Raw genomic sequence first — 49,265 nt, 5'->3', positions numbered from 1 at the left:
CCAAGACCTGCGACGGCCTGGTCGAGGAGGACCTGGACCGGCTCGCCGACGACGCGCTCGCCGACGCCTGCTACCCCGGCAACCCCCGCGAGGCCGACCACGAGGCGGTCAAGGGGCTCTTCCGCAAGATCATGGCGTAGGCCTCGCCACCATCGTCACCTGCGAGGGGGGCGGTCCATGGGGCCGCCCCCCTTCCCCACGGCGTGCCTACGAGGCCTCGAGGGTCGCGAGCAGGGCGAGGTGGTCGCTGCCCGCGATCTGCAGGGTCTCGAGCTGGCCGACCGCGATGCCCGCCCCCTTGCTGTAGACGATGTGGTCTATCTCGATTAGGGGAGGGATGACCGAGTTGGCGGGAAAGCTCAGGTGGAGTCCCTCGCCCGCGGCCTCTCCCGCGTCCAGGAAGCTGTCCCCCAGAAGCTTTCTGAAGCCGACGTGGTCCCAGGTCGCGTTGAAGTCCCCCATGATCACGTAGGCGTTGTCGTAGCCTGCCAGCTCCGACACGCTCGCCAGTCCCTCGCTCCAGAGGCCCTGCCCTCCCAGATGGGGCGAGTTGGGGTGCGTGCTCACGAAGCGGAGCCGACGCTCGCCCAGGGTCACGGTGCCCGCGGCGAGGGCAGAGGACTCGGTGGGCATGAGGTTCGAGCTCGTGTGCGAGAGGGGCTGCAGCGAGAAGATCGCGTTGATGCCGCCGTTGTCCGTGGCGGAGGCCTCACCCAGGACGTAGTGGGGGAGAAGCTCGTGGATGCCCGACTCGCCCAGCTCGTCCAGGAAGGTCCAGCTCACCTCCTGTAAGGCGAGCACCTCGACGCGCCTCTCCCTGACGGCCCGGACCAGCGCGGCCGCATCCGCCCTGCCGTTCCTCGTGTTGAAGGTCATGAGCCTGAGGTAGTCGTCGTCCGCGACGGGGGCGTCGACGTCAGAGGGGCTCGTGGCCTCGACCGCCGCCTCCGACACGGTCTGCGTGGGGAGGAAGTAGCCCAGGTGCCAGACGACCACCAGGGCCGCAGCCGCGAGGGAGAGCGCGGCGAGGTTCCTGCGCCGCCAGAGGAGGGAGAGCGCGAGGACGAAGGCGAAGGCGGGAAGGGTCCAGATCACGAAGGAGGTCAGCTCGGGGACGGCGCGTCCCTGCGCGTGGCTCAGGGGCAGCATGCGCAGGACCAGGAGCCCCAGGAGGGGCAGCATGAGCATCCAGAGCAGGAAGCTCAGGAAGTTGTGGCGTCCCCTTCGTCCGCGCCTCATGGAAGCCCCTCTCCCCTCGCGCCCATGGTCTGGCCCTCTCCCGTATCCTTGCATTCTAGACGTGCCAGGGCGCCGATCGCCCCTGGGCGCGGCCGTCTCCCGTCTGGGGCCGGCGCGCGGCCACGACGGCGCCCCAGGGGCAAGAGCCAAGACGGGCCGCCTCCGTCTTGGGGGCCACGCGGGCGAAGGCGACACAAGAGGGGGCAGCGCATGTTCCACATGAACGACTATCTTGCCTGGAGGGGCGACCTCCGCTTCGACGAGCGCCCCCTCAACGAGGTCGACGCGCTCGTGCTCTCGTGCCTGAGCTACCTCGACTTCACGGGGTTCGTCCCCGGGCCGGGAGCTGGCGGCGTGAGCCTCTCTGCCGCCTGCCTCGCGCTGGCCGACGAGGCGGGCGAGGACGTGTCCGGCCGCGTGCGCTCGCTTGCCACGTTGGACGCGGAGTACCTCCGCCACCTCGCCTCGTCGAGGCGCTTCGGCGACCTCGTGCTCCACGACTACGTGGACCAGATCGACGAGGGGAGCTCGCTGCAGTTCGCCGCCCTCCGCGCGACGCTTCCGGACGGGGACGAGTTCGTGTCCCTGCGGGGGACCGACTCGACCCTCGTGGGCTGGCGCGAGGACTTCATGCTGAGCTTCACGGTGACCGAGGCCCAGAGGCGCGCGGCAGCCTACTGCGCGGAGGCCCTGCGCGGGCTTGCGGCCCGGGGGAGGGACGCCTACTTCGGTGGGCACTCGAAGGGCGGGAACCTGGTCGCCTTCGCCGCGCTCTCCTGCCCCGAGGGGCTGCGCCCGCGGATCCGCGAGGCGTACAGCTTCGACGGCCCTGGCATGGCGCCCGAAATCATGCCCCAGAGTCCGTCCTCGCTCCTCGGTGACCGCTTCCATCACGTCTGTCCCGAGCACAGCGTCATAGGCATGCTCCTCTCGCGTCCCGAGGACCCCCACGCGTTCGTGCGAAGCGACGGGAGCGGCATGCTGCAGCACGACCCCATGACCTGGGAGTGCCTGCCCGACGGGCTGGCGAGGGCGGAGGGCCTGGACGACGACGCGAGGAGGGTGGACGAGGCGATTGCGGCCTGGGTCTCGCAGATCGACCTGGACCACCGCGCGGAGTTCGTCTCCGAACTCTTCGGCGTGCTCGGCGCAGGGGGTGCCACCACCTTCGACGAGGTGCTCCAGCCGCCGAGCATCCAGGCGGTGCTCGCGGCCGCGGTGTCCGTCAGCGACCAGAGCCGCGAGCTCGTGCGCAGGCTGGTGGGGGCGACCGTGGACGCCTACCGGGCGTCGGCGGGGGAGCGCGTCGCCGAGGCGCGGGAGGCTGCCGCCCGCCAGGCCCGCGAGCTGGTCCGAGACGTCGCCGACCACCTGGCGCTCGCGGGCGAGGAGGGGGAGGCCGAGGCTCCGCGGAGGCAGCCGCCCCTGCCCAGGGCGAGGGGGGCGCGCCCGGACGGCGACGCCTAGCGCAGCCCGGTCACGCCGCCCACCAGGCTGGCGACGACGCTGATCACGATGGCCCCGAAGAACGCCGCGCCGAAGCTCGAGATGAGGATCCCCGCGTGGAAGACGTTGCGCGAGAGGTAGCTCGCGAGCTCGAGCATCAGGGCGTTGATCACCAGCGAGAAGAGGCCGAGCGTCAGGAAGTTGAGGGGAAGCGAGAAGAACGTCGCCACGGGCTTCACGGTCGCGTTGACGAGGGCGAGCATGAGGGCGCACATGGCCGGGCCCATCCAGCTGCCGCCCACGGCCTCGATGCCGGGGACCAGCGCGATCGCTGCCATGGTGGCAATTGCGGTGACGAACCAGGTTCCGAGAAATGACATGGTTTCCTCCTTATGATGGCTTGGTTATACCCAGGTCCGGTTCCTGCCATGCCTCGTGCCAAGGCCCCCTCTCGCTTTAATGGAGTAAAGTAGGCGGCCAGGGGAGGCCACGGATGTCCTGCCCATGGCGAAGGGTGGGGCGCATGGCTCGGAGTGCGAGCGAGAGGATCGGAAGCGCGGACGCGGAGCGGCTGTACCAGGCGGTCGGCCTGGTGTCCGACCCCTCCGAGGCCCGTGCCTTCCTCCAGGACCTCCTGAGCCCGAAGGAGGCGGAGGAGCTGGCCCGCCGCCTGCGGGTCGCCACCATGCTGAGGGACGGGGCGTCCTACCTCGAGGTGTCCCGCCAGACCGGGGCGTCCTCCACCACCGTGAGCCGCGTCTCGAAGTGCCTGAACGGCGAGGCGGGCGGGTACCGCCGCGTGCTCGCCCGGATGGACGGGGAGTAGGGCGCACCGCCATCCGGCACCGCCATGGGCCCGCGGCTCCCTGCCGCGGGCCCATGGCTTGGCGTCCCACCCCCGCGCTACCATGTGCCCGTCGGCACGGGCGACGAGGCGCGGCCGTTCGGTTCGAGGAAGGGGAGGGCACATGCCACTCAAGCTCATACGCACGGACGACCCCCGGCTCCTGGGCGCCCCCGTCATGCGCGAGCTCGGCGCCACTTCCGCCGTCGCCGAGGCGACCCTTCTCGTGCCCTCGGTCGATCAGGCGCTCGCCTGCAGGAGGGCGCTTGCGGACGACCCGCGCGCGCCCCACCTCCTGCAGGTGGCGACCCCCGTCGCCTGGGCGGAGGAGCGCTGGGGGCTGTGGGGTGACGGACGCCGCGTCGTCGACGCCACGGCACGGCTCGCACTTCTGCGCGTCCTGCTCAACCGCGCCCGGTCCCAGGGCGCCCTCGAGGGCCTTGCCGGCACCAGCGGCACGCTGGACCTCCTCGCTCGCCTCTGCTCCGAGCACCTTCCCGAGCTGCCGCCGGACCAGGGCGACCCGCGATGGAGGGCCCTGGGGAGCGCGGAGCGCAAGCTCTGCGGGCTTGTGTGCGAGTACGGGGAGGCGCTCCGCCGCCGTGGCCTCGTGGAGCTCTGCGAGGCCATGTGGCTCCTGCCCGACGCACTCGCCGAGGCTCATGGCAGCCACCCGCGCGTCGTCGCGGCGGGGTTCGACCAGGCGCCCCCCTCGGTCCTGCGCCTCCTCGCGCGCCTCGCGGGCGCGGGGGAGCTCGTACTGGTGGTGCGTTCGGACGGGGGTCCCGCGACGGCCCTCGCGGAATCGTCCGCGCGCGCCGTCGTGGCGCTCTGTCGCGAGCTCGGCGTCGAGGTTGCCGAGGAGGAGTCGGTCGAGGGGCATCGCGCGCCGGCGGCAGGCGAGCTCCTGGGACTGCGTGCGCGGCTCTTTCGCATGGGAGAGCCCTCCATGGGCGCGCTCGAGCCATCGGGCAGGGTCGCGCTCCTCGAGGCGTCGGGCCCCCTCAGCGAGGGGGAGCTCATGTGTGCCGAGCTCCTCGAGCGGGGACGTGCCCTGGCGGCCGATGCCGGGACGGCGAGCCTTGCCGTGGTGGTGCCCGACGTAGGCCGCGCCTGGTCCGAGCTCGCGCCCAAGCTCGCCGCCCGCGGCGCCTGCGTCCGGGCCAGCATCCCCGTGCGCCTGGACCGCATCCCCCAGGTCCGTGCGTTCCTGGGCTTCGCAAGGGAGGTCGCGCGCCTTTCCGAGCTCGACCTCGGCTGGCCCGGGCCCGTCCAGGGTCCCGACGGCAGGCCACTGCCCCAGCTGGGCGACATGTCCTGGTGGCCCCCCCGGCCCATCGTGGACTTCCTGCTGAGCGACGCGAGCGGGATGGGACGGCAGCAGGCGTGGGAGCTCGACCGCCGCTGGCGGGGGAACCGCTCCCTCACCCCGCGCCAGCTGCTCGAGTCCCTCGGCCGCAAGCGCAGCACCAGTCCGGAGGTCCAGCAGGCGACGGCGGCGATACTCCGCGGCCAGGTCGGTCACGCCGCGGGGCTGCTCGCCCATGCCATGGAGGAGGCGGACCAGGCCCAGGCCGACCTCGCACGCTCGCGGGGGGAGGGGCCGGGGACGCCTGGCGAGTCCCGGCTCCGCGGCATCGACGGCCTGCGCTCCCTCCAGGCGGTCTCCGGTAGCGTCAGCGAGCTCGGCCTGGGCCGCGGGAAGGGCAAGGGGCTGGCGCCGGCCGGCATGTCGCTCTCCGAGCTCTGCGACCTCTTCGCCGAGCTCGCGGGGAGGCAGGCGCTGCGCCGCCGCCTCGTCCTGGGGGACGAGGCGGCCCAGGTGGGAGTGAGGCTCCTCTCCCGCCCCGAGGCGGCCCGGCTCGAGCCCGCCTCCCATGACCTCGTCCTGGTCTCGGGGCTCACGGCGGCGGAGTACCCGCTCGCGCCCAGGGACGACGCGTACGAGGCGCTCCTCTCCAAGCTTGGCCTCGGCGGCTCCGACGACCCGCTCGAGCTCGCGCGCTCGCAGTTCGCCTCCGCCGTGGCCGCGGCGCGCAGCTCGCTTCTGCTCGAGCGCGCGACCCATGCCGCGGACGCCTCGGTCGGCTATCCGGCAGTCATGCTCACCGAGGCGCTGGCCTGCTACGGCTTCGAGGGCGAGGGTCCTTGTCCCCTCCGCGTCCGCGGCATGGGGGAGGGCGAGGCGAGCCTCTGCCTCTCGGGGGAGGGCTCGCGTCCCGCCCCGCAGGGCTCGCGCGCGGTCGCGGCCGGCTCGATGCTCTCGCCGGGGTTGCGCGGGATGATCGTCGTCCCCCGTCCGGGCGAGGCCGAGCTGCCGGGGGGCCGTCCGTCCCTCTCCGCCTCCCAGATGGAGTCCTACCTGGAGTGCCCCCACAAGTGGTTCACCCTCAGGAGGCTCGGCCTGGACCGCGTGGACGCCGGCTTCGGCCCGCTCCAGATGGGAAGCTTCGCTCACCGCGTCCTGGAGGTGTCGCACCGCAGGCTCGCGACGGAGGCCGCCCGCGCCGCCGGGCTCCTCGGGGATGGCGGGGAGGCCGACTTCGAGCTGCTGGGGCAGTCGTACGTCCCGGGAACGCGGGTCACGCCGCAGAACCTCGAGCACATGCGCGAGCTCGTCTTGACCGAGGTGGACCACCACCTCGCCCACCAGCTTCGTCGGGCCACCACCGTCGCCGCGCAATCGCTCGTCCCGCATGACAGCGGGGAGCGCCTGCAGCTCGACTTCCTGCGTCGCGACCTCCTGAGCACCGTCGAGTTCGAGCTGGGGGTGCTCGAGGGCTTCGAGCCCCGCCACTTCGAGCTCCGCTTTGGGGGGAGGCGTCCCCAGAGCGTGCACGTGAGCTATGCCGGCGCCGACTTCGTGGGCAGCGTCGACCGGGTGGACGTGAACGAGCACGGCTGCGCCGTGGTGATCGACTACAAGCACAAGGGCGCTGCGGGCTTCGCCGCCGAGTACGACGTGTTCGGGAGGGAGGGCTGTCCCGGGCCGGGGGAGCTCAGGCTCCCGCGCAGGGTGCAGGCCCTCATCTACGCGCAGGTCATCCGCCGCATGATGCCCGACCTCAAGGTGGCGGGGGCGATGTACCTCTCGACCAGGGGGTCGCGCGTGGACCAGCACGAGCTCGCGGGGGTGGTCGACGCCAACTTCGCCGACCAGGTGCTGGGGCCCGCGAGGCAGGCCCGCCTCGACTCCTGCTGCTGCGGGGGGCCTGGCCAGCTGGGCTTCGAGGAGCTGCTGGACGCCACCGAGGAGCAGGTCGCCGCGGCGATAGGGCGCATGCTCGCGGGCGACGTCCGCGCCGACCCCGTCGACGCCAAGGCCTGCCAGTGGTGTCCCGTCACCAACTGCGAGAGGAGGCTGTCCTAGTGGCACGCCGTCTGACACCGGAGCAAGAGCGCATCACGCGGACCCTCGACAGGCCGCTCTTCGTGGCCGCAGGGGCCGGGTCGGGCAAGTCGTCCACCCTGGCCGAGAGGGTCGCGTGGGCCCTCACCCCCGGCTCGGGCGAGGGAGGGGCGCCCTACCTCGACAGCCTCGACGAGGTCCTGGTGATCACCTTCACGCATGCGGCCGCGGACGAGATAAAGGAGAAGATCCGTGCCCGGCTGCGCGAGGGGGGCATGGCAGGCCATGCCCTCGAGGTGGACTCTGCCTGGATCAGCACCATCCACGGCATGTGCTCGCGCATCCTGAGGAGGCACGCTCTCGCCCTCGGCCTGGACCCCGGCTTCAAGGTCGCGGGAGAGGGCGTCTCGGCGGACCTGGTCGAGCGGGCGATCGACGAGGTGTGCGGCATCGTCCAGGACGACCCCGCCTACGCGGAGCTCAGGCGTAGCTTCGAGCTCAGGGGGCGGGCCGGAATCGACGGCGCCGCCACGGTGTTCGGCATGCTCAGGACCCTGCGCGACGCGGCGGGATCGGCCCTGGAGGGCTTCGACTCGGTCGAGTTCCCGGGGACCGCCCCCGACGTCTTCGGGGAGCTCTCGCTCTACCTCGACTGCGTGCAGAGGGCGCTCGTCCTGGGACAGGAGGCAAAGGCCTTCTCGTCCAAGGCCGGCGAGGCGGAGCGCGCGAACCTCCAGAACTCCCTCGAGGTGGTGGGAAGGCTCCTCTCGCTCCCGCCCTCGCAGCGCGACGCGGCGCACGCCGCGGAGGCCTTCGGGCGCATAAGGAAGCCCGGCGACGCCTACAGGTCGAAGAAGATGAGGGAGCTGGGCGCCCAGATCAAGGCCGCCTATGCCGACTGTGCGCTCGCCGTGCAGATGGCTGGCGCGATGCGCTTCCGCACCCAGCTCGTCCAGCTCGCGCGCGAGGTGGACCGTCGCTACGCCGGACTCAAGGCGGGGCTCGGGGTCCTCGACAACGACGACCTGCTCTCGCTCACCCTGCGCGCCTTCCGCGAGCATCCGGAGGTCGCGGCAGAGTACGGTCGGCGCTTCCGCCTGGTCATGGTGGACGAGTTCCAGGACACCAACGCCCAGCAGGTGCGTATGATCGAGCTCCTGAGCGGGCCCGGTGCCTGCCACCTCTGCACGGTGGGGGACGCCCAGCAGTCGATCTACCGCTTCCGTGCCGCCGACGTGCAGGTGTTCCGCGACCGTCAGGCGTCGCTGCCCCCCTCCTCGGTGGTGGAGCTCAAGAACAACTTCCGCAGCCACGACGACGTCCTGCGCTTCGTGGCACACGTCCTCGGACGCGGCCAGGAGGGAGGAGGGGGACTCCTCCCGCGCTTCATGGACCTCGTCGCCTGGGAGGGGCGCGCGAGCGGCTTCGCGGCGCGGGGGCTTCCCCGCGTCAGCGTGGAGCTCGTGTGCTCGAGGCGGCAGGGGAGGGCGCAGGTCTCGTCCCAGGACCGCGCCCGCGTGATGGCGGACAGGGTGGCCGAGCGCCTGGCGTGCTACATCGACGCCGGCCAGAGGCCCTCCGACGTGGCCCTCCTCCTGGGACGCATGAGCAGGCTCGGCAGCTACCTCGAGGCCCTGCGCTCCCGCGGCATCGAGTGCGTGGTGAGCGGCGGGTCGACCTTCTCGCGGAGCGAGGAGGTGCGCCTCGTCTCGGCGCTGCTGCACCTCCTCGCCAACCCCAGGGACACCCAGGACGGGCTCTACCCCGTGCTCACGAGCCAGATGTTCTGCCTCTCGGCAGACGACCTCCTCCTCCTCGCGACCCGCGACCAGGAGGAGGTGGACGCCCTTACGAAGCGGGGGATAGACGCCGGCCTCATGTCGTTCGACCTCCCCGCGGGCCTCGAGCCCTCTCCCGCGCTGCGCTCAGCCCGCGAGCTGGTCGTGCGCGCCTTCCGGAGGCTGGGGAGCTGGCCCGTGCGCGACGTGCTCGCGGCGATGCTCCGCGAGTCCGGCCTCGTCGCCCGCCTCGAGGACGGCGGTCCCGACGGCCAGGCCCGCCTGGCAAACGCCCTCGCGGCCGTGCGGCACGTGGGCGAGCTCGTGGACGAGGGCGGCCTCGGCGTCTGCGAGGCGTCCGTCGAGTTCGACCGCTGGCTCGAGGTCTGCAAGCTCGGTCCCGCCTCGCTCGTGGGCGGGGGTGGCGGCCCGGTGCAGGTCATGACTGTGCATGCCTCCAAGGGCCTGGAGTTCCCCGTCGTCGCGGCGTGCGAGTGCTGGGGCAACGACGCGCCCCCCTCCAAGGGCGTCTGCTGCGAGAACCGCTCCGGCTCCGTGCTGGCCGCCCTGATCCCGCCCGAGGCGGACTCGTCGTGGCTCCGCCGGGACGCCCCCGAGGACGACGCCTCCTGCACCGACTGCGTGGACTGGGCGAGGAGGCTCTTCACGAGCTCGGAGGAGGGCGAGGCGGCGGAGCGCGCCCGGCTGCTCTACGTCGCCCTCACGCGCGCGAGGGAGGCGGTGGTCCTGGGGGTCTCGGCCCAGATGTCGAAGGACGGGAGCCTGAGGCCGCTCCTCGCCTCCGGGGTGTGCCGCGCCCTCTTCGGGGAGGGGCTGCCGGAGCCCGGGGAGCACGACGGGCTCGTCGAATACGGCGGCAGCGAGCCCGCCGCGCTGAGGGTGACCTCCCTCGTGCCGGGACCCGAGGGGGGCTGCCTGCTCGACGACGGGGGGGCCGGGTCCCCCCGCGAGCTGGGTGCCCTGGGGGACGGCCCGAAGGCAGGGGAGGAGCCGTCCCCCTTCGTCAGCTACGACGTCGCCGTCGAGGACGGTCTCGCCGTGCGGGGCGAGTCGGCGCGTGGCTGGAGTCCCCGGGCGGGCGTCTTCAGCTATTCCTCCGCCCGGCGGCAGCTTGACGCGCTGGGGGGAGGGGGGCGGGACGAGGCCACCGCGCTCCTCTCCTGCGACGTCGAGGGGAACTGCGAGGAGCCTGGCCCGTCCGATGGCGCGGAGGCCGATGCCGACCGGGCGACGAGCCTGGGCTCCGCCTTCCACCAGCTTGCTCAGGCCATGGTCGAGTCGGCCTCGTCCCCCTCGCCCGAGCGCGTCGCCCAGACGGAGCGTTACTGGCGGCTCTCGCCCCGGCAGTGCGACAGGCTTGAGGCAGCGCTCGAGCGCTGGGAGGGGTCGGACATCAGGAGCGAGGCCCTCTCGCACGCGTGCCTCAGGGCGGAGCAGCCCTTCTTCAGGAAGGTCGAGTCCAGGTTCGGGAGCTACGTGGAGGGTGCCATCGACCTCCTCTGCTTCGACCCCGGCAGCCCCCGGGCGCTGGTGGTCGACTACAAGACCGGAGACGCGGGCCTCCCTTCCCAGGAGCTCCTCGAGCGCCACAGGATGCAGGCGGGCCTCTATGCCAACGTGCTCCTGGGGGAGGGCTTCGACGAGGTGGAATGCGCCTTCGTCTGCGTGGAGCTCGAGGCCGGCGGCGGCCAGCCGCTCGTCCTGCGCTACGAGTTCGGGGGAGGCCCCTCTCCCCTGAACTAGGCCCGACCGTCCTGGCCCATCGGCTATCATGGGTGGCCAAAAGCCACGCCGACGCCTCCGGCGGCAAGCAGAGCAGAGGCGCACCTTACCCGAGGCCTCGCGACCCTCGCGCGTCCGTCACCGTTCGCCCTTGGTCACGAGGCAGTCTGGAGAGCAGCAACCATGGCGTTCGTCCACCTGCACAACCACTCCGACTTCTCCATCCTCGACGGCGCCACCCGCATACCGGACATGGTGAAGCGCGCCGTCGACTTCGGGATGCCCGCCGTCGCCCTTACGGACCACGGCTACCTCTTCGGGATCCCCAACCTCGACCTCGAGTGCCGCAAGTACAACGACGGAGCCCTGGGCATGAGGCAGTGGAAGCACGACATCGAGTGCTTCCAGAAGGGTTGGGAGCTCGAGGAGCCAGAGGCGGACGAGCTCGGTGCCGCCGCCTGCGACCTGCCCCATGCGCAGTGGGAGTCCGACTGCAGGGTCTGGGAGGAGTCGGGCCATGACATCGCGGCGGTGAGGGCGAACCGCCCCGAGCTGAAGGTCAAGCCGATCTTCGGCTGCGAGGCGTACTTCATCACGGACGACTGCATCGAGCGCGGCACCAAGCAGCGTCGTTACCACCTCATACTCCTGGCCAAGAACGAGACCGGCTACGTCAACCTCATCCGCTGCATGTCGAAGGCCGCGGGGCACGAGATGATGTACTACAAGCCGCGCACCACCCTGGCCATGCTGAGGGAGTTCCACGAGGGCCTCATCTGCCAGAGCGCCTGCGTCCAGGGGATCATCCAGCAGTGCGTGCTGGACGGCGACTTCGACGGCGCGCGCGAGTGGGCGCGCACCTTCAAGGACATCTTCGGCGACGACTTCTACATGGAGATCCAGGACCACGGCCTGAGCTTCCGCAACGGCTGGGACGACCGCAGGCTCGACGAGTACCTGGTGAAGATGGCGCGCGAGCTGGACGTCAAGGTCATCGCCACCAACGACTTCCACTACCTCTCTCGCGAGGACGCCCCCACCCAGGACATCCTCTCGTGCATCGGCAAGGCCACCACGCTCGACGACGCCGGCCGCATGCGCATGGACGGCACGGAGTTCTATATGAAGAGCGAGGAGGAGATGCGCGAGCTCTTCTCATGGATCCCCGAGGCCTGCGACAACACCCTCGAGGTCGCCGCCAAGTGCGACTTCGAGATCGACTGGGCCAACATGTACCTGCCCCAGTACCCCGGACTTCGCGAGGGCGAGACGGCCGAGGCGCGCTTCAGGGAGGAGTGCGAGCGCGGCCTCGCGAAGCGCTACGGCGACGACTGGGAGAACGTGGTCATCGGCGGCATCAACGTGCGTGAGCGCTTCGAGTACGAGTACAAGATCATCTGCGACAAGGGCTTCGCCAACTACTTCCTCATCGTCCAGGACTACGTGCAGTGGGCCAAGGACAACGGCATCGGCGTGGGCCCGGGCCGCGGCTCCGCCGCCGGGGCCATCGTCGCCTACGCCATGAACATCACCTCCTTCGACCCGCTCGAGAACGGCCTCATGTTCGAGCGCTTCCTCTCTCCCCAGCGCTCCGAGATGCCCGACATCGACATGGACTTCGACGACGAGCACCTCCAGGACGTCCTCGCCCACGTGCGCGAGGTGTACGGCGAGGACCGCGTCTGCAAGGTCATCACCTACTCCACGATCAAGGCGAAGCAGGCCATCAACGACGCGGCGCGTGTGCTGGGGTTTCCCGTCTACGTGGGCCAGCGCCTCTCCAAGATGCTCTCCAACGACCCAAAGCTGTCGCTGCCCTGCGCCCTCCACAAAACCGAGAAGCATCCCGACCAGTACTCGCCGGACTTCGAGGAGGCCTACCAGAAGGACGCGGACGCCCACCGCATCATCGACGCAGCTCTCTCGATCGAGGGCATGACCCGCGGCGAGGGCGTGCACGCCTGCGCGACGCTCATCGCGCCGACTCCCGTCACCGACCACGTGCCCACGAAGCTCGACACCAAGGGCAACGTCACCATCACGCAGTACGAGGGACACTCGGTCGCGGACATGGGCCTCCTCAAGATGGACTTCCTCGGCCTGAGGACCCTCACCGTCATCAACAAGGCCCTGGCCAACATCAGGCGCAGCCATCCCGGCCTCGCCAGCGAGGAGGACATCCCCGACGCCGTCCGCGCCTGCCTGAGGGACGGGGCGACCCACGTGGACATCGACGTGGACAAGATCGACTTCTCCGACCCCAAGATCTACGAGCTCCTGGGCTCGGGGCACACGGCCGGGGTCTTCCAGGTCGAGTCCGCGGGCATGACGGCGACGATCAAGAACATGCAGCCCAAGGAGTACAAGCAGATCGTCGCACTCATCGCCCTCTACCGTCCCGGCCCCCTCGGCGCTGGCATGGTCACGAGCTACATCAACCGCATGAACGGCAAGGAGCCCGTCGTCTTCTACGACGACCGTCTCTCCGACATCCTGGACGAGACCTATGGCACCATCGTCTACCAGGAACAGGTCATGCAGATCTCGGTGAAGATGTCCAACTTCTCCGCCGGCGAGTCCGACTCGCGCATCCGCAAGCCCGTGGCGAAGAAGAAGATCAAGCTCCTCACCAGCACCGTGTTCCACTGGGACAACGGCAAGGACGAGACGACCTACGACCACTGGATGAACGGCGCCGTGGAGAATGGCTACGAGAGGGAGACCGCCCAGCGCATCTGGGACGACGTCCTCGAGTTCGCCTCCTACGCCTTCAACAAGTCGCACTCGGCGGGCTATGCCATCCTGGTCATGCAGACCGCCTGGCTCAAGGCGTACTTTCCCCGCGAGTACATGGCGTCGGTCCTCACCAGCTACATGGGCAAGACGGAGAAGATCGTCCACTACGTCAGCTCCTGCAGGCACGAGGGCATCCAGGTCCTGCCGCCCGACATCAACGAGTCGGGCAAGGACTTCACGGCGACGCCCGAGGGCATCCGCTTCGGGTTCGCGGGCATCCGCGGCGTGGGCGAGGGCGTGGGCGACGCGATCATGGCCGAGCGCAGCCAGGGGGGACCCTTCAAGAGCCTCCACGACTTCGTGGACCGCGTCGACTCGAGCCAGGCCAACCGTCGCGTGGTCGAGGCGCTCATAAAGAGCGGCGCCTTCGACTCGACCGGCTATCCCCGCAAGCAGATGATGAGCTTCGTGGACAAGAACGACCCCAGCAACATCATCGACGCCGCCGCCAAGCGCCAGAAGGACCGCGCCTGCGGACAGAGCTCCCTCTTCGACATGTTCGCCGACGTCGAGGGCTCGGGCTTCGAGGACGAGGTGCCCCCCGCGAACGGTGACGAGTGGGACCGCCACACCAAGCTCGCCCAGGAGCACGAGGTGCTGGGCATCTACGTCTCGGACCACCCGCTCAGGCCCTTCGAGTACGCGCTCTCGAAGGCGCGCGACTACACCATCGCCGAGATAGAGGAGTCGGAGGAGGTGGTCGACCCCTTCACGGGCGGCAGCTCCACCCGCTTCCGAGTCCCCGAGGGCAAGCCCATTCGGCTCGCGGGGATGGTGCCCACGGGCGGCGTAGCCAAGAAGGTCACCAAGAACGGCGACCAGATGGCCATCGTCACGCTCGAGGACATGGAGGGCGAGATATCCCTCGTCGTCTTCCCCAAGACCTACAAGGAGTGCGCCGCGGCGCTGGAGGGGGACGTGGACCCCGAGACCGGCGAGCGTATGGGCGACGTCTTCATCAAGGTCACGGGCAAGCTCGAGCGTGGGGACCGCGGCAACCAGATCATCGCGAGCTCCATCGTGTCGATGGAGCTCAGCGAGAAGACCAACCGGCCCAAGGTGATCGAGGTCAGCATGAGCTCGCGGATGCTCTCGATGGCGCGCATGGAGCAGCTCCAGGCCATCCTCGCCCGCTATTCCGGGATGGATAGGGTGGAGCTCCTGGTCGAGGCGGTGGGAGGTGACCTGATGCGCATGGAGCTTCCCGCCCGCGTCGACGCGCGCAACATGGTGCTCATGGCCGAGGTCGAGGACCTGGTGGGCTCGGGCGGGGGAGTGCGCGTCGCCTAGGGGGCCATGCCAATAATGTTATGAGATTACTGACATTTCTTGCGCATAGCTGCGTGCGCGCGGGGGCATAATGGAAGCGATGCCCGAGGTGGTAGGGGCCACCTGCTCGACGAGCGTGGGCAGAGAAGAGAGGATGAGCCATGCCTGAGGCCAAGTTCTATCGCTGCAACACCTGTGGGAACATCGTCGCCCTCATCAGGAGGGGCGGTGGCACCCTCAGCTGCTGCGGCTCCCCCATGGAGGAGCTCGTCGCCGGCTCCACCGACGCCGCCACCGAGAAGCACGTCCCCCAGGTCAGCGTCGAGGGCGACCAGGTCGTCGTTACCGTCGGCTCCGTCGAGCACCCCATGCTCGAGGAGCACTACATCCAGTTCATCGCGCTGGCCACCGAGGACGGCGTCACCGTCAAGTACCTGAAGCCCGGCATGAAGCCCCAGGCGACCTTCGCGAAGCCCGCCGGCGCCTTCACCGCCTACGAGTACTGCAACCTCCACGGCCTCTGGAAGGCCGAAGCGTAGGCCAGGCTCTGGCAGCTGCAACGTCGGCGCGGCGGCCTCGCATCGGGGTCGCCGCGCCTCCTTTTCGCCGCCCGGCCCCAGGCGGCCGGGAACGTGATCGGAGGTAGGTCGGATGAGGATGGGAATCGCCCAGATGGGAAGCAGGCCAGGCGACCTGCTGGGCACTCCGGGCAGGGTGGCTGCCCTTTCCGAGCGTGCCGCGGCAAGGGGCGTCGACCTCCTGCTCTTCCCCCTGCCCCTGCTCTCGGGTCCGGAGGGCACGACCGCCCCCGCCGACCAGGAGCCCTTCGCCTCAAGCCTTCTGCTGGCGCTCTCCGACCTCTCCCGCGAGGTCGCCTGTCCCTGCGTGGTGCCCGCCGTCATGAGCCTCGGCGACGTCTCCCAGGCCGAGGCCTTCCTCCTCGAGCGGGGCCGCGTGGTGCCGCTCGGGGTGCCCGCCTGGTCGGGCGACGTCTCGCTTGGGGTGCCAGGTGGCGCGTCGGAGGAGGCGTCGACGTCGGCGCCTCCTCCGGTGCTCGAGCTCTCCGGCCTCCGTCTGGGGCTCGCCCTGAGCTACGAGGACCTGGACGACTACGACGACCATGACCGCGACCTGGACGCGGTGGTGTTCCTCTCGCCCTATCCCTATGCGGCCGACGACCCCAGCTCCCCCCTTGGCGCAAACGTCCTGGGAGGGCGCTTCGCCGCCGACGCCGCCGCCACGGGCGCCTGGGTCGTCGCCGTGGGTGGGCTCGGGGGCTACGGCGAGCAGGTCTACACGGGCGGGAGCTTCGTCATGACCCCCGAGGGCGAGCTCGTCGCCCTCGCCCCCTCCTTCGAGGAGCAGCTCCTCGTGGCGGAGCTCCCCGCACGGGGGGACGAGGTGGTCCTGCGGAGCCCGGTCGAGCCCGAGCTCTTCGACGAGACCCTCTTCATGTGGCAGGCCCTCTGCCTCGGACTCCGTGACTACGTGCGCAAGCTGGGGCTTCCGGGGGTCGCCCTCGTCCTGGACGGCAGCCTGGGCTCGAGGCTGCTCGCCACCCTCTCGAGCGACGCGCTCGGCCCCCAGAACGTCCACGCCCTCCTGCCCTCCCTTGGGGGAGAGGCGCGCGAGCGCTCGTGCAGGAGGCTCGCCCGTGAGCTCGGGGTCGACCTCGTCGAGCTGCCCGGCATGGCCGGCCGCGGCCGGGAAGGAACCCTCCCTCGCCTGCTGCCCTTCGCGCAGCTTGCCGCATATGCCCAGGAAGGGGGGCTGTTGCCCGTGGGCTTCCTTGACAAGACGGGCCTCTCGCTGGGCGGGGGCACGTCCCAGCCTGGTGTCCTCCTGCACCCCCTGGGAGACGTCTACCTCTCTGACGTCGTCGCGCTCGCGCGGCTGAGGAACGCCATCAGTCCCGTCTTCGGCGAGCTTGCCCTCACGGAGGGGGAGCTGCCCCGCGTCGAGGGCGTCGAGCCTCCCCGGGGCTCCCGTGCGCGCGAGGACTGGGTGGCGCGCGTCGACGCGGTGCTCTGCGAGCGCATCGAGTGGATGCGGCGCCCCTTCGAGCTGGCCGAGGCGGCGGGGGTGGACGATTCGTTCGCACGCGCCGTCCTCGCCGCATACGAGTCCACCGCCGCGTCACGAGCCGTCCTCGCCCCCTGCCTGGGCGCCAGCACCTGCCCCGTGGAGGACGCCGCGCCCCCGCTTCCGTTTGTCTGGCACGACGCGGCGGGCCCCGTCGAGTCGCCCCTGGAGCTGGCGCAAAGGCTCTTCTCCCCGCGGGACGACCCGAGGGGCGGGCGGACGGCCGCCGCGTCACCACGCACGGCCGACGGCGAGCCGGCTGGGCCGGCGGCCGAGGGGAACGACGAGGCGCACGCGCAGGAGGCCCCCCGCGCCTTCGACGAGGCGATCTCGTATCTGAGGGACTTTGGCGTGGACGCCGGCTTCGGGATCGTCGACGACGCGACGCCCTTCTCCGGCGGGCGCCAGGGCGGGGGACGTGCCGACGGGAGACGCGAGTGGTCCGGCCCCTTCTCGGACAACTGAGCTCTGGGCCGGGAGGCCGCGCCCGCTCTGCTATCATAGAACGCACGTTCTAGATTGGAGTGCGGATGGTGATAATGGGCATCGACCCCGGGCTCGCGAACACCGGCTGGGGCATCGTCGAGACGCGGGGCCCGGTGTGCCGCGCCCGCGCGTACGGCTGCATAAGCACCCCCGCCTCGGAGCAGCTCGACCGTCGCCTGGGCAGGATCTATGCGGAGATATCCGACGCCATACAGGCCTACCAGCCGTCCCAGCTCGCCATAGAGAAGATCTTCTTCGGAGAGAACAGCCGCTCCGCCATCGCCACGGCCCACGCACGCGGGGCGGCAATCGTCGCCTGCGCCCGGGCGGGGCTCGAGGTGGGGGAGTACACCCCCATGCAGATCAAGCAGGCCGTGGTGGGCACCGGCTCGGCAGACAAGTACCAGGTCATCTACATGGTCCGCACCCTCCTCGCGCTCGACCACGACCCCAGGCCCGACCACTGCGCGGACGCCCTTGCTGCGGCGGTCTGCCACGCCAACCTGACCCGTACGCGCCACATCGTGCAGGACGGGGCGAGCGTCCAGGTGCTGGAGCAGCTCGAGGCGCAGGCCGAGGCCGACCGCGAGGAGGCGCGCCAGGTCACCGCCGCCGCGACGGCCGCCCACGTGGCGGGCGCTCGGGGTGCGTCGGGGATGGGCCGCTCCCGTCAGAGTAGGAGGAACTCCCAGTGATCTCTCAGCTTACGGGCAGCCTCTTGGAGGCCCTTCCCACGCGCGTCGTGCTGGACGTGGGCGGGGTGGGCTACGAGCTTGGCGTCTCCGCCACGACGGCGGCGTCTCTGCCCGCCGTGGGCGAGGCGGGGGTGACGCTCCTCACGCGCCTCCTGGTGAAGGAGAGCGCCCTCGAGCTCTACGGCTTCGCCACGAGGGAGGAGCGCTCGGTATTCGACCGCCTTGTCGCCGTGTCCGGCGTCGGCCCCAAGCTCGCGCTGGCGGTCCTCTCCACCTATTCCGCCGCATCGCTCGCCACCATCGTCGCCACCCAGGACGCCACGCGCATGGCGCAGGTGCCCGGCGTGGGCAAGAAGAAGGCACAGCGCCTGCTCATGGAGCTGCAGGACGTATTCGCGAAGGATGCGGAGCTCAGAGGGCTCGTGGGCATGTCCGAAGCGCCTGCCTCCGACGTCCCGCTGCCCCAGACGAGCGAGTCCGTCAGGGACGAGGCCGGCTCTGCCCTGCTGGCCATGGGCTTCACCCCCCAGGAGGCGGAGCTCGCCCTCCAGGGGCTTGGCGAGGCTGGCGTCACCACGATCGAGAAGGCCGTCGCCTACGCCCTCAAGAGGCTGGGGGGTGCTGCCTGATGTGGGAGAACGGGCGAGACGACCTCTTCGACGACGTGGCGGACCTCGAGCGAAGGGCGGGCGGCCCCCGGTCGGTGAGCGGCGAGCTCACCGAGGACGACCTGGACGTCGAGCGTAGCCTGCGCCCCGTGACGCTCGACGAGTACTGCGGCCAGGAGCGCGTGCGCCAGAACCTGCGTGTGCTCATCGCGGCGGCGAAGGACCGTCACGAGACCCTCGACCACGTGCTCTTCTCGGGCCCCCCGGGCCTTGGCAAGACCACGCTCGCAAACGTGGTGGCCCATGAGATGGGCGCCAAGATCAAGACCACTTCCGGTCCCGCCATCGCGCGCACCGGCGACCTCGCCGCCATCCTCACCAACCTCGAGGAGGGCGACGTCCTCTTCGTGGACGAGATCCACCGCCTGAACCACCAGGTCGAGGAGGTCCTCTATCCCGCCATGGAGGACTTCTTCCTTGACATCGTGATCGGGAAGGGCCCCGCAGCCCGTTCCATCCGCCTGGACGTCCCGCACTTCACCCTGGTCGGGGCGACGACGCGCACGGGCCTCCTCACCGGCCCCCTGCGCGACCGCTTTGGCATCAGCTACCGCCTCGACTACTACAGCATCGAGGAGCTTGCGGGCATAGTCGTCCGCTCGGCGCAGATCCTGGGCGTGCGGATAGACGCGCAGGGCGCGGCCGAGATAGCCTCTCGCTCGCGCGGCACCCCACGCCTGGCGAACCGCCTCCTCAAGCGCGTGCGCGACTACGCGCAGGTTAAGGCCGAGGGGAGCATAAGCTGGGACGTCGCCGCCGAGGCGCTCACCTTCTTCGAGATAGACGAGATGGGCCTCGACTGGATGGACATCAAGATTCTCGACGCGCTCACGCGCACGTTCAGGGGTCGCCCCGTGGGCCTGACCACCATCGCATCCGCCGTGGGGGAGGACCCCTCCACCCTCGAGGACGTCTACGAGCCCTACCTGCTCCAACGTGGCCTCATCATTAGGACGCCCCAGGGGAGGCAGGCGACGGAGCTCGCCTTCGAGCACCTCGGCGTCGTCCCGCCCGCAGGTCCCCGCTGACACCTGCGTCCCACCCTCGCGTTCGGTGGGCCGGTGCCCGCCACGTCCCGTCTGCAAGTCGGGCTGCCTAGGTAATAGACTGTCCTCTGTTGACCGCAGTCCGACGTTGGGAGACCGACATGCTCCAGCACGACTACCTGCTCGAGATAATCAGCCAGTTCGTCGACGTCGCGACGGCGGCCCTGAGGGGCGCCGTCATGGACGGGGACGTGGAGTCCGCGGGGCAGGCGGAAGACGCCATCGCGGGACTCCTCGACCTCGACCCCGAGGTCGCCCTGCAGCTCTCGCCAGACTCGCTGGTGACCATGATGCTGCTCTCCGGCGTGGCGGACTCGCTCGCCGGCTACGTCGCCTACACCCTGAGGAGGCTCTCGGGAGCCTATGCGGACATGGGCAGGGCCGCGCTCGCCGAGCTGCGCCTCGCCCAGGCGCGCGCCGTCGAGGAGAGCTTTGGCTGCGAGCCCGGCGCCGTCCCCGAGGAGTTCGCGAGCCTCGATGCGGAGCTTTCGTGACCGACTGGGCGATGTGGTCTACTAGCCCATGCCTCCATGGCTTGTTCCTCTCGCCCGCATGCCGTCGCGTCGCCCGGTGCAAGGGAGACGAGCGGCCATAATATGATGGGATAAAACGCTGTGGCCAAACCCTCTCAATCTGCCAGGCGCCTCGCCTTAAGGCAAGGGGAGAGTGACGGAAGGGAACGTCAGTGAGACTGAGATACCGCCAGGTGACCAGGGGCCAGGGGAAGATCTTCCAGAGGCTGATCGTGGAGGGGAAGGGCTCGGCCCTCGGGTCTCTCGAGGTCCGCTCGACCACGAGCGAGGGAAACGTCGTCCCCTCCTCCATCCACAGGCTGGGAGAGGAAGAGTTCGTCATCGTCGTTCCGGTGCTCGACCTGCCCCAATGCGTCGAGCTGTTCTCCGTCTCCGCCGACGGTGGTCGCAGCCTCCTCGATTCGCATAACGTCAGCCCCGGCTGGGCGAAGAACAAGTCGAGGATCAACACCGCCCTCAAGAACGAGGAGGCGGAGTCGATCAGGAACATCGACAGCAAGAATCGGCTGAACAAGTCAGAGATCACCATCGACAGGGTCTGCTTCAACGCCTGGGACAACAACGACATCGTGCACATCAGCGTCGTCAGCCTCGCCCCGCCCCGCCATGACTGGGGGGAGGTCCCGGGGCTCGTCCTGCTCGACTCCAACGGCAGGGAGGTCCAAGATGGCATCGCCGAGCCCATCGTCCTGAGCGATCGCATCGAAGAGAGGGGCTACTACTCGAGGCGTCACGTCACCTACTCCGTACGCATCGCCCGCGACCTATGGTCGTTCGTGGTCTGGGTCAGGCCGCGGGATGGGGAGGACTCCTTCGTCACAATCCAGGACTTCGAGCTCCAGGCCTGGCGTGACAGGTGGCATTTCGACACCCTGAGCGCAGACTTCGACGAGGCATACCCCGAGTGGTTCCGCTCTCACAAGGCATCCCGGAGCCTCCTCGAGATCCAGAGGCGCACGAGGCTGGCCATCCAGCCGCGCTTCTCGATCGTCGTCCCCGTCTTCAACACGCCGATCCCCTTCTTGGACGACATGGTGGGCTCGGTACTCGGCCAGTCCTATGAGGACTTCGAGCTCCTGCTCGTCAATGCCAGTCCGGACAACCGGGAGCTCGCCGACCGCATAGCCCGCTACGTCAATGCGGACCGGCGCGTCAGGGAGCTGACCCTCGACGAGAATCTGGGAATCACGCTCAACACGAACCAGGGGATCCTCGCTGCCAGCGGGGACTTCGTCTGCTTCCTGGACCATGACGACGTCATCGAGCCGGACCTGCTCTTCTCGTACGCCGAGGCGGTGAACCAGCGCCCGGACACCGACCTGCTGTACTGTGACGAGGACAAGTTGCAGGAGGGGACCCTCGTCAGTCCCTTCTTCAAGCCGGACTGGAACCCCGACCTCCTCTGCTCCTGCAACTACGTCACCCACCTCCTGGCGGTGAGGAAGTCCGTCCTGGACGAGCTCGAGCTGCCGGGCAGGGAGTTCGACGGTGCCCAGGACCACAACATGACCTTCCGCATAAGCGAGCTCGCGCGGCACGTCCACCATGTGCGGAAGGTGCTCTATCACTGGAGGATCCACCCCGGCTCCACCGCCGGTTCCCCCGACGCGAAGAGCTTCACCTCCAATGCCGGCCAGCTGTCCGTCCAAGGGCATCTCGACCGCTGCCACATTCCCGCCAAGGCCGTCATCCGGCCCAAGTTCGACAACATCTTCCAGCTCGACTTCGAGCTCGAGGAGGAGCCGCTGGTCTCGATCGTCATCCCCAGCCGCGACGAGTCCGGAATGCTGGGACGTTGCGTCGACTCCCTCTACCGCTCGTCCTACAAGAACTTCGAGGTCGTCATCGTGGAGAACGGCTCTCGCGAGCCCGAGACGTTTGCTCTGTATGACTCCCTGGCGCGCGAGCACGAGCGCGTCTCCGTGGTCACCTACCCCCTGCAGGGCGACGAGTTCAACTTCTCCAAGCTGGTCAACTTCGGCGCGAGGAGGTCAAAGGGGGACCTCATCCTCCTGTTGAACAACGACACCGAGGTCGTCTCCCTTGGATGGCTGACGCAGATGGTCGGGAGGTGCCTCCGTGACGACGTCGGCGCCGTCGGGGCCAAGCTCCTGTACCCTGACGGCACAATCCAGCATGCCGGGGTCTCGTTCCACCTCACCTTCCCGGACCACCTCGGACAGCTCATGCCGGACATGTCGCCAAACTACTTCAACCTGCTGAACTTCACCCAGGACGTCACCGCGGTGACGGGGGCGTGCCTCCTCACCAGGCGGGAGCTGTTCGACAGGCTGGGCGGCTTCGACGAGACCGACTTCACGGTCGCGTACAACGACGTCGACTACTGCCTGCGGCTCGGGGAGCTTGGCTACCATGTCGTCTATTGTGCGGAGTCCGTCCTGACGCACTACGAGTCGGTCTCCAGGGGGTCGGACCTGGGCGGCGAGAAGGCGGTTCGGCACTGCGCGGAGAGGGCGAACCTCCTCAGGCGGTGGCCGAGCTACTTCGTCGAGGGCGATCCCATGCTGAGTCCCTACATCGCCAAGGACGGAAAGTACCGAAAGCTAAACTTTCTAATATAGTCTCCAAACAACTGGCCAAAGTTTCGAGAGGAGCCGCCATGAAGGGCATCATCCTTGCGGGAGGGAGCGGGACGCGCCTGTACCCGCTCACGACGGTCACGTCCAAGCAACTTCTGCCCGTGTACGACAAGCCCATGATCTACTACCCGCTGTCCACGCTGATGCTTGCGGGAATCAGGGACATCCTCGTCATCTCGACCCCGCGCGACCTGCCGAACTTCAAGAACCTCCTGGGGGACGGCTCCGACTTCGGCATCTCGCTCTCGTATGCGGAGCAGGAGGTGCCCAACGGGCTCGCCCAGGCCTTCGTCATCGGGCGGGAGTTCGTGGACGGGGGTCCCTGCGCCTTGGTCCTGGGAGACAACATCTTCTACGGCAACGGCCTCACCCAGCGCCTCCGCAAGGCGGCCCGCTCGGCGGCCGAGGGGCGCGCCACCGTGTTCGGCTATCGCGTGGACGATCCCGAGCGCTTCGGCGTCGTCGAGTTCGACGAGGGCTACAACGCCGTCTCCATCGAGGAGAAGCCCTCCGAGCCCAAGAGCAACTACGCCGTCACGGGCCTCTACTTCTACGACGAGCGCGTCAGCGACCTGGCCGCCCAGGTGAAGCCCTCCGCTCGCGGCGAGTACGAGATCACGGACCTCAACCGCATGTACCTCGAGGACAGGTCGCTCGACGTCATCACCCTGGGTCGTGGCTTCGCCTGGCTCGACACCGGAACCATGGGTTCGCTCTTCGAGGCCTCGCAGTTCGTGCGTACGGTCGAGACCGCCCAGGACCTGCCCGTCTCCGTCCCCGAGGAGATCGCCTTCGAGAATGGCTGGGTGAGCCGCGAGCGCCTGCTCGAGTGCGCCGAGCGCTACGGGAAGAGCGACTACGGCCGCCACCTGCGTGACGTGGCGGAGGGAAGGATCGTCCCGGGTGGAGAGTAGGCACCTCGCGCGCGAGGGCGGACACGGAGCCTCCCCCGAAAAGGGGAGGCTCCTCCTTGTCTCGACGCTCCTCAAGCTCGCGTGCTGCGCGTCCCTCTGCCTCCTGGCCCTCGTGGACGGGCACATGGCTCAGGGGCTGGTCGGCATGCTGGAGGTCCTCGTCATATTTGCGCTCACGCTCGCGCTCATGGGACGGGGGCGCCTCCGGATGGTCGCCCAGCTGCTCAACGACGCCATGGTCCTGCTCGTCGTCGTCCAGCTCGCGGTGCTGCACTTCGCTGGCTCGTACGTGACGATGGTCATGCTCGCCAACGTCGACTCGATCGAGGACCTCGCGGGCAACGCGGGGCCATACCTTGCGGCTGCCGCCGCGGCGATAGCCATCTGCCTGCTTCCCGTCGCCCCGCGCGCCCCACGCAGGCCCCTGGGACTCTCCCTCCTCGCCCTCCTGCTCGCAGAGGCCGCTGCCGTCACGGCCATGGGGCCAGGTGGCTCGCCGCTGCTCGGCTGCGCGAGCCTCGTCTCGCAGGCAAGGGAGAGGGCGGCGTACGTCGAGCGCCTCTCGAGGATGTCCGACACCTCGTCAAGGTACTTTCGCCCCGGGCTGGACAGCCATGTGAGCAGGGAAGACGACCTCCCCAAGAGGCCCAACGTCATCCTCATCTTCACTGAGGGTCTCTCTCAGGAGGTCATCGACGACGAGCGTGACGTGATGTCCAACGTCCGGAGCTTCCAGGGCCAGTCCGTCTCGTTCGAGAACTGCTACAACCACAGCTTCGCGACCTATCGCGGCCTCTCCGGCCAGCTCTTCTCGGGATACTAGTACGACAACTACGACGCGAACGCGCTGGTGTCGCTTCTTCAGGCGCTCTCGGGCCTGGGCTACGCCACGCGCTTCATCAACACGGAGCCCAATAACGAGCAGTTCACTGACTACCTCGGCACTCTGGGCTTCGACGAGGTGGTCGGCGAGCCTGGGACGTATTCGGGCATGGCGGCAAGCATGTCGGACGGCGAGGCGTACGAGCGCCTCTTTGACCTTGCCGAGGAGCTCGAGGGCGGGGACGAGCCCTTCTTCGCGGCCATATACACCTTTGGCACCCATGCGTCCCTCGACTCGGTCGACAGGCGCTTCGGCGACGGCGGCGACGCCGTGCTCAACAAGTTCCATGACGCGGACCACCACTTCGGGCGCTTCATGGAGCGCTTCCTCGCCAGCGGGATGGCAGACGACACGATCGTGGTGTTCACCGCAGGCCACGCATCGTTCGCCGAGCGGGGGTTCGTCACCGCCTTCCCCGAGTCGTCGTACCGGGCGGAGGCCATCTCTGACATCCCCTTCTTCATCTATCACAAGGGGGTGGTAAGGAGGGTCATAGACGCCGGCGGCAGGAACTCGCTCGACCTCGCGCCCACGTTGATGGACTACCTTGGGCTTTCCGCTCCCAACTTCTTCCTCGGGACGAGCCTGTTCGAGAAGGATGGGAACCTCTACGACACGACCTTCTATGACGTGGACGCCACCCTGAGCACGAGGGGAGGGGTCGTCTCGGAGCTGGACGAGGATCGAGCGAAGCAGTTCGAGGAGGGGCTCTCGGGCTACCTCGCCGCGAAGCTGCCGAAGGATGGGCCGGGGACCGACGTCTGATGACTGTATGAGCGGGGCCATGCGCGTGGCAGGGACGTGACGAGAGGGGCTAGAGTAGGTGCACGATGCCTTGTTGCGCTATGAGACCCACCATCCGAGGAGCCGCCCATGGCTGAAGTGGCCAACGTGAAGCTAGCGAACGTACTCCTGGACGAGAGCGTCCAGTTCCTGCAGGAGCCCACCCTCCTCCACCGTTCCACCGCGCTCGTGCGGCGTGCGGAGGGGGAGGGCCCCGAGGCATGGGCCCTGGAGGGCCCGGGGACCCATGACTTCACGACGTTCTTCAACGCCCTCTCGGTCTCCAAGTGGCGCAGCTACACGGTCGCCAAGGAGTTCTTCCTCCACCTCGAGGCCAAGGGGGCGGCCTTCAGGCTGCTCCAGTCCCGCGCCGACGTCTTCAGCTGGGACGTCGAGCTGGTGGGGGGAAGCGAGCTCGACGTCCCCGCGTCGGACGAGTGGCACAGCATCGAGCTCCGGATGGAGAACTCTGACGAGGACGTGATCGAGTCGTTCGTCATCGTGCAGGAGGGCGAAGGGCCGGTCTTCATTCGCAACGCCCACTACTTCGCCAGCGTTCCCGCTGACGGCCTGCGCGACGTGGAGCTCGCGCTGTGCACGACGACCTTCCGCAAGGAGGAGTACGTCGAACGCAACGTCGAGCTTGCCAAGACGCGCATACTGGCCTCGGACGAGCCTATCGCCACGCACTTCACCATGCACATCGTCGACAACGGCCGCAGCCTCGACGCCGAGCGCCTTCAGGCGGAGCGCGTGCGCGTCCATCCCAACGACAACGTGGGCGGGTCGGGCGGCTACGCGCGCGGCATGATCGAGGCGCTCGGCCAGAGGCCCAAGGCGACGCACGTCATCCTCATGGACGACGACGTGCTCATCTCTCCCGAGAGCATCCTGAGGACCTACAACCTCCTGCGCATCGTGAGCGACGACCACGCCCAGGACTTCGTCTCCGGCGCGATGATGGACCTCTTCGAGCCGGACGTGCGCTGGGAGGACACCGGCTTCGTCACCTTCTCGGGCGACTGCGTCCCCCTCAAGCCCTCCCTGCGCATGGGGCAGCTCCACTCCGTCGTGGCAAACGAGGTCATGGGCGCCCACCCGGAGCTTTCGGGCAGCGAGGACCAGGTCCAGCAGTATGCGGGCTGGTGGTACTGCGTCATCCCCGTCACCGCCATCGAGCGCCATGGCCTGCCGCTTCCCCTCTTCGTCCGCTACGACGACATCGAGTACGCGCTGCGCTGCCGCGCCCGCTTCATGACCATGAACGGCATCTGCCTCTGGCATCCCTCCTTCGTGAGGCGCTACAGCGCGGCCGTCGAGCGCTACCAGGTGACGCGCAACTCCCTCGTCGCCCAGTACGCCACCGGGGTCGCCCCCCAGTCCGACTTCCTGCGCAAGGCCTACCACCTGGTGCAGCTGGAGCTCAAGAAGTTCAACTACACCAACGCCGAGCTCGTCCTCGACGCCCTCGAGGACTTCCTCAAGGGGCCCGCCTTCCTCGAGGAGCGCGGGCGAACCGAGAGGGCCTTCATGGAGGCGAACCGCCGGGCGGAGAGGCTCCTGCCCTTCCCGGAGCTGAGGCGCCAGGCCGAGGAGGAGGGCATAGACCTCTCCCTTATCGCACAAGTGGACGCCCAGAAGGACAGCGACGTGGTGGAGAGGCGCAGCCTCCGTCAGCGCCTGGAGGACTTCGCCACCTTCAACGGCCAGCGCCTCGACCTCGGCTACGTCCAGAGGGGGAGCTCCGCCATCATCGACGTGGCGGGATGGCTGTACCCCGCAGACCAGATAAGGCGCAAGGACACCATCGTCGCGGTGGACCTCGAGAACCAGCGTGGGGTGATCCGCCACATGGACCGCCAGCGCTTCAGGGCCGTCTGGGAGCGCTACAAGCGCGACGCCAAGGAGATCGAGCGCAACGGCGACCGCCTGCGCGAGGAGTACGCGGAGGCGGGCAGGCGCTTCGTGACGCAGGGGTTCTGGAGGGGCTACCTTGGGATCGACTAGCTCCGGAAGGGGGAGGGGCGCCACCTACCTCCTCCTGCACCTCCTCCTCGTCCTCTACTCCCTGTGCAGCATCTTCGGCAAGCTCGCCGCCGGACAGGAGTTCATGAGCCTGGGGTTCGTCCTCTACTACGGCGGGATGATCCTCGTGCTGGGACTCTACGCCCTGGGGTGGCAGCAGGTCATCAAGCGCCTGCCGCTCACCACCGCCTATGCCAATCGGGCCGTCACGGTCGTCTGGGGCATCGTCTGGGGCGTCCTCCTCTTCGGCGAGCGGCTGAGCCCGCAGAAGGTCGTCGGCGCCCTCGTCGTCCTCGTCGGCGTGGCTCTCTTCGCGACCTCGCCTGACGGCGAGGGGGAGCAAGGGGGCGAGGCCTCGTGAGCGGCTCGGTCATGGCATACGCCGGGCTCAGTCTCCTCGGGGTGTTCGTGAGCTCCGTCTCGCAGGTCCTTCTCAAGAAGAGCGCCCTGAGGGGGCACGAGAGCGCGCTGCGCGAGTACCTCAACCCGCTCGTCGTGGTCGCGTACGCCCTCTTCGTGGGCGCGACGCTGCTCTCGGTGCTCGCGTATCGGGGCATCCCGCTCTCCATGGGCTCTATCCTGGACGCCACCGGCTACGTGTACGTCACCCTCTTCGGGGTCACCATCTTCCACGAGCGCATCACGCCCAAGAAGGGGCTGGCGCTCGCCCTGATCGTCCTGGGCATCGTCATCTACTCCCTAGGCCTCTCGTAGACCGGAGGTCCGCTTGGGTCTAGACTGTGACGGCCCCCAACCCACCTGAGCCCCCTGGGCAGTTTGGAGCGTCATGCTGGTCTCCATAGTCATACCCTGCTATCGCTCGAGCCAGAGCATCCGTGCCGTCGTGGGGCTCTGCTCCGAGGTGTTCGAAGGGCTCGCGGGCTACGACTGCGAGTTCGTGCTGGTGGACGACTGCTCCCCCGACGACACCTTCTCGGTCATCTCGCAGCTCGCGCGCGAGAGGGACGACGTCCTCGCGCTCACCCTCATGCGCAACTTCGGCCAGCACAACGCCCTCATGTGCGGGATGAACTACGCCCATGGCGACCTCGTCATGGGCATGGACGACGACCTGCAGACCCATCCCTCGCAGATTCCCGTCATCCTCAAAAAGATGGAGGAAGGCTACGACATCGTCTACGGCGTGTACCGGGAGTCCGCGAACGGGCCGCTCAAGAACCTCAGCAGCTGGCTCAACAAGACGTCGGCGCAGGTCCTGCTCTCTCGTCCCAAGGGGCTGGAGACGAGCAACTTCTGGCTCATCAGCCGCGCGGTGTGCGACCAGGTCATCAAGTACAAGAACTACAACCCCTACGTCGAGGCGCTCTTCGGCCGCATGACCAACCGCATCGGCAACGTGACAATCGAGCACCACGAGCGTGAGCATGGCGCGTCGAACTACACGCTCGGGAAGCTCGTGAGGCTCTGGCTCTCGTACTTCAACTACACGGTGCTGCCCCTGCGGGTCATGTCCACGCTTGGCGCCGCCACCGCTCTGGCGGGCTTCCTGTTTGGCATCGTCTCGCTCGTGCACAGGCTCCTCGACCCCGGGGTGCCCATGGGCTGGACGTCGCTCATCTGCGTCATGCTGTTCTTCTTCGGCATGGTGCTCCTCGCCCTGGGCATCATTGGCGAGTACCTGGGGGACATCGTCCTGTCGCTCAACAGCTCCCCGCAGTTCATCGTCCGCGAGGCGGTCTCGTCCTCGCGCGAGGCGGCCTCCCCCTCGCGTGAGGGCCGGTAGGGTCGCTAGGACCGTTCGCCCTGGCGGCCCTGCCCCTCGCCTGCATCCCCGTTCATGAGGGCGATCTCCTGCGAGAGGCGCTCGACCTTGTCGGTGAGCCTCGAGACGTCAGAGGCGAGGCCGAAGAGCTTGAGCAGCATGAGGGCGATGATCGTCACGAAGACGAAGTTGCTGGGAGAGAGGAACCCCAGCCAGCCCGAGACGAGGATGGCCACGCCTGGGAACAGGGCGAGGAGCACCAGGACGAGCATCGAGACCACCCAGTAGACGGCGTCCGCGACGCGGATCTTCCTCTTGCTGATGCGACGCAGGACGAGGGCCAGGGCGAGGAGCGTCCCGACGACGAGGCTGATGCGAAGGGTGAGCGGCATGTCTCTCCTCACCTGAACCATTGGAATAGAAGAAGCGACAGGCAGGTGCGCGCCATGTACGAGAGCGAGCTGGAGAGCCTGAGGTAGCTCGTGCCGCCCTGCCTGTCCCGCATCACGGTGGGGACCTCCACCACCTTCGCACCCCTGCGGATGAGGTAGGCGATGGTGTCGGGCTCCGGCGAGAGGTCGAAGCTGCACGAGAAGTGCTCGATCATCGACCTTGAGTAGAGCCTCATGCCCGAGGTCGGGTCCCCGATGACCTGGCCGGTCGTGAGCCGTATGAGCAGGGTGATGAGCTTCGCGCCAAACCCGCGCAGGCCCACGGCGCTGCCCCCCGCCATGACGCGCGAGGCGATCACGATGTCAGCGTCGCGCTCGGCCATCGCCTGGACCATGGAGGGTATGTAGCTGGGCACGTGCTGCCCGTCGGAGTCGAACTGGACGGCCGCGTCGTAGCCGTGCTCGAGCGCGTAGCGCATGCCCGCCCCGAAGGCGGCGGAGAGGCCACAGTTGACGGGCAGGTCGATGTGGTTCAGGCGCAGCTCGTCGCAGATCTTGGGCGTGTCGTCGCTCGAGCCGTCGTTGACCACCAGGTAGTCGATGTCAGGGCAGGTCGAGACGAGCTCCCCTATGGTCCGCGCCAGGCATTCCTGCTCGTTGTAGGCGGGGACGATCGCTATGACCCGGGGCGTCCCGCCCCGTCCCGTGGCGCCCACGCTAGCGGACGATCCCGTTGCGGGCCGCCCTGTCGGCCTCGTCCAGGGCGTCGATGGCGGCGATCTTGGACGAGAAGTACTCGCTCAGGCGGGCGTCCTCCATGATGGGGGTGAAGAGCTGGAGGTACTTCACGCCAGAGTGGGAGTTTATCTCCATGATGCGCGGCCCCTTGTCCGTCACGCAGGCGTCGAAGCCCAGGTACTCGCAGGCGCGCACCTTGAGGGATATGCGACGCATCATCTCGAGCATCTGGGGCCAGCAGTCGATCTGCCCCTCGGCGAGGGTGCCGCTCGTCGGGTGTTTGGGGGAGTCGACCACCTTGGCGGCGTACACCACCTTGCCCCCTCCGTAGCGCCCGCACGAGAGGTCCACGCCCACGTTGTACGAGCAGATGTCCGCCGTCGTGGGGGCCTGGTAGTTCGCGGAGCTCCCGGTCTCGTCCACGCCCACGGCGAAGCGAAGGTAGGAGGCGGCGGCCACGGGGTCGATGCCCGTGGGGTTGAGCACGAGGACGCGCATGGTGTGGATGAGCGGGTCGATGGCCGCCAGCTGGGCATTGGGATGGATGAACTCGGTGAACACGTAGTTGGGGTTCTCGGCGACGAAGCGCCCCACGCCCTCCGTCCCCACGGGCCTGCCGTTGAGGAGGTAGCTCCCGTCCTCGAACGCGAGCTTGAAGAAGCCGTTGGCCTCGCTGCCGTTGCAGGGCTTGCAGGCCAGCTCCCCCTCCCGCCGCAGGCAGGCGAGGAAGCCCTCCATTCCCGCTCCGTCGCCCTCTCCCAGGGGCAGCAGGTGCCCGCGGGAGCTGTAGTAGTGGTAGCGCGGCAGGTACTGCGCGAGCTCGGAGTCGCTGAGCAGCGCGTTGAGGGTGAGCTTGTCGTTGATCCAGATGCGCTGCCAGTCGTTGAGCGGCCAGAGCCTCCAATAGTCGTAGTCAGAGAGGTAGCTTCCGAGGTTGGCGTCGCTCAGCCCGTAGGCGTAGGCGGACTCGGCGCAGAAGCCGTGCGCGTGTGCCCACTCGAGGTAGTCGGCGTCGAAGAGCCCGCTGGCGCGCTCGGTCTCGAGGATGCCGAGGTAGCTCGCGGCCATCCTCTTCGTGAAACCGTCCGCGAGGAGGTCCTCGAGCTTGGGTAGTGCACTCTTCATTCTGTCTCTCATCTGTCAACTTCCCCGACGTTTGGGCCTATGAACCTTAGATACTATACAATGAGATGATCGCTAACGAGTGCGACGCGCGTCCCCAGGCTGCCTCGGGGCGCGCGTCTCGGTTTGGGAAGAGGACCACTTGCCCGCTAAGGACCTGAAGTCCACAACGCTCAGCTCGCTCTTCTGGAAGCTCTTCGAGCAGGGCGGCACCGCCGTGGTCACGCTCGTGGTCCAGGTGGTCATGGCCCGCCTGCTCTCTCCGGCGGAGTTCGGCGTCCTGGCGATCATGCTCGTCTTCGTGAACGTGGGCAACGTCATAGTCCAGAGCGGCCTCAACACCGCCATCATCCAGGTTCCCGACGCCAGCGAGGCCGACTTCGACACCGTCTTCTGGATGAGCCTCGCCATCTCGGTCGTGCTCTACGTGGCGGTCTTCTGCCTCGCCCCGGCCGTGTCCTCCTTCTACGGCATGCCGCAGGCCGTGACCCCGCTGCGCGTGCTCGTCCTGGTGCTCGTGGTCAACGCCTACAACTCGATTCAGGAGGCGATCGTCGCCCGTCGTCTCGAGTTCCAGAAGACCTTCCGTGCGACGGTCACGGCAGGGGTCGTCTCGGGCAGCGCCGGCGTCGTCGCCGCCCTCCTGGGCGGCGGCATCTGGGCTCTCGTCGTGCAGCAGCTGCTGCAGCAGGCCTGCAAGTGCCTGGTGCTCGCCCTCCAGATCCCCTGGAAGCCGAGGCTGCGCTTCGAGCGCGACCGTGCCCTGCTCCTGTTCTGCTTCGGTTGGAAGCTCCTCGCCTCGGGGATTCTCGAGCAGGGCTACCAGAGCCTCTCCGACCTCCTCATCGGCAAGGTCTTCTCCAGCTCCGAGCTCGGCTACGTCTCGCAGGGCAAGAAGTACCCCTTCGCCCTGGGCGCGATGCTCGACGGCGCCATCCAGCCCGTCATGCTCTCGGCCGTGGCCCACGTGCAGGACGATGCCGCGCGGGTCAAGCGCCTCGCCCGCAGGGCCCTCAAGACCTCCACCTACCTCATCGTCCCCGCCATGACGCTCTTCGCCGCCGCCGCGACGCCGGTCGTGCGCATCGTGCTGGGCGAGGCGTGGCTCCCCAGCGTCCCCTTCGTCCAGCTCTACTGCGTCGTGTACGCCATGCTCCCCATCCACACCACCAACCTGCAGGTGCTCAACGGCATGGGGAGGAGCGACCTCTTCCTCAGGCTCGAGGTCGTCAAGAAGGTGGTGGGCATCGCGGTCCTCTCCTTCACCACCTTCGTGCTCAGGGACCTCCACGCCATCGTGAGCGGGTACATCGTGGTCGCCCTCCTCTGCACCTTCATCAACGCCTCGCCCAACAAGCGGGTCATCGGCTATGCCTACCTCGAACAGGTGCGCGACATCTGCCCCGCCTTCCTGCTCGCCCTCGCGGCCGCGCTCGTCGCCTGGCCCGTCTCTCTCCTGGGCCTCGGCGACCTGCCCACGATCCTCCTCCAGGGCGTGGCCATGCTCGTCGCGTACGTCGGCCTCTCCGCCCTCTTCCGCGTGGAGGAGTTTTTCTATCTCCTTGACACGCTGCGAGAGCTTAGGATGGGAAGGGCCGGCTGATGGGCGCGGCCATGCCAGCGCCCGGGTTCGTCAAAGTGCACGCAAGGTTTGGAGAATTCGCATGTCTGCTAAGACGATATTGGTGACGCGCTCGTCGATGCCGCCGCTGGACGAGTACGTGCGCGAGATCGCGCCGCTCTGGGAGTCGCACTGGCTGACCAACATGGGCGAGAAGCACCAGCAGCTCGAGGCTGAGCTCGAGTCCTTCCTGGGCGTGCCCAACGTGGCCCTCTTCACGAACGGCCACTCGGCCCTGGAGTGCGTGCTCGAGGCCATGGACCTGCACGGCAAGGTGATCACGACGCCGTTCAGCTTCGCCTCCACCACCCATGCCCTGGTGCGCAAGGGCCTCACGCCCGTCTTCTGCGACATCAGGCCGGACGACTACACCCTCGACGCCTCGAAGCTAGAGGCACTCGTCGACGACGAGACCTGCGCCATCCTGCCGGTCCACGTCTACGGCAACCTCTGCGACGTCGACGCCATCCAGGAGGTGGCGGACCGCCATGGCCTCAAGGTCATCTACGACGCCGCGCACGCCCTGGGCGTGAGCAGGGACGGGGTCTCTTCCGCGTCGTTCGGCGACGCCTCGATGTTCTCGTTCCATGCTACGAAGGTGTTCAACACCATCGAGGGCGGCGCCATCTGCTTCCGTGACCCGAGCCTCAAGCCCCTCCTCGAGCAGTGGAAGAACTTCGGCATCACCGGCACGGAGTCCGTGGAGTACGTGGGCGGCAACGCGAAGATGAACGAGTTCTGCGCCGCCATGGGCATCTGCAACCTCCGCCACCTCGGGGAGGAGATCGCGAAGCGCGCGCGCGTCGTGGGACGCTACCGCGAGCGCCTCTCTGAAATCGGCGGCCTGACGCTCTGCGCGGGACAGCCGGGCGTCACCCCCAACTACGCCTACCTCCCCGTCCTCTTCGACCCCGAGGCCTTCGGGGCCACGCGCGACGACGCGTACGAGGCCCTCATGGCACGCGACGTGCACACGCGCAAGTACTTCTTCCCCCTCATCAGCGACTACGCCTGCTACGCGGGGCGCTTCGACTCGTCGCTCACGCCCGTGGCCCAGAGGGTCTCGAGCCGCGTCCTCACCCTCCCGCTCTATGCGGACCTCGCCCTGGAGGACGTCGACCGCATCTGCGACGTCGTCCTCTCCGTGAGGGTGGGGTAGATGGAGCAGAGCCCGCTGCTGAGCGTCGTGGTATCGGTCTACAACCACGGCGGCTACGTCGAGGAATGCCTGCGCAGCATCGCCTCCCAGAAGGTCGACTTCCCCTTCGAGGTGCTGGTGGGGGAGGACTGCTCCACCGATGACAGCAGGGAGGTGCTGCGAAGGCTCGAGCCCGAGCTGCCCGACTGCTTCACCATCCTCTATCGCGAGCACAACATGGGGGCTGTGGCAAACGGCGAGGACCTGTACGCGCGCGCGAGGGGCCGCTACCTCGTCGACTTCGAGGGCGACGACTTCTTCACCTACGACGGCAAGCTCGCCGAGCAGCTACGCTTCCTCGAGGGGCATCCCGACCACTCCGCCGTGTACACCAACTGCCTCGTCGTGGACGCGCTGTCGCGACCCAACGGCGAGCGCTATCCCGAGTGCGTCGACGACGAGTACAGCTACCGCGAGAACTTCTACTACTGCCTCCCCGGACAGAGCGGGACCCTCATGTGCCGCAGGGAGGAGTACTTCGCGGCTCGCGACCGATTCAACGAGCTCAAGGGGTACGACTTCTACCCCGGCGACCGCCGCAACGCCTTCCTCTTCCTCACCATGGGCAAGGTGCGTTGCGTCCAGGAGCGCTGGAGCGCCTACCGCCACGTCAGGAAGGGTGGCTCGAGCTACTCGGCCACCAGGCAGAAGGACGCGGCCTTCGCGAGGAACGAGGTCCTCTATGGCAAGGCGCTCCTCGACTACGCCCTGTGCTACGGGGACGAGGAGGCCCAGTCCTGGGCGCGCCTGACCTGCTATCGCCTGCGCTTCAAGTGGAGCCACGGCTCCAGGAGGGTCGAGCGCATGGGCGAGGTGCTCCGCGACGCGCTCCGGGAGAGGAGCCCCCTCTCGCTGGTCCTCGCCCAGCCGCGCTGGTATGCCGGGCTGCTCGCGAGGGTGCTCAGGGGGCGCAGCATCAACCTCTAGCCCGCCGCTGCCTAGGCCTTGGAGTTGCTCGCCTGCGCACGCGAGTAGACGAGGTTGATGGCGCGCGCAACGGGCGTGGGCCAGAACCTCTCGAGCATCCTGAGGTCCTCCTCGGTGCGCGTGTTGTCCCGTATGAGCGCGCTCGTCTCCGAGCCCTCGTGGATCCTGTGGTGCATGAGCACCTCGCGGTCGTAGACGAAGCTGCCCTCGAGGCGGGAGAAGCGCTCCCACGCGTCCCAGTCCAGGTTGCTCCTCATGTCGGTCCGGAAGGGCGGGTTGGGAAGTAGGGGGAGGTTGAGGGTCACCGAGGGGCAGCAGATCGCCGAACCAAGCGAGAGGACCCTCCGCTTCGTGCGCAGGTCGTCCGCGGACCCCGACCACCCGATGGGGGAGAGGAGCCGGCGCTTCACGCGGAGCAGGCGGTTGTCGTCCACCTTCCGTCCCTCGCGCAGCTCGCCGTAGTTCGTGAAGAAGATCAGCGGCCGCTCCACCGCGGCCATGCCGCCGAGCATGTGCTCGGCGTAGCCGGGCTCGTAGGTGTCGTCCTGGTGCGCGAGGGTCAAGAGCGGGGTCTGCGACTGGCTTACGGCGAAGTTCCAGTCGCTCGCGATGCCCGGCTCGGCCTCGTTTGCGCGGAGCTCGAGCCCGTAGCGCCGGGCCACCGAGCGTATGTGCTCGTTGGGCGTGGAGGTGGACACGAAGACCCTCGTGCGCACGGTCTGCGCCAGGAGGGACTCCACGCACTCGGCGAGGTAGGGGCTCTCGCCGTACGCGAGCACGGCGAAGCTGTGGTCATCGCTGGTGAGCAAGGGCGCCTCCCAAGGCCTTGCCCGTCCCCGGTGTCGCGCACGGGCTCGCGCGCGGCGTGGCATCAAGGAGGGCTCGTGTGAACTCTCTGGTACCGCCCCCGATCCCACGGCACCTTAGTCTAAAATAAAACGATAGCATCATCCTGGCAGGGGGTCTATTTGCCAGCAATGAGAAAGGACTTCGCCATGAAGAAGCGACGCAGCCCGATTCTGGCGGCGACCGTGCTGGCTTCGTTGGCACTCTCGCTTGCCGTACTGGTCACCCCGGCGCATGCCGCCTCGTACAACAACGTGTACCGCATGTACAACCCCAACTCCGGGGAGCACTTCTACACGGTGCAGCTCCCCGAGGCGAAGCACCTGCTCCAGGTGGGCTGGCGCTGGGAGGGCGTGGGCTGGGTGGCGCCCGCCACGTCCGGCACTCCCGTGTATCGTCTGTACAACCCCAATGCGGGCGACCATCACTACACCACCAGCGTGGAGGAGCGCGACCACCTCGTCGAGCTCGGCTGGAACAACGAGCCGGTGGGCTGGTACTCGGAGGAGTCCTCGAACTCGAAGGGCATGCTGAGGGAGTACAACCCCAACGCGAAGAGCGGCGCCCACAACTTCACCACCTCCCGCGAGGAGCACGACTACCTGGTTGGGCTGGGCTGGAGGGACGAGAGCGGCGAGGGCTATGCCTGGCGTGCCTCCAACAGGGATGCGGCTCCCATCGAGTCGTTCTCCGTCCAGAGTCCCGCCTGGGGCAGCCTGCAGACCGTCACCATTGGCAAGGACGCCAACGTGGCGAAGCGCGTGGACGTCCCCGGGGCCGCCTCCACGAAGGAGACGAGGGATCCCTACGTCGCCCGCGTCAGCTGGTCCGGTCACACGGCCTACCTGAACCGCATGAAGGCCGAGGCCGAGCAGATCGGCAGTCCCACCGAGTACTTCCTCGCCTGCGACTACGACCTCTGCCGCGTCACGGTGCTCGAGCGCAAGAACGGGAGCTGGGAGGTCATCAAGACCTGGAACGCAAACATGGGCTGGAACACCTTCACGGGCGTCTGGCACATCAGCCACAAGCGTATCTGCGACTGGAATCACGATTACTTCGGCAAGGGCTACAACGATTGGGCGAGCTGCTACGTCGAGTCCTTCTTGCCCCGCGATACGGGTCATCTTCAGTATGTTGGGGGCAAGGGCTACGACGACGGGCAGACCATCCACTCGACGGGCTACGAGAGCACGGGCTACGACAACACCGGCTGCATCGGCCTCCTGTGGGAGAACGCCAAGTGGGTTTACGACAACGCTGCCCGCAACGTCGCCCCGAGCGACGAGAACGCCTATCACGGAACCAGCCAGGGGACGACGGTCTACGTCTTCGGACGGAAGAGGTCTTAGATGAGCTATTCCTGCTTTGGAGTCAGGCGCAGCCTGCTGGGGCTGATCGCCCCCGTCGCTCTGGGCGCCGCCCTCGCGCTCACTCCCGCGATCGCCCGGGCCGAGGAGCCCGCCGTCGCGGCGGCACAGGGCCCCGAGGTCGTCGCCACCTCCCAGGCGACAGAGTCGGCGCCGTCCGACTCCGTCGTGGGCGAGGCCCCTGCGGCCGTGACAGGCGCATCGGAGGCAGGCTCTCCTGCGGCAGCTCCCACAGTGGGAGCCAGCGAGACGGCGACGGAGCCGGAAGATGCGCCGACGCCCGTGGAAGAGGGGAAGGGGGACGAGCCCAAGCAGATCGTCTCAGATGATGCGCAGGCCAGCGCTGCCACGCCTTCCCCCTCGTCAGAGGATGCCTCCAATGCGGGCGACCCTGCGATGGTGGACGCCTCCGCCAACCCCGCGGGCGACGAGACGGCCAAGGAGACGGCGGGCGAGCCCGCCACGGATGGGGCAGCCGCCGATAAGAAGGCTGCGGAAGCCGTCGCGCCAGCCACCGAGGCGGATGCGAGCGCCTCCGACGCCAAGGCGAGCGCCGCAAAGCCGGACGTGGGCGACCAGCTTGCAAAGGGCATTGCGACGGCCAGCTCCCCCGATGGTGCGAGGTCGCCGCTGAAGCTCTCCAAGCTTGCCGTGGAGAAGCAGCCCGCGAAGGCCCAGGAGGCGGATGCCAAGGCGAAGACGGAGCCCGCGCCCAAGAAGGCGGCGGAGTCCGCGCAAAAGAAGGAGGAGGAGGCATCGAAGCCGGCGGTCAAGTACGCCAACATGTACCGCCTGTACAACCCCAACTCCGGCGAGCACTTCTACACCTCCGCGCTTGGGGAGGCCAGGCACCTCTTCGAGCTCGGCTGGCGTTGGGAGGGCGTGGGCTGGGTCGCCCCCGAGACGTCCAAGGCACCCGTATATCGCCTCTACAACCCCAACGCGGGAGACCACCACTACACCACCAACAAGGGCGAGCGAGACCAGCTCGTGAGGCTTGGCTGGAGGAGCGAGGGCATAGGCTGGTACTCCGACCTCGACAAGGACTCCGTGAGCGTCTGGCGCCAGTACAACCCCAACGCGAGGAGCGGCGCGCACAACTTCACAACCAGCACCGTCGAGAAGGACCACCTCGTGAAGGTGGGCTGGCGCGACGAGAAGATCGCTTGGAACGCGTCCAACCAGGACGTGCGGGCAATCAAGGGCTTCTGGGCGGTCTCCTCGGCCTGGGGGAGCAGGGAGCGCTACTGGGTCGGCGCCGACGCCGACATCGCCCGCTCGCGCTTCGTCACCCCGAGCGAGGGTGCTGGCTACTATGCCTACGCAAAGTCGGACGGCAAGATCTCTCGCGGCAAGGTCAAGGTCGGCTCGAAGGTCCTCCTCTCCAACAACGAGGGCAAGCTGACCACCCAGACCTCCTGGCTCATCACCAAGGTATACGACGGAGGCAACCAGCGCTACTACCTGGCAAAGGACACGGGAGACGGCTACTCCTACGCGAAGACGGGCTTCTTCAAGGCTGCCCTCGAGGGGACCACGACCCAGCTCTGGTTCTTCGGCCATCCGTCCCAGGGTTACGTGACCCGTGGCGCGTATCGCGCCAGCAACGGCGTGATCGTCTCCGACTACGTCAATGGCTCCCTTGCCGAGAACTACGAGAAGCCCGGCATGGTCGTAAGCAAGCGCTACGATGGCCAGCCCCAGCGCTATTACCTCGAAAAGGCCAAGGACGGCCACCTGTATGCCCGTGTCGGGAAGTTCAAGGTCGGCAAGACCGACTACTACGGCAGGGAAGACACCGGCTACGTCGTCCGTGGCTACTACATCAACCCCAAGGGCGAGGCCTACTTCGGCGACAACGACGGCAAGCTCACGAGCGGCTGGCTCTCCGCCGCCGGACTGCGGGCGTGGCGTCGCATAGCGAACTACGGCAGTGCGACCCAGTACATCCTCGTCGTGGACTCTGACGCCTGCAAGACCTTCGTCTTCCAGGGGAGTGCCGGCCGTTGGGTTCCGAGGTTCGAGTGGCTGGCTGGGGTCGGCCTCACGAAGTACAACAACGGCAACGGGACCCCCAAGAGCGAGTACTACACCCTCGGTGGCGACAACGCCAGCTACAACGCCAGCGGCAACGGCGAGTGGAGGCGCTACTACTACGAGAAGGACGACCTGTACTACTTCTCGGGCTTCGTGCTCGACTGTGGCTTCCACTCGACCATCCCGAGCCTTGGGCCTGCGGAGAACCAGGTCGGTCGCAAGATCTCGCATGGTTGTGTCAGGCTGCTCATACAGAATGCCAAGTGGATCTACGACAACTGCGCGCGGGGCACGCGCGTGGTGAGCTACTAGCTCGTCAGAAGCAGGGGGTGGCGGGGCTGTCGGGAGGAATCCTGGCAGCCCCGTTTCTTGTGTCTACACGCCTTATTGAGGACGTACCACGTCTGTCCGTGGGAGTGGCGTCGACTACCTTGCCACCTTGCGCCTGCCCACAAGGCAGAGCGCGAGGCACGATGCCAGTCCGGCGAGGCTCATCAGGCAGCCCACGCCCAGGCCGGCGGGCGTGAAGCCGAGCTGGACGTGGTGGTCGCCTGCGGGCAGGAAGAAGCCGACGAAGCCGTAGTTCGCCCTGAAGCTCTCGACCTCGCTGCCGTCGACCAGCACCTTCCATCCGTCGGCGTGGGGCACGGCGACGCAGGCGACCGCATTCGTCTTGGCAGACGCGCTGGCCTCGAGCGAGCCGTCCGTGGCTCGCGTGAAGTCCCCGAAGTCCGCTGCCCCGTCGCCCTCGTCGGCTCCGGGAAGCCTGCCTGCCTGTTCCGTGGAGGCCACCTCGTCCGGGACGATCACGGCCCTCTCCAAAAGGGCGCGCCTCTCGCCCGCATCGGGCAGCGCGTTGGCCTCTCCCTCGCTCACGACCGCCTGGCGCAGGCTGCCCAGGGAGCTCGCCTGGGCGTTCTCGTACACGTAGACGCTGCCTATGCGCTCGCGCAGCGACGCCCAGCTCGATCGCATCGGCTCCTTCGAGAGCACGTAGCGCAGGTTGAGCAGGGCGGGCACCCCGTCGGCGTCCGGCGCGTGCCTGTAGGCGTACTCCATTATGCTGCCCTGGCCGTAGGCCTCGGGCCACAGCCTGTCGAGGAACTCCCTGAGGTCGCTGTCTATGGTGCTGTTGTAGGTGGTGGCGGAGGGGTACGACTGCGCCAGCGAGTCGTTGTAGTGCGTCCAGTCCACGTACAGCTTGTCCACCCTCCAGACTCCCGGGTCCTCCTCCCTTAGCTTGTCCAAGGCGTCGAGCGTGTCCTTGTCCTTGGCGCCAAGGCTCGGCATGGCGTCTGGCTCCAGCGTGCCGCGCAGGTTGGTCACGAAGAAGGCGTCGCCCACCGAGGAGGCGAGGAGGGCGGCGACCAACGCGGTCTGGGCAAGACGACTCGCCCCGTCCCAGCCGGACCTCCCCACCGCCCACAGGCTTCCGGCGACGCACGCCGACGCCGCGGCGAAGAGCAGGCAGACGAGCCTGCCGTTGAGGGTGTGCGCGAGCGACCAGGCGACGACGAGAGCGGTCAGGGCCAGGGAGGCGAGAAGGAGGGGGCGTGACGTGCGCCCGGCAAGCACGCGCCTCTCCACCGCCACGGACATGGCGAGGCAGACGGGGAGGGCGAGGACGAAGCTGCTTCGGTAGTTCACGTACGCCATCGCGTTGAGCAGCGTGGGCAGGAGCTGGTCGAAGAGGTAGAGGGCGACGAGGAGCGCGGCGAGCGTGCAGAGGACGCGCTCCCTGCGGCTCCCCTCGTCATGGAGCCAGGAGAAGAACTGCCCGAGGAGCATGAGGCAGCCGGCGGAGTAGCCCAGCGCCGGGAACTCGTAGGCGAAGCCACGCTGGAAGTTCGTGCTCGCGAGGTCGACCACGTCGGGGGTGAAGCCCACGGCGCCCGTGTTGACGAGCCCGCTTCCAAGGAAGCGGCTGAGGACGTAGGGCAGCCAGTTCGCGGGCACCGGCGCGAGGGCGGCCGCGAGGCGCGCGGGCAGGGGGGAGCCTCCCGTGACGCGGCCCGTCTCGTTGAGGAGGAAGAGGGCGTAGGGCAGGAAGAGCACGCCCGAGAGCAGCAGCCCGCAGGCGACCGCCGCAGCGACCCACGCCAGCCCCTTGAGGTACGCCGCCACCCCGGGAGACTTGACGTGGAAGGGGAGGCGAAGGAGCACATAGAGCGCTGCCGCGACGAGCGACATGAACGCCGTGTAGGCGCTCCAGCCCACTGCCACTGCCACGACGGCGGAGACGAGCAGGAGGCGCACCGACGTCCGCCTCTGCATGAGGAGCTCGAGCACGAGGACGAGCGCCGTGAAGACGACGAAGGCCGACCCCAGCCAGTAGTGCTGCCCCCAGAGGACGAGGTAGCCGGAGAAGGCATAGAGGAGCGAGCTCAGCACGCGCGCCAGCCTGCTGTCACAGAAGCCCACGAGGAGGTGGTCGAAGAGCAGTCCGGCACAGACTATCCTGAGGGCCTGCACCACGACCAGCACGAGGGCGAGCCTTCCCTCCCCAAGCGCGAGGCCAAGGGGCACTAGGACGAGGTTGAAGGGGTCGAAGAGCCAGGACTGGAACGAGGTGACGCCCGTTCCCAGGCCGTAGTCGAAGTTGAAGGAGAGGGCCGACCCCTCCCTCACGCGGCCGATCAGGTTGAGGTAGAAGGGGACGTACTGGTCTATGGTGTCCGTCCCCGCGTCCCCCGCCCCATACACGAAGAGCCTGCCGCCCATGAGCATGGCGCCATACACCAGGGCGACGCCCAGCGCGAGCCCGCAGCAGAGGACAGCCAGCTCGCGTGCGTCGCGCCTTCCCGACACGTCCCCCTCCCGCGCGAGGAGGCGCGGCGCGAGCGACGCGAGGAGGAGCGAGAGGGCGGAGATGGGAAGCTCGAAGGCGTAGTCGGCCCAGTTCAATGGGATGCTCCTCTGAGGAAGGGGGACGCGGATTCATCACTGCTATCATATTCTCCATCCGACTGTCCATGCGGTGATGGGAGCGCGCAGTGTCAGAAGACCGACATCGTCTGGTCGTGCTGGGGTCGATGGACGAGTTCGTCCCGCTGGTGAGGAAGGCCCGGGAGCGCGGCTGGCACACGATCGTCTGCGACGGGTATCCCAACACCCCCGCAAAGCTGATTGCCGACGAGTCGTACGACGTCGACCCGCGCGACGCGGACGCCGTGGCGCGCCTCTGCGCCGAGGTCGGCGCCGACGGCATCGTGAGCTCGTACTCGGACCTGCTCGCGGAGTGCTGCGCGAACATCGCACAGCGTGCTGGGCTGGGCTGCCCGCTCCCTCCCGACCGCCTCGCATACCTGCGTGACAAGTCGCTCATGAAGGGGATGTTCGACGAGCTGGGGATTCCCTATCCCAAGACCGCCAGGGTGAGGAGGGGACACGTCCGCGAGGACCTCGAGGGCATGGGCTTCCCCTGCGTGACGAAGCCCGCCGATGCCTGGGGGTCGCATGGTGTGAGGGTCTTGGGGGACGCGCGGGAGGTGGAGGCCACCTACGACGAGGTGGCCGGCTACTCGGACGCTCCCTACATCTTCGTCGAGGAGTATGACGACGGGCTCGAGTTCAACCTCATGTCGTGGGTCGTGGACGGCCGCCCCGTCGTGCTCGAGGTCGCCGACCGGGAGAAGAGCGACGACGGCGAGGCGACGGTCCCCTGGGTGAGCCGCATCGTCTACCCCAGCGCGCACACGGACGACGTCCTGGGCGAGGCGACGGAGATGCTCCAGAAGGTGGCAGGCTACGTCGGGCTCCTCAATGGCCCCCTGTGCATGCAGTTCTTCTGGGCCCCCGGCAGGGGCGTCAGGGTCTGCGAGTGCGCGGGACGCATCTTCGGCTATGAGCACGAGCTGCTCGAGTACGCGAGCGCCGGGGCCGTCTGCGTCGAGGACCTCCTGCTCGACAACGTCTATGACCCCGTCGCCGTCTCGTCCCGCCTCGAGGGGCATGACCCCCACCTGGCCGACGTCGCGGCGGGCCTCTACTTCCACGGAAGGGACGGCCGCGTCGCCTCCGTGGGTGGGCTCCCCGACGAGTCCGACCCCCTCGTCAAGGAGACGATCGTCTACTACCGGCCCGGGGAGATCATCTCGCACCAGGTGGGCGACAAGCCCTATGCCGCCCGCGTGTACCTCTGCTCCCCAGACCGCGGGGAGCTCGACCGCAGGACCGACGAGCTCTTCCAGAGCGCGAGCATGACCGACGGGCAGGGGAGGGAGCTCCTCCTCAGGAACCGGCGGAAGGCCCCGGAGGGCACCGCCTAGGCTGCCGGCCCCACGATGCGTCCCCTCTCGCCCAGTTCACGAAGACACCAGGAGTTCACAGGATGATTGACTTCAACGTACCCCCCTACGTGGGAACCGAGATGCAATACGTGAGGGAGGCGGCGGAGAGGAACCACAAGATCTGCGGTGACGGCCCCTTCTCGCTCAAGTGCCACAAGTGGATGGAGGAGCGCTTCGACGCGGAGAAGGTCCTCCTCACCACCAGCGGGACCTCCGCCCTCGAGATGGCCGCCGTCCTCTGCGACCTCGAGCCGGGCGACGAGGTGATCCTGCCGAGCTTCACCTTCTCGTCCACCGCCACGGCCTTCCAGGCCGTGGGCGCGACCCTCGTGTTCGTGGACATCCGACCCGACACCATGAACATGGACGAGGAGAGGGTCGAGTCCGCCATCACCGAGCGCACCCGCGTGATCGTGCCCGTGCACTACGCCGGAGTCTCCTGTGAGATGGACCGCATCATGGACATCGCCCGCAGGCATGGCCTCCTCGTCGTCGAGGACGACGCCATGTGCTTCATGATCAGCTACCACGGGCGGGCGCTCGGGACCATCGGCACCTTTGGCTGCTACTCCTTCCACGAGACCAAGAACTACTCCATGGGCGAGGGCGGCGCCATCGTGATCAACGACCCCGCCTACATCGAGAGGGCCGAGATCATACGCGAGAAGGGCACCAACCGGCAGCGCTTCTTCCGCGGGCAGGTGGACAAGTACACCTGGGTGGACCGCGGCAGCTCCTACCTCCAGAGCGACCTCAACGCGGCCTACCTGTGGGGCCAGCTCCAGGCGGCGGACCAGATCAACGACGACCGCCTTGCCACCTGGCATGCCTACCGGGACGCGTTCGCGCCCCTGGCCGAGGGGGGGCTCGTGGAGCTTCCCGTCGTCCCCGAGGGCTGCGTCCACAACGCCCACATGTTCTATCTCAAGTGCCGCGACCTCGGGCAGCGTCAGGAGCTCATCGCCCACCTCAAGAAGCGTGGGGTCATGGCCGTCTTCCACTATATCCCCCTGCACAGCTCGCCTGCTGGCCTGCGCTTCGGTCGCTTCGACGGCGAGGACCTGCACACTACGAGCGAGAGCGAGCGCCTGGTGCGGCTTCCCCTCTACTTTGGCATGTCCGCCACGGACCGCGACGTGGTCATCCGCGCCGTGCTCGACTTCTTCGAATAGGGGCACCCATGGAGCAGAGGGTCGCGCTCGTCACGGCAATAGGGTCCTTTTCGGCCGAGGCAGTGGTCCAGGGGCTGCACGACCAGGGCGTCAGGGTGGTGGGCGTGGACGTCTACCCACGGGAGTGGGTGGCGCAGAGCCTCTTCGTGGACTCCTTCCGCCAGGCCCCCTTCGCCTCGTCCGAGGCGAAGTACTCCGCCTTCGTGCGGGAGGTCTGCGCCAGCGAGGGGGTGGGGCTCCTTCTCCCCCTGACGGACGTCGAGGTGGACTTCTTCAACGCCCATCGCGACCTGCTGGCTGACTTGGGCACGAAGGTGCTCATCTCCCCGGCGTCCGCGCTCGCCCTCTGCCGCGACAAGCGTGCGATGGCGGAGTTCCTCAAGGGGTCGAAGTCCGGCGTGCGGGGCATCCCCACCGTCCCCCTCGCACCCCTGGACGGGCGCTATCCAGGGCATCCCGTGGTGGTGAAGCCGCTCGACGGCAGGAGCAGCCAGGGTCTCACGCGCGTGAGGGGGCCGGAGGACTGGCGTGCGGTCTGCCCTCCCGACCCCGAGCGCTACATCGTGCAGCCCCTCGTCGAGGGGCCGGTCGTCACCGTGGACGTCGTCCGCGACCAGTGCGGATCGGCCGTCGTCGCCGTCCCGCGAAGGGAGCTCCTGCGCACGCCCAACGGGGCGGGAACGTCGGTGCGCATGTTTCACGACGACGCGCTCGTTGCCGCCTGCCAGGGGTTGGCGGACGAGCTTGGCGTGGTGGGCTGCGTCAACTTCGAGTTCATAGAGGAGGCGGAGGGGGCATACCGCTTCCTCGAGTGCAACCCGCGCTTCTCGGGCGGCGTGAAGTTCAGTTGCATGGCCGCGTACGACTGCGTCGCCAACCACCTGAGGGCACATCTCGGCGAGCCCATCGCGGGGCTGGGGGAGTACGAGGACTGCTTCATCGCCCGCAGGTATAGCGAGTTCGTGACGTCGAGGCCCTGACGTTCGTCCTGCCGTTCTGGTGCCTTCGTGCCCGTTTGGCCAGCACGCGGTGCCTTGTCCTACACTCTTGGGGCGCAACCATCCCGCCCCATACTTGAGAGGTGCTCATGCAAGAGACAGTCAGCTCCGGAAACTTCACCTTCACTCCCACGTCCATCGAGGGAGTGACCGTCGTCGACTGCAAGTCCTATGGTGACGCCCGCGGCTACTTCATGGAGACCTACAAGCGCTTCGACTTCGTGGCGGGCGGGATCGACGCCGACTTCGTCCAGGACAACCAGAGCTCCTCTACCCAGGGTGTGCTGCGTGGCCTCCACTTCCAGATCGACCACCCCCAGAGCAAGCTGGTCCGCGTCGTGGAGGGGGAGGTCTTCGACGTCGCCGTCGACCTGCGCGAGGGCAGCCCGACCTTCGGCAAGTGGGAGGGCGTGGTCCTCTCGGCCCAGAACCACCGCCAGTTCTTCGTCCCCCGCTGCTTCGCGCACGGCTTCTACGTGCTGAGCGAGACGGCGGTATTCTGCTACAAGTGCGACGACGTCTACCATCCCAACGACGAGGGCGGCCTCATGTGGGACGACCCGACGATAGGGGTCGAGTGGCCCCTGGTCGAGGGCGTCGAGGTCAACCTGTCCGAGAAGGACACCAGGCATCCCAGCTTCTCCGACTACTGCTCTGCCCGCGGCATCGCCCGCTAGCGAGGGAAGGAACGCCCATGAAGATTCTGGTAACCGGCTCCCACGGCCAGCTGGGCAACGAGCTGCGCCGCCTCATCAAGGAGGGCCATTCCGAGATCGGGCCCATTCCCGAGGCCTACGCGGGCGCGGACGTCGACTACATAGACATCGAGGACCTGGACATATCCGATGCGGCGGCCGTCGACTCCTGGTTTGACGCCCATGGGCCATACGACCTCGCCATCAACTGTGCCGCGATGACCAACGTCGACGGCTGCGAGGCCAACTTCCCGACCGCCTTCGCGGCGAACGCCCTGGGTCCCATGAACCTCGCCCGCGCCTGCTCGCGACAGGGGGCGACGCTCGTCCAGGTCTCCACGGACTACGTGTTTCCCGGCAACGTCGAGGGCGAGCGCCTCGAGTCCGACGTCCCGGCGCCCATCAGCGCCTATGGGCGCTCGAAGCTGGCGGGGGAGGGCCTTGCCCTCGCTGCCAACCCCAGGACCTTCGTGCTCCGCACGGCCTGGCTCTATGGCTACGTGGGGAAGAACTTCGTGAAGACCATGCTGCGCCTCGCCGAGACGCACGACCGGGTGACCGTCGTCGACGACCAGATGGGCAACCCCACCAGCGCGAACGACCTTGCGCACGAGATCCTCTCGCTTGCGGTGACTGGGGATTACGGCATCTACCACTGCACCAACGAGGGCACCTGCTCCTGGGCCGACTTCGCCCAGGCGACCTTCGAGGAGTTTGGCAAGGGTTGCGATGTCGTCCGCTGCACGAGCGAGGAATACAAGCGGGCCAACCCCGCCTCCGCCGACCGTCCCCGCTTCTCGGCGCTCAGGAACGCCCATCTGGAGGCGACCATCGGCAATCAGATGAGGCCGTGGAGGGAGGCGCTGCGCTCCTATCGCCAGAACTTCGACGAACTTGCCGGATAAGCCCATGGGCGTGGCGCACGATCGCGGGACGCATGATGGCCTGGAGAGGTGCGGACGCAGGACGAGCATGGCGTTTGTGTTCGTCTCTGCACGTGATGGCCTGCGTCCGTAGAATCTAGGGAAGAGAGACCGCCCGAAGTTGGCCAGCTTCCCGATCAACGCTTGGAGGAACCCCCTTGAAGACCTACCTCGTCACCGGCGGCGCCGGATTCATCGGATCGAACTTCGTGCTGTACATGCTGCGCAAGCACGACGACATCCGCATCGTCAACGTGGACGCCCTCACCTATGCGGGCAACCTCGAGAACCTCGCCTCCATCGAGGGCGACGACCGCCACGTCTTCCTGCACGCGGACATCCGCGACGAGAAGGCCATGAGCGACGCCCTCGCCACCTACCAGCCCGACTACGTGATCAACTTCGCCGCCGAGAGCCACGTGGACCGCTCCATCGCGAACCCCGGCATTTTCGCCGACACCAACGTGATGGGCACCGTGAACCTGCTCAACTGCTGCCGCGCCGCCTGGGACGACGGCAGAGGCGGCTTCGGCGACCATCGCTACCTGCAGGTGGGCACGGACGAGGTCTACGGCACCCTTGCCATCCCTGAGAAGACCAACGCGGACGGCAGCCCCGCCGACCCCGAGCACACCGACTACTTCCGCGAGACCACGCCGCTCAACCCGCACAGCCCCTACAGCGCGTCCAAGACCTCGGCCGACCTCTTCGTCAAGGCCTATCACGACACCTACGGCTTCCCTGCGGTCATCACGCGCTGCTCCAACAACTACGGGCCCTTCCAGTTCCCCGAGAAGCTCATCCCCCTCATGATCCACAACGCGCTGAACCACAGGGAGCTTCCCGTGTATGGCGATGGGCTCAACGTGCGCGACTGGCTCTATGTGGACGACCACTGCAAGGCCATCGACATGGTCGCCACGGGAGGCCGCCTGGGCGAGGTCTACAACGTGGGCGGACACAACGAGCGCGCCAACATCTACATCGTGAAGACGATCATCGCCGAGGTGGCCAAGGTCACGGGCGACGAAGCCGTGAACGAGGGGCTCATCCGCCACGTCACCGACCGCGCCGGGCACGACCGCCGCTACGGCATGGCGCCGGACAAGATCCGCGAGGAGCTGGGCTGGTACCCCGAGACCCCCTACGAGGAGGGCATCGTGAAGACCATCCGCTGGTACCTGGACAATCCCGAGTGGGTCGACCACGTGACCAGCGGCTCTTACCAGGAGTACTACGCGAGGATGTACGACGGCAGGTAGGGTTCGCTTCCCAGGGGGCTGATTTGTGGGGCATTCCGTGGGAATGCCCCATTTTCTTGGGCCCGCACGATTGTTGCCCAGAACCTCATGGCAATGGGGTACACTAGCTCTTGTGACTAGGTGTCACAATGTATCGCGCGACAGCGCAGCGCTTCGCCCCTCGGGGCAAGAAAGAAAGGCACGACATGGCACAGGGTACTGTTAAGTGGTTCAACCCCGACAAGGGCTATGGCTTCATCTCTCGCGAGGATGGCGACGACCTGTTCGTCCACTACTCCGAGATTCAGATGGACGGCTTCAAGACTCTGGACGAGGGCCAGGCTGTCGAGTTTGACATCACCACCGGCCAGAACGGCAAGCTCCAGGCTTCCAACGTTCACAAGATGTAAGTGCCCTGCAAAACAGCAGGTAGAAGGCTTGCATAAAGCTTTCGCGCCCCAATTCGCCCATCATGGCGGGTTGGGGCGCTTTCTTGCGTCGTGATTCCGTCCATCCGTCGGCTAGGCGACGCTCACGACGTCGAACGCGTGCGACTCTCGCAAACCTGTGACGTCGAACGCGCGCGCCTCTCGTCTCAAAACGTCGAATGCGTGATAGTTGCATCCCAAAGCGCCCAACGCGTGCCAATTTCGTCCCGAAGCGCCCAACGCGTGCGTTTCTTGCCCCAAAGCGTCGAACGCGTCTGAGACAATCGCGCCAACTGGGCAAACGCGGTGGCCTCAGACGCGTCGGACGCTTTCGCCGTTTCGGGGGACGCGTTTGACGTTGTCGGC

At 67.8% G+C, this 49,265-nt stretch carries 39 protein-coding genes; 32 read left to right on the top strand and 7 right to left on the bottom strand.

Annotated features, from left to right (window positions below; all coding sequences use genetic code 11):
- Positions 1-17: 17 nt before the first annotated feature.
- On the top strand, positions 18-140 hold the full coding sequence (locus ACMPH2_RS09730; protein ID WP_471752462.1) for a hypothetical protein: 123 nt from the start codon (positions 18-20) through the stop codon (positions 138-140).
- A gap of 67 nt (positions 141-207) precedes the next feature.
- Here the strand turns inward: ACMPH2_RS09730 and ACMPH2_RS00335 are convergent, their stop codons facing one another.
- Positions 208-1,239: an endonuclease/exonuclease/phosphatase family protein gene (locus ACMPH2_RS00335; RefSeq protein WP_417118317.1), complete on the bottom strand. Its 1,032-nt coding sequence runs from the start codon at positions 1,237-1,239 to the stop codon at positions 208-210.
- A gap of 210 nt (positions 1,240-1,449) precedes the next feature.
- Here ACMPH2_RS00335 and ACMPH2_RS00330 point away from each other — a divergent pair, with 210 nt between their 5' ends.
- Positions 1,450-2,706 (top strand): Mbeg1-like protein, encoded by a 1,257-nt coding sequence (locus tag ACMPH2_RS00330; RefSeq protein ID WP_417118316.1) that lies wholly within the window; start codon positions 1,450-1,452, stop codon positions 2,704-2,706.
- Here the strand turns inward: ACMPH2_RS00330 and ACMPH2_RS00325 are convergent.
- Positions 2,703-3,065 carry a phage holin family protein gene (locus ACMPH2_RS00325; protein WP_009278985.1) on the bottom strand — a complete coding sequence of 121 codons (363 nt, stop codon included), beginning with the start codon at positions 3,063-3,065 and terminating at the stop codon, positions 2,703-2,705. The two genes, ACMPH2_RS00330 and ACMPH2_RS00325, sit on opposite strands and share 4 nt — an antisense overlap.
- Positions 3,066-3,208: 143 nt before the next feature.
- On the opposite strand from ACMPH2_RS00325, the gene ACMPH2_RS00320 reads away from it, so the two are divergent.
- The 18 genes from ACMPH2_RS00320 to ACMPH2_RS00235 all read left to right on the top strand — a co-directional run bounded on the left by ACMPH2_RS00320 (position 3,209) and on the right by ACMPH2_RS00235 (position 28,923).
- Complete coding sequence (locus ACMPH2_RS00320) at positions 3,209-3,511, top strand: YerC/YecD family TrpR-related protein (protein ID WP_417118315.1); 303 nt, start codon at positions 3,209-3,211, stop codon at positions 3,509-3,511.
- 142 nt (positions 3,512-3,653) lie between these two features.
- Entirely contained in the window at positions 3,654-6,899 is a 3,246-nt protein-coding gene (locus tag ACMPH2_RS00315) for a PD-(D/E)XK nuclease family protein (protein ID WP_417118314.1), read from the top strand.
- A complete protein-coding gene (locus ACMPH2_RS00310; protein ID WP_417118313.1) occupies positions 6,899-10,420 on the top strand; it encodes a UvrD-helicase domain-containing protein in 3,522 nt (1,173 codons plus the stop codon). The genes ACMPH2_RS00315 and ACMPH2_RS00310 overlap by 1 nt, the downstream gene beginning before the upstream one ends.
- Positions 10,421-10,582: 162 nt before the next feature.
- Positions 10,583-14,485 (top strand): DNA polymerase III subunit alpha, encoded by a 3,903-nt coding sequence (gene dnaE, locus ACMPH2_RS00305; RefSeq protein WP_072499467.1) that lies wholly within the window; start codon positions 10,583-10,585, stop codon positions 14,483-14,485.
- Between the two features lie 140 nt (positions 14,486-14,625).
- Positions 14,626-15,003, top strand: a complete 378-nt coding sequence (locus ACMPH2_RS00300) for a desulfoferrodoxin family protein (protein WP_072499468.1) — start codon at positions 14,626-14,628, stop codon at positions 15,001-15,003.
- 112 nt (positions 15,004-15,115) lie between these two features.
- Entirely contained in the window at positions 15,116-17,011 is a 1,896-nt protein-coding gene (locus ACMPH2_RS00295; RefSeq protein ID WP_417118312.1) for a hypothetical protein, read from the top strand.
- Between the two features lie 65 nt (positions 17,012-17,076).
- The gene (gene ruvC, locus ACMPH2_RS00290) at positions 17,077-17,727 is read left to right on the top strand and encodes a crossover junction endodeoxyribonuclease RuvC (RefSeq protein WP_009278992.1); all 651 of its coding nucleotides are present in this window, start codon (positions 17,077-17,079) and stop codon (positions 17,725-17,727) included.
- Complete coding sequence (gene ruvA / locus ACMPH2_RS00285) at positions 17,724-18,356, top strand: Holliday junction branch migration protein RuvA (protein WP_009278993.1); 633 nt, start codon at positions 17,724-17,726, stop codon at positions 18,354-18,356. The genes ruvC and ruvA overlap by 4 nt, the downstream gene beginning before the upstream one ends.
- On the top strand, positions 18,356-19,423 hold the full coding sequence (gene ruvB / locus ACMPH2_RS00280; RefSeq protein WP_009278994.1) for a Holliday junction branch migration DNA helicase RuvB: 1,068 nt from the start codon (positions 18,356-18,358) through the stop codon (positions 19,421-19,423). Before ruvA ends, ruvB begins: the two co-directional genes overlap by 1 nt.
- A gap of 119 nt (positions 19,424-19,542) precedes the next feature.
- Positions 19,543-19,935, top strand: a complete 393-nt coding sequence (locus ACMPH2_RS00275) for a hypothetical protein (protein ID WP_009278995.1) — start codon at positions 19,543-19,545, stop codon at positions 19,933-19,935.
- Positions 19,936-20,126: 191 nt separating this feature from the next.
- Positions 20,127-22,556 (top strand): glycosyltransferase family 2 protein, encoded by a 2,430-nt coding sequence (locus ACMPH2_RS00270; protein WP_417118311.1) that lies wholly within the window; start codon positions 20,127-20,129, stop codon positions 22,554-22,556.
- Between the two features lie 38 nt (positions 22,557-22,594).
- Positions 22,595-23,488 carry a glucose-1-phosphate thymidylyltransferase RfbA gene (gene rfbA / locus ACMPH2_RS00265; protein ID WP_417118310.1) on the top strand — a complete coding sequence of 298 codons (894 nt, stop codon included), beginning with the start codon at positions 22,595-22,597 and terminating at the stop codon, positions 23,486-23,488.
- A complete protein-coding gene (locus tag ACMPH2_RS00260; protein ID WP_417118309.1) occupies positions 23,478-24,311 on the top strand; it encodes a hypothetical protein in 834 nt (277 codons plus the stop codon). The genes rfbA and ACMPH2_RS00260 overlap by 11 nt, the downstream gene beginning before the upstream one ends.
- A gap of 27 nt (positions 24,312-24,338) precedes the next feature.
- On the top strand, positions 24,339-25,136 hold the full coding sequence (locus ACMPH2_RS00255; RefSeq protein ID WP_417118308.1) for a sulfatase-like hydrolase/transferase: 798 nt from the start codon (positions 24,339-24,341) through the stop codon (positions 25,134-25,136).
- Between the two features lie 108 nt (positions 25,137-25,244).
- Positions 25,245-27,161: a glycosyltransferase family protein gene (locus tag ACMPH2_RS00250; protein ID WP_417118307.1), complete on the top strand. Its 1,917-nt coding sequence runs from the start codon at positions 25,245-25,247 to the stop codon at positions 27,159-27,161.
- Positions 27,148-27,540, top strand: coding sequence for an EamA family transporter (locus ACMPH2_RS00245; protein WP_009279000.1), 393 nt, complete (start codon positions 27,148-27,150; stop codon positions 27,538-27,540). Before ACMPH2_RS00250 ends, ACMPH2_RS00245 begins: the two co-directional genes overlap by 14 nt.
- Positions 27,537-27,893 (top strand): DMT family transporter, encoded by a 357-nt coding sequence (locus ACMPH2_RS00240; RefSeq protein ID WP_197414967.1) that lies wholly within the window; start codon positions 27,537-27,539, stop codon positions 27,891-27,893. Before ACMPH2_RS00245 ends, ACMPH2_RS00240 begins: the two co-directional genes overlap by 4 nt.
- Positions 27,894-27,966: 73 nt before the next feature.
- The gene (locus ACMPH2_RS00235; protein ID WP_062531376.1) at positions 27,967-28,923 is read left to right on the top strand and encodes a glycosyltransferase family 2 protein; all 957 of its coding nucleotides are present in this window, start codon (positions 27,967-27,969) and stop codon (positions 28,921-28,923) included.
- Positions 28,924-28,928: 5 nt separating this feature from the next.
- Here the strand turns inward: ACMPH2_RS00235 and ACMPH2_RS00230 are convergent, their stop codons facing one another.
- Genes ACMPH2_RS00230 through ACMPH2_RS00220 form a run of 3 tightly spaced genes read right to left on the bottom strand, consistent with a single transcriptional unit; the run spans position 28,929 to position 31,157 of the window.
- Positions 28,929-29,294: a DUF2304 domain-containing protein gene (locus ACMPH2_RS00230; RefSeq protein WP_009279003.1), complete on the bottom strand. Its 366-nt coding sequence runs from the start codon at positions 29,292-29,294 to the stop codon at positions 28,929-28,931.
- 8 nt (positions 29,295-29,302) lie between these two features.
- Positions 29,303-30,010, bottom strand: coding sequence for a glycosyltransferase family 2 protein (locus ACMPH2_RS00225; protein WP_303133252.1), 708 nt, complete (start codon positions 30,008-30,010; stop codon positions 29,303-29,305).
- Position 30,011: 1 nt separating this feature from the next.
- Complete coding sequence (locus tag ACMPH2_RS00220; RefSeq protein WP_417118306.1) at positions 30,012-31,157, bottom strand: sugar-transfer associated ATP-grasp domain-containing protein; 1,146 nt, start codon at positions 31,155-31,157, stop codon at positions 30,012-30,014.
- Positions 31,158-31,296: 139 nt separating this feature from the next.
- Between ACMPH2_RS00220 and ACMPH2_RS00215 the strand changes: the two genes are divergently transcribed.
- The 3 genes from ACMPH2_RS00215 to ACMPH2_RS00205 all read left to right on the top strand — a co-directional run bounded on the left by ACMPH2_RS00215 (position 31,297) and on the right by ACMPH2_RS00205 (position 34,900).
- Entirely contained in the window at positions 31,297-32,757 is a 1,461-nt protein-coding gene (locus ACMPH2_RS00215) for a lipopolysaccharide biosynthesis protein (RefSeq protein WP_417118305.1), read from the top strand.
- A gap of 61 nt (positions 32,758-32,818) precedes the next feature.
- Positions 32,819-33,934: a DegT/DnrJ/EryC1/StrS family aminotransferase gene (locus ACMPH2_RS00210; RefSeq protein ID WP_072499478.1), complete on the top strand. Its 1,116-nt coding sequence runs from the start codon at positions 32,819-32,821 to the stop codon at positions 33,932-33,934.
- Entirely contained in the window at positions 33,935-34,900 is a 966-nt protein-coding gene (locus ACMPH2_RS00205) for a glycosyltransferase family 2 protein (RefSeq protein ID WP_417118304.1), read from the top strand.
- Positions 34,901-34,911: 11 nt separating this feature from the next.
- On the opposite strand, the gene ACMPH2_RS00200 is transcribed toward ACMPH2_RS00205, so the two are convergent.
- Positions 34,912-35,709: a glycosyltransferase family A protein gene (locus ACMPH2_RS00200; RefSeq protein ID WP_072499479.1), complete on the bottom strand. Its 798-nt coding sequence runs from the start codon at positions 35,707-35,709 to the stop codon at positions 34,912-34,914.
- Positions 35,710-35,895: 186 nt separating this feature from the next.
- Between ACMPH2_RS00200 and ACMPH2_RS00195 the strand changes: the two genes are divergently transcribed.
- Positions 35,896-37,098: a L,D-transpeptidase family protein gene (locus ACMPH2_RS00195; protein WP_417118303.1), complete on the top strand. Its 1,203-nt coding sequence runs from the start codon at positions 35,896-35,898 to the stop codon at positions 37,096-37,098.
- Positions 37,099-39,465 carry a L,D-transpeptidase family protein gene (locus ACMPH2_RS00190; RefSeq protein ID WP_417118302.1) on the top strand — a complete coding sequence of 789 codons (2,367 nt, stop codon included), beginning with the start codon at positions 37,099-37,101 and terminating at the stop codon, positions 39,463-39,465. It begins immediately after the preceding gene.
- Positions 39,466-39,579: 114 nt separating this feature from the next.
- Here the strand turns inward: ACMPH2_RS00190 and ACMPH2_RS00185 are convergent, their stop codons facing one another.
- Positions 39,580-42,057 carry a YfhO family protein gene (locus ACMPH2_RS00185; protein WP_417118301.1) on the bottom strand — a complete coding sequence of 826 codons (2,478 nt, stop codon included), beginning with the start codon at positions 42,055-42,057 and terminating at the stop codon, positions 39,580-39,582.
- An 89-nt stretch (positions 42,058-42,146) separates the two neighbouring features.
- Between ACMPH2_RS00185 and ACMPH2_RS00180 the strand changes: the two genes are divergently transcribed.
- The 7 genes from ACMPH2_RS00180 (at position 42,147) to ACMPH2_RS00150 (ending at position 48,881) form a co-directional block, all read left to right on the top strand.
- Entirely contained in the window at positions 42,147-43,421 is a 1,275-nt protein-coding gene (locus ACMPH2_RS00180; protein ID WP_417118300.1) for an ATP-grasp domain-containing protein, read from the top strand.
- Positions 43,422-43,483: 62 nt separating this feature from the next.
- Positions 43,484-44,614 (top strand): dTDP-4-amino-4,6-dideoxygalactose transaminase, encoded by a 1,131-nt coding sequence (rffA, locus tag ACMPH2_RS00175; RefSeq protein WP_417118299.1) that lies wholly within the window; start codon positions 43,484-43,486, stop codon positions 44,612-44,614.
- 8 nt (positions 44,615-44,622) lie between these two features.
- Positions 44,623-45,594: an ATP-grasp domain-containing protein gene (locus ACMPH2_RS00170; protein ID WP_009279015.1), complete on the top strand. Its 972-nt coding sequence runs from the start codon at positions 44,623-44,625 to the stop codon at positions 45,592-45,594.
- A gap of 107 nt (positions 45,595-45,701) precedes the next feature.
- Positions 45,702-46,289, top strand: a complete 588-nt coding sequence (rfbC, locus tag ACMPH2_RS00165) for a dTDP-4-dehydrorhamnose 3,5-epimerase (RefSeq protein ID WP_417118298.1) — start codon at positions 45,702-45,704, stop codon at positions 46,287-46,289.
- 17 nt (positions 46,290-46,306) lie between these two features.
- A complete protein-coding gene (gene rfbD / locus ACMPH2_RS00160) occupies positions 46,307-47,212 on the top strand; it encodes a dTDP-4-dehydrorhamnose reductase (protein ID WP_417118297.1) in 906 nt (301 codons plus the stop codon).
- Between the two features lie 176 nt (positions 47,213-47,388).
- A complete protein-coding gene (gene rfbB / locus ACMPH2_RS00155) occupies positions 47,389-48,492 on the top strand; it encodes a dTDP-glucose 4,6-dehydratase (protein WP_417118296.1) in 1,104 nt (367 codons plus the stop codon).
- A gap of 185 nt (positions 48,493-48,677) precedes the next feature.
- The gene (locus tag ACMPH2_RS00150; RefSeq protein WP_040656760.1) at positions 48,678-48,881 is read left to right on the top strand and encodes a cold-shock protein; all 204 of its coding nucleotides are present in this window, start codon (positions 48,678-48,680) and stop codon (positions 48,879-48,881) included.
- Positions 48,882-49,265: the final 384 nt, after the last annotated feature.

Origin of the sequence: Olsenella phocaeensis, from assembly GCF_048189965.1 — a bacterium.
GTDB lineage: Bacteria > Actinomycetota > Coriobacteriia > Coriobacteriales > Atopobiaceae > Olsenella_I > Olsenella_I phocaeensis.
The sequence above is the reverse complement of the archived record's forward strand: the minus strand, read 5'-3'. Positions and strand labels throughout refer to the sequence as shown.

Excerpts from the sequence above, each read along its gene's own strand:
- ACMPH2_RS00195 (WP_417118303.1), top strand. The coding sequence starts at position 35,896 with ATGAAGAAGCGACGCAGCCCGATTCTGGCGGCGACCGTGCTGGCTTCG.
- ACMPH2_RS00275 (WP_009278995.1), top strand. The coding sequence starts at position 19,543 with ATGCTCCAGCACGACTACCTGCTCGAGATAATCAGCCAGTTCGTCGAC.
- ruvB (WP_009278994.1), top strand. The coding sequence starts at position 18,356 with ATGTGGGAGAACGGGCGAGACGACCTCTTCGACGACGTGGCGGACCTC.
- ACMPH2_RS00295 (WP_417118312.1), top strand. The coding sequence starts at position 15,116 with ATGAGGATGGGAATCGCCCAGATGGGAAGCAGGCCAGGCGACCTGCTG.
- ACMPH2_RS00325 (WP_009278985.1), bottom strand. The coding sequence starts at position 3,065 with ATGTCATTTCTCGGAACCTGGTTCGTCACCGCAATTGCCACCATGGCA.
- ACMPH2_RS00220 (WP_417118306.1), bottom strand. The coding sequence starts at position 31,157 with ATGAAGAGTGCACTACCCAAGCTCGAGGACCTCCTCGCGGACGGTTTC.
- dnaE (WP_072499467.1), top strand. The coding sequence starts at position 10,583 with ATGGCGTTCGTCCACCTGCACAACCACTCCGACTTCTCCATCCTCGAC.
- ACMPH2_RS00335 (WP_417118317.1), bottom strand. The coding sequence starts at position 1,239 with ATGAGGCGCGGACGAAGGGGACGCCACAACTTCCTGAGCTTCCTGCTC.
- ACMPH2_RS00320 (WP_417118315.1), top strand. The coding sequence starts at position 3,209 with ATGGCTCGGAGTGCGAGCGAGAGGATCGGAAGCGCGGACGCGGAGCGG.
- ACMPH2_RS00205 (WP_417118304.1), top strand. The coding sequence starts at position 33,935 with ATGGAGCAGAGCCCGCTGCTGAGCGTCGTGGTATCGGTCTACAACCAC.
- ACMPH2_RS00250 (WP_417118307.1), top strand. The coding sequence starts at position 25,245 with ATGGCTGAAGTGGCCAACGTGAAGCTAGCGAACGTACTCCTGGACGAG.
- ACMPH2_RS00210 (WP_072499478.1), top strand. The coding sequence starts at position 32,819 with ATGTCTGCTAAGACGATATTGGTGACGCGCTCGTCGATGCCGCCGCTG.
- ACMPH2_RS00190 (WP_417118302.1), top strand. The coding sequence starts at position 37,099 with ATGAGCTATTCCTGCTTTGGAGTCAGGCGCAGCCTGCTGGGGCTGATC.
- ACMPH2_RS00170 (WP_009279015.1), top strand. The coding sequence starts at position 44,623 with ATGGAGCAGAGGGTCGCGCTCGTCACGGCAATAGGGTCCTTTTCGGCC.
- ACMPH2_RS00330 (WP_417118316.1), top strand. The coding sequence starts at position 1,450 with ATGTTCCACATGAACGACTATCTTGCCTGGAGGGGCGACCTCCGCTTC.
- ACMPH2_RS00235 (WP_062531376.1), top strand. The coding sequence starts at position 27,967 with ATGCTGGTCTCCATAGTCATACCCTGCTATCGCTCGAGCCAGAGCATC.
- rfbA (WP_417118310.1), top strand. The coding sequence starts at position 22,595 with ATGAAGGGCATCATCCTTGCGGGAGGGAGCGGGACGCGCCTGTACCCG.
- ruvC (WP_009278992.1), top strand. The coding sequence starts at position 17,077 with ATGGTGATAATGGGCATCGACCCCGGGCTCGCGAACACCGGCTGGGGC.
- ACMPH2_RS00150 (WP_040656760.1), top strand. The coding sequence starts at position 48,678 with ATGGCACAGGGTACTGTTAAGTGGTTCAACCCCGACAAGGGCTATGGC.
- ACMPH2_RS00300 (WP_072499468.1), top strand. The coding sequence starts at position 14,626 with ATGCCTGAGGCCAAGTTCTATCGCTGCAACACCTGTGGGAACATCGTC.
- rfbD (WP_417118297.1), top strand. The coding sequence starts at position 46,307 with ATGAAGATTCTGGTAACCGGCTCCCACGGCCAGCTGGGCAACGAGCTG.
- ACMPH2_RS00315 (WP_417118314.1), top strand. The coding sequence starts at position 3,654 with ATGCCACTCAAGCTCATACGCACGGACGACCCCCGGCTCCTGGGCGCC.
- rfbC (WP_417118298.1), top strand. The coding sequence starts at position 45,702 with ATGCAAGAGACAGTCAGCTCCGGAAACTTCACCTTCACTCCCACGTCC.
- rffA (WP_417118299.1), top strand. The coding sequence starts at position 43,484 with ATGATTGACTTCAACGTACCCCCCTACGTGGGAACCGAGATGCAATAC.
- ACMPH2_RS00230 (WP_009279003.1), bottom strand. The coding sequence starts at position 29,294 with ATGCCGCTCACCCTTCGCATCAGCCTCGTCGTCGGGACGCTCCTCGCC.